The 55,894-nt window shown below is 61.0% G+C and carries 48 protein-coding genes, 5 tRNA genes and 1 pseudogene; 41 read left to right on the top strand and 13 right to left on the bottom strand.

What is annotated here, in order from left to right:
• Positions 1-153: 153 nt before the first annotated feature.
• Positions 154-1,104, bottom strand: coding sequence for an IS110 family transposase (locus ACLCGK_RS27965; RefSeq protein WP_075047071.1), 951 nt, complete (start codon positions 1,102-1,104; stop codon positions 154-156).
• Between the two features lie 252 nt (positions 1,105-1,356).
• The gene (locus ACLCGK_RS27960) at positions 1,357-2,124 is read right to left on the bottom strand and encodes a hypothetical protein (protein WP_410953377.1); all 768 of its coding nucleotides are present in this window, start codon (positions 2,122-2,124) and stop codon (positions 1,357-1,359) included.
• Positions 2,125-2,500: 376 nt separating this feature from the next.
• On the opposite strand from ACLCGK_RS27960, the gene ACLCGK_RS27955 reads away from it, so the two are divergent.
• From ACLCGK_RS27955 to ACLCGK_RS27935, 5 genes are all read left to right on the top strand, one after another.
• Positions 2,501-2,576 (top strand) — tRNA-Glu (locus ACLCGK_RS27955).
• A gap of 4 nt (positions 2,577-2,580) precedes the next feature.
• Positions 2,581-2,656: transfer RNA gene (locus tag ACLCGK_RS27950), tRNA-Gly, on the top strand.
• A 91-nt stretch (positions 2,657-2,747) separates the two neighbouring features.
• Positions 2,748-2,823: transfer RNA gene (locus tag ACLCGK_RS27945), tRNA-Glu, on the top strand.
• A gap of 3 nt (positions 2,824-2,826) precedes the next feature.
• Positions 2,827-2,902: transfer RNA gene (locus ACLCGK_RS27940), tRNA-Gly, on the top strand.
• Positions 2,903-2,987: 85 nt separating this feature from the next.
• Positions 2,988-3,063: transfer RNA gene (locus tag ACLCGK_RS27935), tRNA-Gly, on the top strand.
• 240 nt (positions 3,064-3,303) lie between these two features.
• Here the strand turns inward: ACLCGK_RS27935 and ACLCGK_RS27930 are convergent.
• Positions 3,304-3,423 carry a fimbrial protein gene (locus tag ACLCGK_RS27930; RefSeq protein ID WP_410953376.1) on the bottom strand — a complete coding sequence of 40 codons (120 nt, stop codon included), beginning with the start codon at positions 3,421-3,423 and terminating at the stop codon, positions 3,304-3,306.
• 32 nt (positions 3,424-3,455) lie between these two features.
• Here ACLCGK_RS27930 and ACLCGK_RS27925 point away from each other — a divergent pair, with 32 nt between their 5' ends.
• Positions 3,456-3,854 (top strand): hypothetical protein, encoded by a 399-nt coding sequence (locus ACLCGK_RS27925; RefSeq protein WP_410953375.1) that lies wholly within the window; start codon positions 3,456-3,458, stop codon positions 3,852-3,854.
• Here the strand turns inward: ACLCGK_RS27925 and ACLCGK_RS27920 are convergent.
• From ACLCGK_RS27920 to ACLCGK_RS27910, 3 genes are read right to left on the bottom strand one after another with little or no spacing between them, the layout of a single operon-like run.
• Positions 3,758-4,582 (bottom strand): hypothetical protein, encoded by an 825-nt coding sequence (locus tag ACLCGK_RS27920; protein WP_410953374.1) that lies wholly within the window; start codon positions 4,580-4,582, stop codon positions 3,758-3,760. The genes ACLCGK_RS27925 and ACLCGK_RS27920 overlap by 97 nt on opposite strands.
• A gap of 14 nt (positions 4,583-4,596) precedes the next feature.
• A complete protein-coding gene (locus tag ACLCGK_RS27915) occupies positions 4,597-5,046 on the bottom strand; it encodes a hypothetical protein (protein ID WP_410953373.1) in 450 nt (149 codons plus the stop codon).
• The gene (locus ACLCGK_RS27910; protein ID WP_410953372.1) at positions 5,043-5,651 is read right to left on the bottom strand and encodes a hypothetical protein; all 609 of its coding nucleotides are present in this window, start codon (positions 5,649-5,651) and stop codon (positions 5,043-5,045) included. Before ACLCGK_RS27910 ends, ACLCGK_RS27915 begins: the two co-directional genes overlap by 4 nt.
• 243 nt (positions 5,652-5,894) lie before the next feature.
• Here ACLCGK_RS27910 and ACLCGK_RS27905 point away from each other — a divergent pair, with 243 nt between their 5' ends.
• From ACLCGK_RS27905 to ACLCGK_RS27870, 8 genes are all read left to right on the top strand, one after another.
• Positions 5,895-7,712, top strand: coding sequence for a hypothetical protein (locus ACLCGK_RS27905; protein WP_410953371.1), 1,818 nt, complete (start codon positions 5,895-5,897; stop codon positions 7,710-7,712).
• A gap of 32 nt (positions 7,713-7,744) precedes the next feature.
• Positions 7,745-8,077: a hypothetical protein gene (locus ACLCGK_RS27900; protein ID WP_410953370.1), complete on the top strand. Its 333-nt coding sequence runs from the start codon at positions 7,745-7,747 to the stop codon at positions 8,075-8,077.
• Positions 8,062-9,159 (top strand): hypothetical protein, encoded by a 1,098-nt coding sequence (locus tag ACLCGK_RS27895; protein ID WP_410953369.1) that lies wholly within the window; start codon positions 8,062-8,064, stop codon positions 9,157-9,159. The genes ACLCGK_RS27900 and ACLCGK_RS27895 overlap by 16 nt, the downstream gene beginning before the upstream one ends.
• Positions 9,156-12,041 (top strand): hypothetical protein, encoded by a 2,886-nt coding sequence (locus ACLCGK_RS27890; RefSeq protein WP_410953368.1) that lies wholly within the window; start codon positions 9,156-9,158, stop codon positions 12,039-12,041. Before ACLCGK_RS27895 ends, ACLCGK_RS27890 begins: the two co-directional genes overlap by 4 nt.
• Entirely contained in the window at positions 12,031-15,993 is a 3,963-nt protein-coding gene (locus ACLCGK_RS27885; RefSeq protein ID WP_410953367.1) for an RHS repeat domain-containing protein, read from the top strand. The genes ACLCGK_RS27890 and ACLCGK_RS27885 overlap by 11 nt, the downstream gene beginning before the upstream one ends.
• Before the next feature lie 238 nt (positions 15,994-16,231).
• The gene (locus tag ACLCGK_RS27880) at positions 16,232-18,220 is read left to right on the top strand and encodes a hypothetical protein (protein WP_410953366.1); all 1,989 of its coding nucleotides are present in this window, start codon (positions 16,232-16,234) and stop codon (positions 18,218-18,220) included.
• Positions 18,221-18,334: 114 nt separating this feature from the next.
• Complete coding sequence (locus tag ACLCGK_RS27875; protein ID WP_410953365.1) at positions 18,335-20,515, top strand: autotransporter outer membrane beta-barrel domain-containing protein; 2,181 nt, start codon at positions 18,335-18,337, stop codon at positions 20,513-20,515.
• A 60-nt stretch (positions 20,516-20,575) separates the two neighbouring features.
• Positions 20,576-22,033, top strand: a complete 1,458-nt coding sequence (locus ACLCGK_RS27870; protein WP_410953364.1) for a hypothetical protein — start codon at positions 20,576-20,578, stop codon at positions 22,031-22,033.
• Here ACLCGK_RS27870 and ACLCGK_RS27865 read toward each other — a convergent pair.
• The 4 genes from ACLCGK_RS27865 to ACLCGK_RS27850 all read right to left on the bottom strand — a co-directional run bounded on the left by ACLCGK_RS27865 (position 22,017) and on the right by ACLCGK_RS27850 (position 26,480).
• Entirely contained in the window at positions 22,017-22,760 is a 744-nt protein-coding gene (locus tag ACLCGK_RS27865) for a molecular chaperone (protein WP_410953363.1), read from the bottom strand. The two genes, ACLCGK_RS27870 and ACLCGK_RS27865, sit on opposite strands and share 17 nt — an antisense overlap.
• Positions 22,761-22,817: 57 nt before the next feature.
• Positions 22,818-23,363 carry a fimbrial protein gene (locus ACLCGK_RS27860; RefSeq protein WP_410953362.1) on the bottom strand — a complete coding sequence of 182 codons (546 nt, stop codon included), beginning with the start codon at positions 23,361-23,363 and terminating at the stop codon, positions 22,818-22,820.
• Positions 23,364-23,543: 180 nt separating this feature from the next.
• Positions 23,544-23,954, bottom strand: a complete 411-nt coding sequence (locus ACLCGK_RS27855) for a PA2817 family protein (protein WP_410953361.1) — start codon at positions 23,952-23,954, stop codon at positions 23,544-23,546.
• Positions 23,955-24,032: 78 nt separating this feature from the next.
• Complete coding sequence (locus tag ACLCGK_RS27850; RefSeq protein WP_410953360.1) at positions 24,033-26,480, bottom strand: acyl-CoA dehydrogenase; 2,448 nt, start codon at positions 26,478-26,480, stop codon at positions 24,033-24,035.
• A gap of 282 nt (positions 26,481-26,762) precedes the next feature.
• Between ACLCGK_RS27850 and ACLCGK_RS27845 the strand changes: the two genes are divergently transcribed.
• From ACLCGK_RS27845 to ACLCGK_RS27835, 3 genes are all read left to right on the top strand, one after another.
• Complete coding sequence (locus tag ACLCGK_RS27845; RefSeq protein WP_024086519.1) at positions 26,763-27,386, top strand: glutathione S-transferase; 624 nt, start codon at positions 26,763-26,765, stop codon at positions 27,384-27,386.
• A 144-nt stretch (positions 27,387-27,530) separates the two neighbouring features.
• Positions 27,531-28,463, top strand: a complete 933-nt coding sequence (locus ACLCGK_RS27840) for an ABC transporter ATP-binding protein (protein ID WP_013971560.1) — start codon at positions 27,531-27,533, stop codon at positions 28,461-28,463.
• A complete protein-coding gene (locus ACLCGK_RS27835; protein WP_003260104.1) occupies positions 28,460-29,239 on the top strand; it encodes an ABC transporter permease in 780 nt (259 codons plus the stop codon). Before ACLCGK_RS27840 ends, ACLCGK_RS27835 begins: the two co-directional genes overlap by 4 nt.
• 9 nt (positions 29,240-29,248) lie before the next feature.
• Here ACLCGK_RS27835 and ACLCGK_RS27830 read toward each other — a convergent pair.
• Positions 29,249-29,755 (bottom strand): annotated as a pseudogene (locus tag ACLCGK_RS27830) (DUF2062 domain-containing protein); the annotation flags it as partial.
• 142 nt (positions 29,756-29,897) lie between these two features.
• On the opposite strand from ACLCGK_RS27830, the gene ACLCGK_RS27825 reads away from it, so the two are divergent.
• From ACLCGK_RS27825 to murB, 8 genes are all read left to right on the top strand, one after another.
• Positions 29,898-32,111: a DNA internalization-related competence protein ComEC/Rec2 gene (locus ACLCGK_RS27825; RefSeq protein WP_410953359.1), complete on the top strand. Its 2,214-nt coding sequence runs from the start codon at positions 29,898-29,900 to the stop codon at positions 32,109-32,111.
• A gap of 330 nt (positions 32,112-32,441) precedes the next feature.
• On the top strand, positions 32,442-33,077 hold the full coding sequence (locus tag ACLCGK_RS27820; protein ID WP_003259970.1) for a MotA/TolQ/ExbB proton channel family protein: 636 nt from the start codon (positions 32,442-32,444) through the stop codon (positions 33,075-33,077).
• Positions 33,074-33,508 carry an ExbD/TolR family protein gene (locus ACLCGK_RS27815; RefSeq protein WP_013971564.1) on the top strand — a complete coding sequence of 145 codons (435 nt, stop codon included), beginning with the start codon at positions 33,074-33,076 and terminating at the stop codon, positions 33,506-33,508. The genes ACLCGK_RS27820 and ACLCGK_RS27815 overlap by 4 nt, the downstream gene beginning before the upstream one ends.
• A complete protein-coding gene (gene lpxK / locus ACLCGK_RS27810; protein WP_410953358.1) occupies positions 33,508-34,509 on the top strand; it encodes a tetraacyldisaccharide 4'-kinase in 1,002 nt (333 codons plus the stop codon). Before ACLCGK_RS27815 ends, lpxK begins: the two co-directional genes overlap by 1 nt.
• A 44-nt stretch (positions 34,510-34,553) precedes the next feature.
• Entirely contained in the window at positions 34,554-34,739 is a 186-nt protein-coding gene (locus ACLCGK_RS27805; protein WP_011532874.1) for a Trm112 family protein, read from the top strand.
• Positions 34,736-35,500, top strand: a complete 765-nt coding sequence (gene kdsB / locus ACLCGK_RS27800; RefSeq protein WP_169774973.1) for a 3-deoxy-manno-octulosonate cytidylyltransferase — start codon at positions 34,736-34,738, stop codon at positions 35,498-35,500. Before ACLCGK_RS27805 ends, kdsB begins: the two co-directional genes overlap by 4 nt.
• Complete coding sequence (locus ACLCGK_RS27795) at positions 35,500-35,964, top strand: low molecular weight protein-tyrosine-phosphatase (protein ID WP_003259973.1); 465 nt, start codon at positions 35,500-35,502, stop codon at positions 35,962-35,964. Before kdsB ends, ACLCGK_RS27795 begins: the two co-directional genes overlap by 1 nt.
• Positions 35,961-36,980 (top strand): UDP-N-acetylmuramate dehydrogenase, encoded by a 1,020-nt coding sequence (gene murB, locus ACLCGK_RS27790; RefSeq protein WP_410953357.1) that lies wholly within the window; start codon positions 35,961-35,963, stop codon positions 36,978-36,980. The genes ACLCGK_RS27795 and murB overlap by 4 nt, the downstream gene beginning before the upstream one ends.
• A gap of 260 nt (positions 36,981-37,240) precedes the next feature.
• Here the strand turns inward: murB and rne are convergent, their stop codons facing one another.
• Positions 37,241-40,474 (bottom strand): ribonuclease E, encoded by a 3,234-nt coding sequence (gene rne, locus ACLCGK_RS27785; RefSeq protein ID WP_410953356.1) that lies wholly within the window; start codon positions 40,472-40,474, stop codon positions 37,241-37,243.
• A 799-nt stretch (positions 40,475-41,273) separates the two neighbouring features.
• Between rne and rluC the strand changes: the two genes are divergently transcribed.
• The 3 genes from rluC to sppA are packed head-to-tail and all read left to right on the top strand — an operon-like array spanning position 41,274 to position 43,904.
• Positions 41,274-42,230 carry a 23S rRNA pseudouridine(955/2504/2580) synthase RluC gene (gene rluC, locus ACLCGK_RS27780; protein ID WP_013971570.1) on the top strand — a complete coding sequence of 319 codons (957 nt, stop codon included), beginning with the start codon at positions 41,274-41,276 and terminating at the stop codon, positions 42,228-42,230.
• A gap of 3 nt (positions 42,231-42,233) precedes the next feature.
• Positions 42,234-42,908 (top strand): HAD family hydrolase, encoded by a 675-nt coding sequence (locus ACLCGK_RS27775; RefSeq protein ID WP_039614721.1) that lies wholly within the window; start codon positions 42,234-42,236, stop codon positions 42,906-42,908.
• A gap of 6 nt (positions 42,909-42,914) precedes the next feature.
• On the top strand, positions 42,915-43,904 hold the full coding sequence (sppA, locus tag ACLCGK_RS27770; RefSeq protein WP_410953355.1) for a signal peptide peptidase SppA: 990 nt from the start codon (positions 42,915-42,917) through the stop codon (positions 43,902-43,904).
• A 120-nt stretch (positions 43,905-44,024) separates the two neighbouring features.
• Here the strand turns inward: sppA and ACLCGK_RS27765 are convergent, their stop codons facing one another.
• Positions 44,025-44,603 carry a Maf family protein gene (locus ACLCGK_RS27765; protein ID WP_410953354.1) on the bottom strand — a complete coding sequence of 193 codons (579 nt, stop codon included), beginning with the start codon at positions 44,601-44,603 and terminating at the stop codon, positions 44,025-44,027.
• A 96-nt stretch (positions 44,604-44,699) separates the two neighbouring features.
• On the opposite strand from ACLCGK_RS27765, the gene ACLCGK_RS27760 reads away from it, so the two are divergent.
• The 13 genes from ACLCGK_RS27760 to ACLCGK_RS27700 all read left to right on the top strand — a co-directional run bounded on the left by ACLCGK_RS27760 (position 44,700) and on the right by ACLCGK_RS27700 (position 55,758).
• A complete protein-coding gene (locus ACLCGK_RS27760) occupies positions 44,700-45,227 on the top strand; it encodes a YceD family protein (RefSeq protein ID WP_410953353.1) in 528 nt (175 codons plus the stop codon).
• Between the two features lie 13 nt (positions 45,228-45,240).
• Positions 45,241-45,423 (top strand): 50S ribosomal protein L32, encoded by a 183-nt coding sequence (gene rpmF / locus ACLCGK_RS27755; protein ID WP_003247154.1) that lies wholly within the window; start codon positions 45,241-45,243, stop codon positions 45,421-45,423.
• Between the two features lie 3 nt (positions 45,424-45,426).
• A complete protein-coding gene (gene plsX / locus ACLCGK_RS27750) occupies positions 45,427-46,437 on the top strand; it encodes a phosphate acyltransferase PlsX (protein ID WP_075044133.1) in 1,011 nt (336 codons plus the stop codon).
• A gap of 251 nt (positions 46,438-46,688) precedes the next feature.
• Positions 46,689-47,627: an ACP S-malonyltransferase gene (fabD, locus tag ACLCGK_RS27745; RefSeq protein ID WP_410953352.1), complete on the top strand. Its 939-nt coding sequence runs from the start codon at positions 46,689-46,691 to the stop codon at positions 47,625-47,627.
• A 15-nt stretch (positions 47,628-47,642) separates the two neighbouring features.
• A complete protein-coding gene (gene fabG / locus ACLCGK_RS27740; protein ID WP_003247160.1) occupies positions 47,643-48,383 on the top strand; it encodes a 3-oxoacyl-ACP reductase FabG in 741 nt (246 codons plus the stop codon).
• 202 nt (positions 48,384-48,585) lie between these two features.
• Positions 48,586-48,822 (top strand): acyl carrier protein, encoded by a 237-nt coding sequence (gene acpP / locus ACLCGK_RS27735; RefSeq protein ID WP_016715141.1) that lies wholly within the window; start codon positions 48,586-48,588, stop codon positions 48,820-48,822.
• 188 nt (positions 48,823-49,010) lie between these two features.
• Positions 49,011-50,255: a beta-ketoacyl-ACP synthase II gene (gene fabF, locus ACLCGK_RS27730; RefSeq protein ID WP_015269411.1), complete on the top strand. Its 1,245-nt coding sequence runs from the start codon at positions 49,011-49,013 to the stop codon at positions 50,253-50,255.
• Positions 50,255-51,070 carry an aminodeoxychorismate lyase gene (gene pabC, locus ACLCGK_RS27725; RefSeq protein WP_410953351.1) on the top strand — a complete coding sequence of 272 codons (816 nt, stop codon included), beginning with the start codon at positions 50,255-50,257 and terminating at the stop codon, positions 51,068-51,070. The genes fabF and pabC overlap by 1 nt, the downstream gene beginning before the upstream one ends.
• A 4-nt stretch (positions 51,071-51,074) precedes the next feature.
• Positions 51,075-52,277 (top strand): endolytic transglycosylase MltG, encoded by a 1,203-nt coding sequence (gene mltG, locus ACLCGK_RS27720; protein WP_015269413.1) that lies wholly within the window; start codon positions 51,075-51,077, stop codon positions 52,275-52,277.
• A gap of 9 nt (positions 52,278-52,286) precedes the next feature.
• On the top strand, positions 52,287-52,919 hold the full coding sequence (gene tmk, locus ACLCGK_RS27715) for a dTMP kinase (RefSeq protein WP_410953350.1): 633 nt from the start codon (positions 52,287-52,289) through the stop codon (positions 52,917-52,919).
• On the top strand, positions 52,912-53,898 hold the full coding sequence (locus ACLCGK_RS27710; protein WP_410953349.1) for a DNA polymerase III subunit delta': 987 nt from the start codon (positions 52,912-52,914) through the stop codon (positions 53,896-53,898). The genes tmk and ACLCGK_RS27710 overlap by 8 nt, the downstream gene beginning before the upstream one ends.
• Positions 53,899-53,928: 30 nt before the next feature.
• Positions 53,929-54,711, top strand: a complete 783-nt coding sequence (locus ACLCGK_RS27705) for a TatD family hydrolase (RefSeq protein ID WP_410953348.1) — start codon at positions 53,929-53,931, stop codon at positions 54,709-54,711.
• Between the two features lie 411 nt (positions 54,712-55,122).
• The gene (locus tag ACLCGK_RS27700) at positions 55,123-55,758 is read left to right on the top strand and encodes a TetR/AcrR family transcriptional regulator (protein ID WP_003260720.1); all 636 of its coding nucleotides are present in this window, start codon (positions 55,123-55,125) and stop codon (positions 55,756-55,758) included.
• Positions 55,759-55,894 lie beyond the last annotated feature (136 nt).

Genomic DNA, 55,894 nt, shown 5'->3' with positions numbered 1-55,894 from the left:
GTGGGAGCAACTGTCTTGCTCAATTTCAAAAAGCTGGCGCGATCCCTGTGGGAGCGGGCTTGCCCGCGAACACGGGCGAAGCCCGTGCCATCCACCACGGTGTTGGCTTCGCGGGCAAGCCCGCTTCCACGCGGCTCACGCTGCGTTCTGGATTTACGTTGTACTTTCAGGCTGCGGTAGCACTAGATCGAGCCATGATGTACCCGTTCTGAGCATGGCATTTAACCGCACGATGAACGTTCTCATGCAGGCCACGATAGCGACTTTGGGAAGTTTTCCGCGCTCCCGCAGTGACTGATAACGAGCCTTGAGTGCTGGGTTGTATTTCATCGCCACAAGGCATGCCATGTACAGCGATCGCCTGACCGCAAATCGCCCGCCAGAGATAGAGCGCTTGCCCATGAATTTCCCGCTGTCGTGGTTGAAGGGCGCCACCCCAACCAGGGAGGCAATTTCTCTGGATTCAACCCGACCTAGCTCCGGCAGCAGCGCTATTAGTTTGCCCGCCGTCACCATCCCAATGCCTTTCACTTTGATCAGCTGGGCAACCCGTTCGTCGTTCAGCATCGCGATTTGCTGTTCGATCTCACACTCAACCCGTTTGATCTGCGCCTTGAAGTGTTTCAGGTTGGCATTCAGGTAGTTAGCAACTGCAGTCGATTGCACCTGCTTCAGGCGCCGCAGGTCGTCATCTCGCTGTTGAACCATCCGATCACGTTGCTGAAGCAACTCTCGCAGAAGCGCTCGTTCGGGGCTGACTCGTAGAGAGGGTTGATCTGGAATGACTTCGGCATAGTGCGCCAGAACCTCGGCGTCGATGGCGTCAGTCTTGGCCTTGATGCCTAAAGAGTCAGCGAATGACCTGGCTCGCCTGGGATTGACGCGTATGACCTTGTAGCCAGCGTCCTGTAGAAAACGCATGACATCTCGCTCGTAGCCACCCGTCGCCTCTAACAGGACGCGTTTGATACTGAGCTTGCGAAGGCTCTCCAGTAGCGCCTCAAACCCTGTTGGATCATTGCTTAAATGCATTTTGATGCCCTGTGGCCGCACCGCAGCATCAAGGGAGAGACTGGAAACATCGATACCCAAGAAGGAAGCCATCACCAAAACCTCCTAAACTCAAAACAGTGAGAGGACTTTGGCTTGGCCCACGCTTGTGATTCGAGATCAGAGCCGCATCCAACTGTTCGGGCTCTCGCCAAAGTGGAACGGTGAATGGCAGCTTTTGCTCCCACACGTGCTCAAGGCACCTACGGCATTCAGCTTGCCATTCACCGCTCTCACTCCAAATTCTAATCCCCCATCAAGACACAAGCGGCTTTAGCCGCGAAGAGGCCGGTACAGGTTGAAGCATCAGTCGTACATCACCTTCTTCTTCCAGGTCTCTTCCTCATCGGTCTTGAGCCCCTGGGTCAGTTCATTCTGCTCGTCCTCCGCCGGGGCCATGCGGTCCAGCACTTGGGCATTGGCCCGAGCCAGCAGCTTCTCCAGGTACGTCAGCTGCTCTTCATACACCTTCGGTTCCGGCTGCTTGCGCAGGTACTGCACGCCGCGCTCGAAGGCCAGGCGCGCCTGGCCCGGCTGGTTCTGCTGCAGGGCTTGCTGGCCGAGGTTGTTGAAGAACTCGATATGCAGCAGCACCAGGATATGGCGGATTTCCTTGATCCATTGCTTGGCCTCGGGCGTGGGCAGGAAGCCCTCCTGGGCGGCGCGGGTCACCTGGTTGTGCAACGCCTCCAGCAGGAAGCGCACATCCTTGGCCTTGATCTCGGTCTGGATCGGGTTGGGCGGGTTGTTCACCGGGATCTGCGCACCCTGGGCAATCAGGTTTTCCAGTTCGGCGATGCGCGCCTTGATCTCGGCATTGTGCTTGTCCATCGCCAATTGACGCTGGTTGAGGTTGAGCTCCAGGCGGGTCAGCAGCAACTTCAGCGCGGGGGTCATGAACTGGCCGGGGAAGGTCTCGGTGATTTCGCCACAGCGGCGCAGGCGGTCGGCCAGCTCGATCTTCATCCGGGCGCGTTCGAGCTTGCCGTTCTCGACCACATTGTTTAGGTAGCCGATCACGATCAGCAGCGCGATACCCGCCACGATGAGCAGGGTGATCAGAAGTGGTGTCACCGTTAATGCCTCATTGAAGAAGAATTACAGCTTGAGTGTAGTGAGTTCGGTGTGGGACGAACAGCTGCTAAATCCCTGTGCCGGCCCTTTCGCGGGCTTGCCCGCTCCCACAGGTGCAACACAGGCCTGAGGGTTGGCGACAACCCTGTGGGAGCGGGCAAGCCCGCGAAAGGGCCGGCACAGGATTGCTTCTCTCTATATCGGCATCCCATCCCGCATCTGCACCCCAACTCACCCGGAAGTCATTGATTTAAATAAATTTCTACAAAGGGGTTGACGCCTGTCCGAACCATCCATAGAATGCGCGCCACTTGCAGCGTAAAGCACACAGCGAAACGCGGCAGGGAGTGAAAGCAGGCAGTAATGCCAGCAGCGTGTCCCCTTCGTCTAGTGGCCTAGGACACCGCCCTTTCACGGCGGTAACAGGGGTTCGAGTCCCCTAGGGGACGCCAAATTGCGGGAATAGCTCAGTTGGTAGAGCACGACCTTGCCAAGGTCGGGGTCGCGAGTTCGAGTCTCGTTTCCCGCTCCAGTTTCTCCGGCAACGCTTAACTGCGGGGCAGGAAAAGAAAATCCAGGCTGAATCGTGAGGTTCAAACCTGGTGCACTGAAAAGTGTCGTGTGTCCCCTTCGTCTAGTGGCCTAGGACACCGCCCTTTCACGGCGGTAACAGGGGTTCGAGTCCCCTAGGGGACGCCATTTGCGGGAATAGCTCAGTTGGTAGAGCACGACCTTGCCAAGGTCGGGGTCGCGAGTTCGAGTCTCGTTTCCCGCTCCAGTTTAAATACTGTGGCGTCTATGCGGTGCAGTGGTGGTGAAGGTCTTCAAGGCGCTTCACGCCGATAGTGGTAAAGCTTAAAAATGCGGGAATAGCTCAGTTGGTAGAGCACGACCTTGCCAAGGTCGGGGTCGCGAGTTCGAGTCTCGTTTCCCGCTCCAAACATGTAACCAGACGCCCCGACTTGTTCGGGGCGTTTGCTTTTGTACTGAAAAAAGCTCTCCAGCCTCTCATGGCTTCCTTTTCCTGGCTCCCAGGACACGGATTGCCCGCTTGGGCTGTACGTGGTGGGCGCACCCTATAACGAGAAATGCTCCCCATCTTTCGATGCGGAGCATTTTTGCGTTTTTGCTTTTCCCAAACCAACAACCTGGCAAGCAAGTTGCCAGGCCGGGTGCAAATCAGCGATAAGTGACGGTGAAATTGAGTGCCCCATTGGCCTCGCCCGGGGTTACGGTGGGCGCGGTCTGGTAATAGCGGGCCTGGAAATTCAGGGTGAGGTCGCCGGGGCTCAGCGGCATCACGGCAACTTCTTCTTCCAGCCGAAAGGGGCTTGCTGCAGCACACCGAACTCACCTACCTGGAAAAACCGGATACCCCCCTGCTGCACATGCGCCCGGATGTCGTGCGCCAGACCATGAAGCATGGCGACGACCCGATCAAGGACAGGACCACCACCAGCACATCGTTCTACAGCCTGATCAACGGCGATGACGGCAAGCAGAGCTTGCTCCAGATCCGCCACACCGTACAGGGCCACGACCTCAGGCAACGCACCCTGCACAGTGCCGTATCACGCTACACCGGCCAGATAATGCGCCAGCAGGACACCAATGGTGTGTACACACACTTCTACTACGATGCAGTGCGCCGCAAGGTTCGCGAAGGTGTGGTGATCTCCTTCAGCAGTGCCATGTACTGTTGCAGGTCCTCGTCATACTCGATGTGGTAGTAATCAAAGGTCCAGCCAGCGCCTTTGCCGCTTGGTAGCAGCACCTGGGTAGGTACCCTTTGCGTCGGGGATCCGCGGTTTTCGAGTTTGATTTCATATCGGGCCGAGGGCTGGGTATCGCTGTCGACGTCGGGATACAGGTCGAACTTCACGCTACCGCTGTCATAGTGAACCTTCAGCAATGTCACGCCGTTGCCGTCAACGATGCTCGTCAGGCAAGGTGTCTCATTGAAGTCCTCGTAGTCCAGAGTGATCCAATGCCCGGATGCTGCTTCGATGCGGACCGGCAAAGCGATGCGTCGGTCGCTGGGGCCTTTGAGTTGCAGAAATTCTACCAGGCCGGTCTTGTATTCCAGGCGCCAGTTCTCTGCATCTTCCTGGTGCAGGTGGAAACTCTCCATTTTGCGCTCATCGAATACCAGCCCGGTACCATCCTCCATGTCGCTGCCGGTAACTTTCAGCGTCTCGCCGGTTTGCATGGTCAACATGTTGGTGGCGGGCACATATTGGCTGGAGTTCAGTCCCCAGCCGGTGCCGAAGCCCGCATCCAACTGGTTCATCGGATTGAAACCAAGGCGCGGAGTCAACGCCGGGCCCATCTGATCGTTACCCACCAGCTCTGGCAGTACGATAGCCAAGGTGTACTGCCCGGTGCGCGGGTCTACGCTGTTCTGCACAAAACTGCTGAAGTTGTAGGCATTGGATTGTGCTGTCGAGATGGCGGACATATCCGTGTGCTCCTCTATTGTGCGGCCGGACGGAGAGTTGCGCAGAAGAAGCGGGTTTCACCGTTCTCATCGTTCTTGTGGGCGCGACCGATCATGACTTCGTGCGCTGGGCATGTTTCTTGGGTGCTGCTGTATTCGGCATGCTCTGGTGACCACTTGGTTGGCTCGACCAGAACCTTTCGGCCATCAATGCGGCTGACGAGTTCGCCACATTGATATTTGGTATCCCCGTTCTCATCACCCTTGTGATAACGGCCGGTCATGACGGTGTTGATCGGGCAGGTGAAATAGATATAGCGTTTATTGTTTGCGAACTGGCTTGCGCTTGTGTCTTCCGGGTCCAGCCCGGACTCCCGAAAGGCTATAGACCATTTTCGGTTTTTGATTTCATAACCTACAGCAAGGCGGCAATCATAACGGGTCGGTTCCTCTTCGTCGCCCGAATGATCTCGTTGAAAGATCATCGACGATCCGGGGCAAATGCGCTCTCCGCTTTCGTGCTCATTAACGGGGGGAGTTGGTCGCCGTCTATCAATGTCAGTGCATCCAGGGGTTTAGGTGTGTCGATATCGGGGGATGCAATGAATTTCACGCAACTGGTCGCATCGCGCATTGTCTCGCCATTCACCGTTTTTTTGTCCACGAGTTTCAGGCCGCGAAAGATGGTTTGGCCTTTTGAGTAGGACTGAAGTTCTTCAAAAGAATAAATATTTGGCGAGCCGGTGTTGGTAGCGATGGTTTTGAATTTTAACCAGTACTCATTGTCTTCCGCAGCTTCAGTATTACAGTCGGGTCGCGAAGAGAAGATGATTTCCATGGCTGAAGGAAGCCTGTCAAAATGAACGCTTCGAGTGGTCTCGGGGTAACATTCGTAACTGGGGCTGTTGGTCGCATAATTAATTGTCAGCCCCGAACCTTCGGCGGGTGGAGAAAATCCGCAAGGCGCATTGTTCTTGCTGATTAATGTAACACCGCCGAGTGGTTCGTTAGCGAGCGCCTGTAGGTTCATCGTCGCACTAAGCAGGAAGATAGTTGCGGGTAGCAGGATGTTACGTCTTGAAATTTCCATGGTTAATCCCTGGTCTGGACCGCGGATGGCTGGTGCGGAGTTGTGGAGTCGCGCCATTAGCCTAAAAGCTTGCGTAGCTGGAGGCACCTGGCAGAAATGATAGGAAAGCACCTGTCAGAATTGTCAGGTGCGTCTCTGTTAACGGTGTGATAGGCCAACGGCAACCTAGTATTTTTGCCAGTTGGTGCGCGTGCCGATTGGACTTATAACTCATCGCCAGTCCATCTGATTAAGGCGATTCTCATGCGACATCCCCCTGCAACCAGGCGCGAAGCACTGCTGCCTGCGCCCATCATTGAAGTCCGTAATGCGTACGATGAAATCGACCTGCAGGAATTGGGCGATGAAGACTTGGTGACTTACATCCACTACGAAGACATTGCCGAGGGCGACAGGCTCAGGATTCTCTGGCGGGGTGCCACGGCGCTGGGAGAAGAGCTGGACTCGGTGGATGTCCAGATAGAGGTTGAATCACCGAATTTTGACCCAGTCACAAAACGGATGCGTGTAGATATCGCTAATCGCTTTTTGAAGAGTGGCGATCAAGGCTATGCCTTTTATTCCTATGAGCGTTTGACCGGTACAACTGGCGAGTCGCTGCGCACGTTCAGCTTCGTCGGGGTACGGCCTCATCGCATGGAGCACATGCCAGTGGCGCAGGCCATCGAGTCCCATGCCCTGCATATCGACCCCAACGCTTTGGGTAGTGGCGGCGTTAACTTTGTGGCGCCGCCTTATGCGGCGATGCGCAAGGGCGACACTGTGAAATTGATTTTTCGCGGATATGAAGAAAACGGAGATTTTGACCAGGAGAAAACGTATTCAGTTGTAGTTGGAGATGACCAGGTTGGCCGCAGCCTGACCTGGCGGGTGCCCAAAGGTGAGTTCGGGTTTATCCGGAAGGGGCGTGCGGAAGTTCATTACCAGATTGATTTTGTCGATCACGAAGATCCGCTTGATGGGCCAGTCCAAACCTACCGGATTGATTCGATACCTGCAGACCCGGCGCTTCTGCCTCCTTTGGAAATCGTGAATTACACCGGGGGGCCGCTCGATCCGGAAAAGTTTCTCGATGGCCTGATGGTACATGTGCCCCACTACCCGGAGTTGCATACCGCCGACTGGACATTGCTGCATGTCAACAATGAGCCGGGAGTTGCTGCGTTGCGTGCCGACCTGAGTACGCTGGCCAGTGGGGTGCAGGGTATACATCTGGACGCACAGGTGCTCGAGGGCGTTGAGCGGTTGAAGCTCGGTTATCACGTTGCGCGCGAAGGGGTGGGCCTTGCCGGGAAGTTGCTGGACATTGAAGTGTTGAAGCGGCGCAACTTCCTGCAAGTGGAGATAGGGGATGGGGTCACTGAGAATCCCATGCCGAATATGCGGCTGGACGCTCAAGTGGCAATACCCGGGGCTCTTGTCAAGGTACCCGACCCTGGCCTGCGTCCGGGCGAACGCTTGCAGTTGGTATGGCAAGGCCGTTCTACGGCCGGGAAATACGAAGAGACACTGGTGGAAGGAAGTGCGCCACCGTACCACTTCACTATTCCGCCTACCGTCGTTGCCGCCAACATGGAGGCGACTGCAGCTGCAGCGGAGAAGCGCTTCCCTGTTTTTTATCGCTTGTTGCGCGAGGACTTACCCACGCTGGAATCACCGCCAGTGCAATTACGGGTCCTGCCGTTAACGCGGGAGAGATATCCGATTATTCAATGTGAAGGAACGTCTGGCACGGACTTGCCGCTTGAAAGCGTACCTGAGACAGGAGCCAAGTTGACCCTGGGACAATGGGCTTTCATGGGGGTGGGGCAGCAGCTCAACGTCGTCTATGACGGTGTGAAAAAAGATGGTAGCGGCCTTGTGCACGTATTACGCAGCAGACCTGTCAGCGAGCAGGAAGTACGTGATCGCGAGGTCGTGGTGATACTCGATAAACGCATTCTGAATGAACAGAAGATTGGCCAAACGTTTGATTTGAAAGTGAGCATTAACTTCGAGAATGAGGGGGCGGACGATACCTGGTTCGATTTTCCGCTATTGACTTTGAAGTTGATTCCTTGAAATTTAAAAAAACGTTCTAGTGAGAGTTTATCATGAAGAAGAATACTGAAGCTGTGCCTGGCGAGCGTTTGTCGAAGGAGGCATATCTTGAGCTCATGGCGAGCGAACTCGAAGATTTTAACTGGGATGCAATTCTCGTTTATGACAGGGCCAAGACGAACGTAATTTTCAGGCAGGAGTATATCAAACGGTTCAGCGGGAAGTCGTGGCTTCCACCTGTGACTTTCGACGGTGACTCTACGGCTACCACGATTGAGCGTGTCATCGACTATCGGCTTGACAAGCCAACCAGTTTGCGCAAACAGTGCTTGAGTCTGTGGGCTATAAAAAGGAACTGGACGAAATCCGCATGCCGGAGTTGGTGAAAGGCTTTGGTGATCTGGACCCGCAAATCAACCTTTTCCTTCTGCACAACCTGCTGTTTGAAGGCGACCAGGTGTTTCGCACGGATAGCATTGAAGTGCCCGGCCCGGTGGCCATCCTCGGACAATTGAGCCCGGAACTGACGTCCTTCCAGGTCGACCCTGTCGAAACCATAGTGAAAGAAAACGGCAAGTGTTTCTTCAAGATTACCGGTGCAGATGTTCCGGTTACCTGGTCGGTCGCCAATCTTCCAAATGAAACTGGTAATCCCGGTACAATCATCGCAACCACAGGGGAGTATACCGCTCCCCCTCGAGCAGAGCTTCCCGACAACCATAAGCGGGTGATCGTCACTGCGACTGCAAAATCGGGTAGTGCAGTGAGTCGGGCATTGGTTGGCATCGTAAGCCGGACAATTGGCCTGGATCCGATCGTAATGTCGGCCAAATATGGTTCATATAAATACAAGGTCCGTGCCTCACCTTTGGATCCCGACGAAAAGATTACCATCCGTATGTCAGACGGCGCACTGGGCCATCTTGAGGAGGACCCGGAAGCAGACCCAGACGCACTGTATTCCAAACTTTACGTAACTCCTGCTGCACGAGCGGGCATTGCTCCGGGGCCGGAACCCGTTCCGGCGCAATGGTTGGAATATCGCAAGTCCGCAGCATGGACACCTGAAGAAGAGCTATCCCAATACCTGCATATCGAACAGGTGATTGCAGAAGGCTCCAATGGGAGCAAGCAGGAAGTCGAAGTGCTATTGCTCAAGAAGAACGTCACCAACTGGTTCGAGTTCAAGCAGTCAGGCGACGGCATCCAGTTGGAGCATTGGAAGGAACATAAATCCCTGGGTGATCAAATCGTGCCCCCTGAAAAGACGCACTGGTTCAAGGTCAAGGGCGCTGGAACGCTGGTTGATGGCTTGTACACGCCAGATCCCTCCGCTGACGAAACCTACGCGGTCATCGTGGCAATCGAGGAACACGATTCTGACTACAAATGGGTCCTGACGATACTGCCAATCCCGTTCGTTGGTGTTGAACGCTACCTCGATATGCTGAATGAGGATCTGAAATGAGCATTTATTCCAAAGACGCACTGCTCGAACGCTTGCGCCAAGGTGATGTGATGCATGATTGGGGCGCGATCGTGGCGATCAATGGTGCGCAAATCAATCACATGCTGGAGCAACAGTTTCTCGCCACGTTCGACGACCAACGTTTCATCATGCCCTTTGACGATACCTTCGCACTGGATGAAACCCAGACCGAATTCCTCACACTTTCCAATGTGGTGCTTGGGCCACCGCGTCTGTCGTTTGAAAACTCCTACATGAGCAATGCCAAGGCAACGGTCACGCTGCCCATCCTTACCGGTAGCGTCGTTTCCAAGCTGCATTTCACTGGTCGGCCGCCGCGTCTGAACTACAGCATGAACCTGCATGAGTACATGGGGTATGAGCTGAAGATGACAACCATGTTGCAAGTCAAGGCGACCGGGGTGAGCAACCAGGGCCGTTTGACGCTTGACCTGGCGACGGGCGATAGGCCGAGCTGCAACCTTGGGTTGACCGAACAGGCAGCTCAGATCATTGGTGATCGCATGACCAGGCAAATCATGGCGCATCCCTCGTATCGACAGACCACGGTTGCCGTGACACTGGACTTCAGTGATTTCGGGCCGATGTCTCCTATGGACTTCACCGTGCGCACCCAGCCCCATCCGGAAGGCCTGCTGAAAGATTCGCCACATGCTGGAGAGGGGGCGCTGGTGCTGTTTTGCCGGCTCACGGTCGGAGCGCGGAACGGCACACTTCCGGCGGACCCGGCCACCTTCCCCTACCTGATTCCGGATGATGCCGGCGTCGATGGGGCGCCAAAGTTCAATACCACCGTGTTGTTGAACCAGGACCTCAAAGGCCTGTTCAAGAACTATCAGGCAGGCATGCTGGATCAATTGCGTATGCCCAACGCACAGGCAGTGGGCGTTCTGGAGCAGCATGACCCTTTGGACCGGGTGCTGTTCGGCAGCATCGGCCCCACCCCCGATACCTACAATGTCGAGCCGCTGCGCTCGCAGATGCAGGTTGGTCAGCAGCGCCAGTTCAGCTTGAGCGGGGGGGCGGCGATCAAAGCCGACCAGCAGCTGTGGGGGGCCGAGCTCATGCAGTTTTCCACAGGCGCCGCGGATATTACCCAAGCCGGGAATTACTCTTCAAAACCCGAAACCTTCAGGCAGGCGCAGCAGGTGATGGTGGTTTCCAACCACTTCCAGGCACAACAGGGCACACAAGTGCGCAATGCCCTGATCGTCGAGTCGGTCAAGGCCCTGGAAGTTTCACCGCGGGTGGTCACCTGGTCGGAGGGCGAGCGGGCTATCACGCTTTTCAGCTCGGATAAATCGGCAACCTTCACGATAGCGGAGGGTGAGGACAAGCTTGGTGAACTGAACAACCTGGGGGGTGGGTTGGCAACGTTCCAACCATTCCCGCCTGAACAGAATATCCCGGAAGTGCTGATGCAACGCATTCAGGCAACTGCCAGCAACGGGGAAAAAGCCGAAGCGCTGGTGGTCATCTATGCCTTCACCGGGACGCTTACACTGAAGCCAGATTATGTGCCCCAGATCGATGCCGCAAAACCCATCCAGTTCGACCTGGCCAAACAGCAGGTAACCTTGGAAAGTGGCCAGTCCTTGAGCTTGCCTGACCCGACTGTGGCTACTCGCTGGGTAGTGTTCGGGGAGGGTGACATCACCCCGGACGGGCTCTACACCCCGCCGTCCAAGCGTTCATCGATTGCAGCTGTGGTAATGGCAGAAGTTGGCGGAGACCCCAGCGGTTATGCAGTGGTCGAACTGGCCGAGCTGTCGACGGCACCGCCGGTCTGGCGCAGCTTGCTTCGTTTCTCGCTGGAGGTTCGAGGCTCGCGAGAATGTCTGGCCAACGGCATGCAACAGATAGAAGTGCTGGTCACTATCGAGACCGATAAAGTGGGCGAACTGGAAATCCCGTTGAGCCCGACCGAGATGTCGACGCTGAGGTTCTATGACAACATAGGCAACGCGCAACTGCCGTTCGTGGATGCCGATGCCGATGGGGTTCTTCCTGGGCCAGGCGTTGCGCCCTGGTATGTCAACCTGGCTGAAAACCCGTTCAAGTCCCGCGGAGCCCCGACCGAGCGCGCTGAAGTTCGCGGAGAGGGCGCGACCAGGCGCAAGCAGTTCTACTTCCAAAGCACCCAGGCCGGCCACCCGGAGTTCTACGCCAAGTTCACCAAGGACGGCGGCGGTGAATGGGACTCCCGCGGCAAGGACGGCACCTGCAAGTTGGATAGCCTCGCTGCCCCCACCTTTCCGCAATCGGACTACACCTTCGAGCGTCGCCGAGTGTTCAACCATCCCGCCCCTCCGGCTGGTAGCTCGGATGAATTCAGCTTCAGCGACGAAACCATCGACTACTGGACTTTGTCGTGTCACCACCTGGGTGTCCCGGTGCCTTTCCTGAAATGCAAGCTGAATGCGGCATCCGCTGTTCGTTGGGAAAGCGAGCAAGTCAAGGAAACCTACTTCAGCTATCTGTCTTATGCCTTCCATCCATTGCGAGGACCCGCACCGACGCAACTGACGATCGACGGTCGCCTCGAGGCAATGGCTGAGGAGTTGAAGTACGAAGGACTGAGAACCGACTTTGTGGACAATCAGGTACCCAACAGAGGTGTTCTCATGGTCTGCCTGCATCGCGTGCCTGACATGCCGTACTGGCACGACAAGATGGCCGACGGCAGCATCCAGAAGATGTACCGTTCCGCCTTGGACAAGCCGCTCCAGGCACAACTGTTCGATGAAGAAGGCAACCTTCATGAAGTGCGAATCGACTTCCTGAGCCGTACGTTGTTGGACAACCGCAACCTTCTGGCAATAAACATTGGCACAAAGGGGGACAGTGGCTATGACCAGTAAAAACTGGCTGCATTCCAATGCGTTCAATTTCATGAGTTTCATGCAGAACAGTGTCGACCCGCGTACCGCGCAGTACGCCCTGTTCATCGCCTTGCCGGAGTTGATAGGCAATTATCTCATGGGGCCATCGCTGCCACTGCGCCTGGGGTTCAACCCGATGAGCAGCCAGGATGCAGGCTTTGGTCATGGCTGGAGTTTGAACCTTACGCAGTACTCGCCTGCCAGCAACATGCTCGAATTGCACACCGGAGAGCGTTACAAGATCACAGGCTCCGACCTCGGCGATGGCACCGGGCTGGGGATTGACGAGCGCACGGTGGAATCCTTCCACATGCACGAAGACACGCATGGGGCCCACTGGCGGGTGGTACACAAGTCCGGCCTGGTGGAATTTCTTGAACTCAAGGGCAGCGAAAACAAGGTTGCACTACCAGTACGCGTCGAAGGCCCTCTGGGGCACTGGATCACCTTGGCGTACAACGACAGTTACAATGACATTCCCTGCCTGACCAGCATTGTAGATGGCACGGGGCTCAAGTTGCTGGAGCTGACCTACAGCAGTGGTGAAGTAATTATCGATCTGCATCCAGAGTCCGGCAGTCAAGGCCGCGCGTTGGCAACTTATACCATTAACCTGAGTATCGAAGGTTCACCGGCACTGCGCCTGCCCCAATCGGTGCAATTACCCTTTGACCATGATGATCCCTATGCGAACAAGGGCAGTTGGCGCCTGAAATACCGCCACTTGAAATACGAAGGCGAGCGCAACCTGGCCGTTTTGAGCAAGGTGGAAAACCCGGTGGGCGGCACTGAAACCATCGATTACGAGTTCGGTGATAATATTGGCCATCGCTTCCCAGGGGATGCGCATCCGGCATTACCCAGGGTGGTTCGTCATCTCATCGAACCTGGTGCCGGGCAGCCAGCCATGCTGACTACCTACGCGTACTCGGACAACAACTTCCTGGGACGGGGGGCCTCTGGCGTCAGTTGGGTTGACAATGGCTTTGACAACCTCTACCAGTTCACGGGGTCGGACTTCGAGTATTCCACGCAGATTACCCACTATCTGCACGCCGACAAGCCGAAGGATGCGCCAGATCAAGTATTGAAAACGGTTACTCAATACTACAACCGTTTCCACCTCATGACCCGCCAGGTCAACGCGCAGAACGAGCACGTGCACGAAGTGGTCACGCAGTACCACGAGCAACCTGGCTTGTCCTTCAAGCATCAGCCGAAGTTCTTCCAGATGCCCCATGTCGTGACGCGCCGCTGGAAAGAAGGCAGCGGCTGGGCACGGGAGGAGTGTGACACGACCCTATACGATGATTACGGCAACCTGCTCGACGAACTGCTGGCCAACGGTGTGCGCACCCGCTACGCGTATTACCCCAAGGAGGGGGCGGGTACCGACTGCCCACCGGATCCTCATGACTTTGTGCGCAACGTGCGCGACACGGTCGTGATACCTGGCGCCGGCGCGCCGGGGCAACCGGTGGCGCCTATCCGCTGCACTCGCCTTACCTATGAGCGCGTGGCTGCCAAGGTGGGCGCCCATGATCGGGCGGGTGCGCTACTGGTCAAGAATGAGACCCTGCTGAAACTTGCCAGTGAAAGCGACCAGATCGGCCAACCCTACAGTTCGACGGATTATACGTACTACCGGATGCACCGCGTCGGGCTGGAATATGGCCGTATCCGATCCCAGGTCACCACACTCGACAATAAAGCCACGAAGAATGCCTACACGTACGAGATGTCGGAGGCAATCGGCGCCAATGTGCTGCAGACGGTGCAGACCCATACCGGTTTCGACCATGGTTCGGAGCAGGCGTACGGTAGCCCCCATCATGCTCAGAAGCGCACTACCCTGCGTCAGGATGTGTTGACCAACCTGCCAGTGCTCAACCGTGACGACAACGATGTGGAGATTGCGTATGTCTACGATTCGTTGCGGCGGGTGATCGAGGAGATTGTCACACCCAACCACCCCGAATTCAGGGCTTCGCGTCGTTACAGTTACAGCTTGGTTACCTTGACCGGTCAGCAGGCCGAGGAGACCAGTGAGAATGTCAAGGGAGTGGTCACCCGCACCTGGGTCGATGGCCTGAACCGCGCGGTGGCGCAGGAACGTCAGGATGCGGACAACCCCGATACCTTGCGTGCCGAGGCATTGCGTGCCAGTTACAAGATGACCTACGACGGCTTCGGCAACCTTGCCGAGGAAACCGAATACGATTGGCTGGACTATGAACCTGAAAAGGTCGATGCCCGGGCCGCGCAACAGGTTGGCAAGCCGGTTGTGGCGACCGCGGCGGAAACCGCCTATATGACGCGCTACCTCTACGATGATTGGGGCCAGCAGTATTGCCAGATCGGCCCCGACAACGTCAGGCATTTCGAGCAGACCGACCCGCAGGGCAGCGATCAGTGGAAGGATGGCCCGGTACAGACCAGCTGGCGCGAATCGGAGGATGGCGAGCTGCGTGATGCCAGCACGGGTGAACTGCTGCTTCCCGATGGCGCCGGTCGAACCGGCAAGACCGTCAGTTGGCTCAACCGGTTCGAAACGCCTGTGCGGGTGGAGCGCTTTACCATCGACAGGCCGGGCGTGCCCGCCAAGTCCTACAGTGTGCAGCAGAACCACTACGATGGCCTCGGGCGCCTGACGCAAGAGATAGATGCTCGCAGGGCCGACAAACGTTTTGTCTACGATGTGTTTGATCGGCTGGTGGATGAAACCTTGGCAGACGGTAGCGTGGTTCACCGCGACTATGCCTCGCACAGCGGTGAAGATTTGCCGGTGCTTATCAGGGTCGGTGACAAGGTGCTCGGTGAACAAGTGTTCGATGGCCTGGATCGCATGGTCGTGTCGATTACCGGTGGGCGCAGGCGACAGATGTTCTACCTGCCCGGCCAGCGCAATCCAGACAGGGTGATCACGCCAGCGGGTGAGAGCATTTACTACGAGTACAACCCTCAATTGAATGAGGAGCCTATCAGCCGCAAGGTCGTCGACCCGACAACCAAGGTGGCTGCACAGAACTTCGAAGCCACGTATGAATACGATCCGAAGGACGCGCACCTGACCACTGCCGTGGAGCAAGGTGAACTGCTCAAACGCACCTACTTCAGCACGGGGGCGGTCAAGTCTGAAGTGCGTAACGATTACACCATGTATTACCAGATGAGCCTGCGTGAACGTGCATTGACTTACACCGATGTGCTCGGTGCGATTCAGCGCTATGACTACAACGCCGCAGGCCAGTTGGAACTGACAACGTTAGGGGGCGTAGAGGCACGCTTTACCTATGACACGCTTGGCCGACAAATCAAGATTGCTACCCGAGAAGGGGGGCAGTTCCTGATCACGACGTTGAGCTACGATGAGTTCGATCGAGAAGTATTGCGCACGTTCACCATGAACAACGCGGTGCAAAGCCTGGCGCAGGATTACGATGTACGTGATGCCTTGATCTTGCGAACGCTGCACGAGGGTGAGCACTTACTGCGCAAGGAGACTTATGACTACGATGATCGCGCGCGGTTGGAGCGTTATACCAGTGAAGGTGAACTTTCACCAGTTGATCCATTTGGCAAGGTCATCCGTGAGCAGAAGTTCCGCCTGGACGAAATCGACAATATCATCCTGGTTGAAACGGTGTTTCCTGGTGGCAGCAACAAGGCATCCTACCGATTCGAGAATCCACAGGATCCGGCACAGTTGACCAGTATCAGTAATAATCACCCTGATTACTCGAGTGGTAATGTAACGCTTGAGTATGACCATAATGGGTGCATGACCAAGGATGATGCCGGGCGTAATCTGACCTATGACGGTTTGAACCGTCTGATCGAAGTGATCGTGCCTGCAAACGGCGATGTTCCCGAGCAAACAAGTCATTATGGCTATGACCCAGTGGATCGTTTGGCCAGTCAGGATAGCTAGAGTCGAGTGATTCAATCGTGAATGAAAAGGCCCGTGCTTGCATGGGCCTTTTTTTTGCCTGTGAAGGACGGATGGGTTTCAGGTACCTGATAAAAATGCCAGTTGTGATGCGGGGTGATTGAGTACAGGCTTCAGTCAGGAAGGAGCTGAAGTTGTATTCGAAGTTTCGGGCTGCTGACACTGGTCAAGTGTCTGGGTAGCTGAAACATACCTGCGCCGATTAACGGGAGATCTCGGAATGAGTCAGTCAGTTGGTAAGCGGTTTTTAGTGGAAAAGGGGCAGCCGACACTACACCCGATTCGCATTCGTCATGCTCAGCCTCAAGCGTTGAATGCCCCGGGAGTTGCCCCGGAGTTGATCGCGGACCCCAAGGACAATACGGTCAAGGTTGAGTATTTGGAAGATGACGGCAAAGTGCTCCAGATTACTATTCCTAATTGGCCAGTAATGGCGCCGGTTGGCAGGTATGACCTTCTGACGGTTACACATGACCAAACTGGCAAGACGCTTCTGGAAGAGCAGTTTGATATTGATGATGCCGGCCGTTTCCCGCTTCCGATCCCGTTTGATCGTTTGCAGTTGGCGCAGTGGGCGGATGGCGATCACAGTTTTAGTTACGAGGTAAAACAGTACACAGGTTCCACAACGGGATCGGATAAACTGACATTAAGATTTGACCGGAAACCCCCGTACGATAAAGCGACGCCCGATGCATTTCCGGTGATTGCCGATATTACTGATGCGACTATTACAACAGTAAAACTTTCATTGCCCGCTTATCCGGATCGGGCCGACGGCGACAAAGTGTTCTGGTTCTGGCTCAACAAAGTACCGGGTGAAGGTGAAGTCGTCGACCCCGATGGGGCCGTCGACGTGGGTGCATTGCCGCAGGATATCGCCGTGCCTGCCGAAACCATCCGAGAGTTGGGAGATGGCGGTGTATACGCGCTGTACGTGCTGAAGGACAAGGCGGGTAATCTCAGCCGGCTTTCGGCTCCTCGAGCTGTGGGGGTGGCCATCGGCCCCCCGCCTGACAGTTTGCAAGCCCCCCTCGTGGCGGCTGCCGATGATGGTGTGATCGACCAGCAGGATGTCTTCGACGGCATCGTCGTGCAAGTGCTGGCCTTCGCCAACGCCAAGCCTACCGACGAGGTGCGGGTGATTTGGGGTAGCGATACGTCCGAGTGGCGCGAAGTGGGTAGCCTCAACGCCTTTCCGATGGATTTTCGGATAACACCGACCGTCGTTTGGGGCAGCTACGGCGCCGGCAGCACGGGCGCGGTTGCGGTGAAGGTGGCGTACGAAGTGCGCAGGGGCACCGTGCCGCAAGGTGGTCGGGACATCGATGTCATGGTCAATCTCGAGCGGGTTGGCCCAGTCGGCCCTGGCCCTGATCCAGATCCGGAGTGGCCGAAGCCGGTGAACCCGCGGTTGCCGCTTCCTGCTGTTTACGGCAAGAGCTCCAACACCGAGAACGCATTGCGTCCTGATGATGAGTTCGAGGATGCACAGTTATTTCTGCAAATTGATGCTTCGTTGCAGGAGGGCGATGTACTCACGTTCTACTGGGACGACACCCATCTCGACACATTGGACTATCCATTGGCAAAAGAGGATATCGGTGATGAGCTGGAATTCGCGGTGCCATGGGCGGCCATTGCTGCGAGGGGCAACGATATCGTTCCAGTCCACTACAAGGTCAGGCGACCGGGCAACCCGAACGTTGTATGGTCCGATACCGTCGATGTAGACGTGACTGCCATCGGCATCCATCCGGAGCAACCAAAGTTCCTGGGCGGCAATACCAGTGACCCTATCGGCTGGCTGACCTGCGATGCGCTTTACGATGACGGTGATCCAGATAACCCGCTTGACCCTGCGATCCGTGTCCAGGTACCGGATCTGGCGCAGTATGGGCTCCAAGTGGGTGACAAGGTGACGCTGAAATGGACTGCCGTTCAAGGATTTGTTGGCGAAACACCAGTGCCTGGTGTGGATTTGGACGAAACAATCGACCTCACAGCGACCAACATCAATGGTTTCGTCTGGCGTGTCCAGCCTTATGCACAACATATTCTGCCCATCTTCAATCCTCCTACCGACAATGATGGGCGAGGACGGGTCCACTACGAGTTTGAGTTGGCAGGGCGTACCTATGAATCGGACATCGAAGAGCAGGTTGTTGCCGTGCACGACGCTGCGGGCTCCTGCCCATTGAGACCCTGAGGATGTGAGGAAAGGCCGTCCATTCGGCATTTGTCGGCTTTTCCTACATATCGTGGCGGTTTTTCTTTGTAGCTTTGTAAGTCTTCGACGCATTTCTTACAGGCGAGCTTTCTTATGAAGTCTATTAAGTGTTTCGGTTTGAATGTGGTAACCCGCAGCCTCAGAGCATCCTTGCTGCTGCTTTGGGCGGCTCCGGTTTGGGCGCAAACCATTGTCGATGGCAAGTTGAACATCGATGCTTCGACCGCACCCGACAGTTACCTGGTCAGAGCCGGGGGGCAATTGAATGCCACTGGCGCCACCACCCAGCGCATCAGGGCAAACGCAGGCAGTGAGTTGAACTTGCAAGGCACCACGGTTGATGGGGGAACATTGGAAGGCGTGACGCTCATTTCGGCAAACGGGACTATCAGCGGTAACAGTTCCATACGCGCCGACCTGTTCGGGTTGAGCCTTGCTCGTCAAGGGGTGGTGGGCTCAACGGTGACAGTCAGTGACAGCCATATTGAAGGGGGACAGGGGGGGGCGTCACTGAGTGCCGGCTCTGCACTGGTGCTGGAAAACAGTTCGCTGGTCAGCAATGGCAACTCGGGGGCGGCGCAATTGTTCGGTAACGCCAGCCTGATTGCCAGCGGCAGCACAATCAGTGGGGCACGCATCGGTCTGGAGATTCTGGGCGACCCAGATTTTGCCGATGCGGCCAATGTAAGCCTGGTCGGGTCTCATGTCGAAGGGCTGGACGGTTCTGCCATCGTCGTAGGCGATGCCTTCCTGGGGCCAGCGAGTGCCAATATCCTGGTCGGAGCGGGTTCGACCCTCAAGGGCAGCAATGGCACCCTGCTGGAGGTGGTGGGCAACTCCACTGCGAACCTGAGCGTCGACAACGCTCAACTGGTAGGGGATGTACGTGCCGAAGAAGGCTCGACCGCGAATGTGAGCCTGGATAACCATGCCAGTCTGACCGGCCGCCTGGAAAATGTGGCAAGCCTGACGCTGGCCAATCAGGGGCGTTGGACCATGGTCGAGGACAGTCAGGTCGACAACCTGCAGATGAACGGCGGGGAGGTACGCTTCGGTGAAGCCAATCAGTACCAGCGTTTGACCCTGGGTAGTTTGTCGGGGAGCGGCACGCTCATCATGGACGCCAATTTCGCCAACGGGCAGACCGACTTCCTGGAAGTGACCGGGAATGCCAGCGGTAATCATAGCTTGCTGGTCGGTAGCAGCGGCGCCGAGCCGACCGCGCCGAATTCATTGCACCTGGTTCACATCGGGAGTGGCGATGCTTCGTTTTCGTTGCTCAACGGTCCGGTGGACCTGGGTGCGTTTTCCTATGCCTTGGCGCAGCGTGGCAACGATTGGTTCCTTGATGGCTCGAGCAAGGTCATCAGCCCTGGCACTGCATCGGTGCTGGCGTTGTTCAATACTGCGCCGACGGTCTGGTACGGTGAGTTGACCAGCTTGCGTGGGCGCATGGGTGAATTGCGACTGGACGAGCGCAAGGCAGGGGCCTGGGCCAGAGCTTATGGCAACCAGTACAACGTCGGCGAGCAGGCAGGTTACAAGCAGACGCAACAAGGGTTTTCCCTGGGGGCGGACACGCCGTTGCCTTGGGGCGACGGGCAGTGGTTGGCGGGTGTCATGGCCGGGCACAGTTCGTCCGATCTCAACCTGACCCGTGGCGGTTCTGCCGAAGTCAAAAGCTACTACTTCGGCCTGTATGCCACTTGGCTCGATGCAGGTAGCGGCTATTACTTCGATGGCGTGGTCAAACTCAACCGCTTCGACAACGATTCAAAGGTGACTCTGAGCGATGGCGAACGTGCCAAGGGCAGCTACGACAACCTGGGTGTCGGTGGGTCTGTAGAGTTCGGCCGTCATATCGCCTTGGGCGACGGTTACTTCGTCGAGCCATATACACAGTGGTCGGCAGTGAGCATCGCGGGCAAGGACTACAGCCTGGACAATGGTCTCAAGGCACAAGGTGACGACACCCGATCGCTGCTGGGCAAGGCCGGTGCCACCCTGGGGCGCACGTTCGTCCTGGGTGAGGGGCGTTTCGCCCAGCCCTATGTTCGCGTCGCGTATGCCCATGAGTTCGTGAGCGATAATCAGGTGAAGGTCAATGACCATCGTTTCGACAATGACCTGGCCGGTTCGCGTGGTGAACTGGGGGTCGGAATAGCGGTGGCGCTGGACGAGCGCCTGCAAATGCATGCCGATTTCGATTACAGCAATGGTGAGCGGATCGAGCAACCGTGGGGTGCGAATATCGGCGTGAGCTATCGCTGGTAACGTTGGCCAAGGGCGAGCGAGTGCTCGCCCTTGGCGTTTTGGGTTTTGGAGGAAGGCATCATGCCTATGGATTCGTCACGCGGCGTTAATTTACTCGAACCTCCTTCGACACCAACGGCGCTGGAGGACATCCCGGATGGCGCGCCTGGGTTGTTGCCGGTTGCAACACTGGGCCTTCCCTTGCGGGTCGAGGTTCCAATGTGGCCGATTTCCAATCCTGGGCCGGGTGGTAACCGGGAAACTCTCTCTCTTTTCTGGAATGGCGATTTTATTGGTGACAAGACCTGGTACGCCGAGATCGATCCTGCCGAGTTGTTCATTGATGTGCCGGCCGACTACTTGCTCAAGGAAGGTGAGTTCCTGGTTACCTATCGCGTTCGGGGCTATAACGGATACAACACTGAATCCAGAGCTTTGACCTTGACCATCGATCGCACTGCACCGATTCTGGGAGGAGACAGAGGACGGCTTGAATTCCCTGACCTGGGCTCACAGCCGGTAACTGACAAGTTTCTCAAGGACCATGGCGAAGTGTTGCGGGCGAGCGTGCCGGACTATCAGGGATTCATGCCGGGCGACACGATCGTCTACTACTGGGATGACGAGCCGCTGGACAACACCCAGGTAGGCGAACGCACCTTGACCGCTGCGGATGCCGGCCAGCCGGTGCTCATTGAATATGACGGCAAGATGATCCGGGAGCGCGGTGATGGTGGCCGCTATGCGCAGTATCTGCTGCGTGATCGTGCGGGAAACACCAGCATGACGTCTGTGCCCAAGGCCGTCACCGTCGATGCCAAACCTGTACCTCGTGTATTGCCCTGGCCTGAAGTGCCGCTGGCGGCTGGCAGTCAGGAGCAGGTGGTCCTGCAATTGAGCGACATGTATGAGCCACTGGAAATACGGATACCCGATTCGGCTGTCATTCATCCGGGCGAGCCGTTCTCGGTGGAATGGGCTCCTGGATTTTTCGGTGAGCAGTTGCTGCCGGGTGTGGAGGGGGGGCGTCGCTACTGCGTTGGCGAGCGTCATGTAGTCGCCATGAGCGGCAAGACAGTACCGCTGCGTTACACGGTAGACGCAAGCGACGGCCCCTGGGTATCGGCGGTCAGGCAAGTCATGGTAAAGCCGTTTCCACGCAACATGATGACTATCCCAAAGCTATCGGGTACCAAAGGTAATATCTTCTCATTGAAGGAGCAGACACGGGATCCTGCGATTACCCTGGCGCCCTGGAAACTGATCGGTCTGGACCAGAGGGTTCGCATCGATGTCACTGGGGTATCCGCTGAGGGAGCCGGTAGCACTCTGCCAGTCATGCAGGATCATGCGATCACCGACGCAGAGGTGACCTCTGGGATCGGTGCAAACGGTGAGGTAACGGTGCTGCTGACATTTTTGGGCAGTTTGCAGCTGGGGCAGCAATTCTCGGTAGAGGTGAGGGTCAGTTTCGACGCCGGCCAAACCTGGCCGGACTTGCCGAATTTCGAGCCGCTACATATCACCTTGCAGCCTTGAGAGTCAGTGGCTGCTGGATGACGGCAGTAGAGGCCCCATAGTCGTTGAGGGTATTGAAAGTTACCTGTAGCCCTTGCAGCCTGCGGATTTTCGTCAGGCGGTAGGACTGTTGGGCGAAAGGAAGTGCCATGGCCATGGCGCTGGGTTTTTCCGATTGCCCGGCACCACTGACTTCCAGTTGGTCGAAAGTGAAGTGAAATGGTGTCGGGTTGTCGACCACCAGATACAGGGCGTCATCGCGTTGCTGCAGAAACCAGTTCAGTTGCTTGACGTTATCCTGCGGCAAGCCCTTGAGTTGGGTGGGGCGATAGAACAGCTTGATGCGGGTACGCATGGCGACGTTCAACTGGTTCTGGCCAGACGTTTCCTGCTGCGGAATTTCCTGGACATTGAAGAAGAACAGCGACTCACGGTCTTGCGGAAGGTCGTTGGGCAGACGGTTGATCTGCACCAGCTGGTCTTTGCCCGGGTCCAGGCGGAACAGCACCGGGGTTGGCACCAACGGTACGGCGGTGAGTGTATCGTCCGCCTGGGTATTGACCCACGTCTGCACGGCGAAAGGCCTGTTGGTCGGGTTGGCGACCACGACCGAAGAGCTGCGAGCGTCGCTGGCGTGAATCACCCGGGTGGCGTTGATGGTCAGCGCGGCTTCGGCGGCTGGCAGTGAAAGGGCCAGGCACAGAGGGAGCAGGGCGCGTCGAAGGCGTTGGTATCCAGTGTTAGACATTATTTGCACAGAGCGTTGTGAAGTAGGGGCCGCGCCGCGCTCGGCGCGGCCAGGGGGCTATTTCAGGTCGAACACGAAAGGAATCGTGGCGTTGACTGGCCCGGCGGTGACAACGGCTGCGGTCGAGCGCAGGTTGGCGTAGAACAGCATGGTGCTTTCGCCGGTGGCGTTCAGGTCATATTCCTCGGATTCGGCTCCCCAGGGGATGATTGTGCGGGTGTTGTCCTTGATTGCCAGAGCTACGCCAGCGGCGCTGCCAGGGTGCAGTGCATGCAGAGCGTCGCCCGTGCCTGCTGGGCCGTCTTTGCCAGCGAAGGATACGACACCTTTCTTGCCGGTCGGGTCGCAACCGGTTCCGGCAGTGATGCTAATGCCAAAGCCCACAGGAGTCGACTCTTTGTCAATGGCGCCCGAGAGCTTGGAAGCTTCAGCCTCAGGCAACACGATTGGGTTCAGTGTCGCACCGTTATAAGGGTCGACAATCTCGATGGAGCAGGTGTTGCCGTTGACTTTGCCGGTGAAGAGGATGGTGTCGGTGTCTGGCAAGGCATGGGCCGTACTGGCGGCCACGGCCAAGCCGAGGGCGGTCAAGGTCTTTTTCATTGGAAATACCCGTTGGTCAGTTTTTGAGTCCTGGTCAGCGCTGGTCAGCAATTGCAGGGCCGCATGCAGGTTAAGCAGGCCGGCACCGAGCGTCTGTAAGGCGAATCAACATGAGCGCGGGGGATTGCGGTTGGCTACAGCGTCAAGTCGCGCCTCGATCAGGCGCGACTGTTTAGGTGGTCAGTGGCTGGCAGAGTCGCCTGGTAACGAGAGCAGTTGCTTTTCCTGGTGCCAGTCGAACGGCTCGTCGTTCTGCTCCGCTTCGTAGCGGCGCTCTTCAAGGCGCTGGTACAGGTCCAGCTCCTCGTCAGGCATGTAGTGCAGGCAGTCTCCACCGAAGAACCACAGCAGGTCGCGTGGAACCAGGTGCGTGATTTGCGGGTAGCGCTGGATCACCTGGCAGATCAGGTCCTGGCCCAGATATTGGCTTTCCAGCGGATTCTGCGGCAGCAGGCTCAGCAGTTCGTCGAAGCGCTCGAGGAACAGGGCGTGGCTTTCCTCCGGTACCTGCTCGGCGTCACCCAGGGCCACCAGGATGGTACGCAGGTGGTTAAGCAGTTGCAGGTGGTATTCCAGGTGGGGATTGGCCATGGGGCGGTCCTCGGGTAGGTTGAAACGGGGGCGGAGTATACGCGGGTTACAGAAGGGGCCGCAAAACGGCCCCCTGGCTCAGCGTACCTTGCCTGGTTCGGGTAGCAACTGTGTCTTGTCGAAGGCATCCACATCGATCACCGCCCGGCGGGCGTGCTCTGCCTCCTGCAGTCGTTGCCCCTCACCAGGCTGTAGCGCACCGCTTTCCACTGCCGCATCGATTATCGACTGCCCCGTTGCAGGCTGAATCTTGCCTTCCTTGATAGCCTGGTGCAGTGCCTTGTGCAGTGGGGCCACCCCATCCAGCAAGTCGGCGGCCCGCTGTAGTGCAGCTACCGGGTCGCCATCGGCCTGCGGGCGGAAGCAACCTGCAAGCAGTTCCTCCAGGGCTGGGTCGCCCTTGCTGCGACCGATCAACGCCGCTACTTCGGCATCCAGTTCATCGCTTGGGCCGGTGTGGCGGCGGCCGAAGGGGAACACCAGCACGCGCAACGCACAGCCGACAAAGCGGTTGGGGAAGTTGTCGAGCAACCGATCCAGGGCTGTTTCTGCCTGGCCCAGGCTTTCTTCCATCGCCCAGCGCAGCAAGGGTTGCATGTGTTCCGGTGAGCCCAGGTCGTGATAACGCTTGAGCGCAGCGCTGGCCAGGTACAGGTAACTCAGCACATCCCCCAGCCTTGCGCTCAGCCGTTCGCGGCGTTTCAGCGCACCGCCCAGCAGCATCATCGACAGGTCAGCCAGCAGGGCGAAGGCCGCTGCCTGGCGGTTGAGTGCACGGAAGTAGCTTTGGCTCAGGGTATCGCCGGGCACGGTTTCCAGTCGCCCCAGCCCCAGGCTGAGTATCAGTGTGCTGGCCGCATTGCCGGCGGCGAACATGATGTGTTTCATCAGCAGGTCATCGAATTCCCTCAACGCCTGGTCACGGTCCTCGCGCCCGGCCAAAGCCATTTCCTTGAGCACGAACGGATGGCAGCGGATGGCGCCCTGGCCGAAGATCATCAGGTTGCGCGAAAGAATGTTGGCGCCTTCGACGGTGATGAAGATCGGCGCGCCTTGCCAGTTGCGCCCCAGGTAGTTGTTCGGGCCCATGATGATGCCCTTGCCGCCATGCACATCCATGGCGTGCTGGATGCACTCGCGGCCACGCTCGGTGAGGTGGTACTTGAGGATCGCCGACAGCACCGAAGGTTTTTCGCCCAGGTCCACGGCCTTGGCGGTCAGCAGCCGCGCGCTGTCCATCAGCCAGGCATTGCCGCCGATGCGTGCCAGCGACTCCTGGATGCCTTCAAAGGCGGCCAAAGGAACATTGAACTGTTCGCGGATATTGGCATATTGGCCTGTGACCAGGCTGGTGTATTTGGCAGCGCCAGTGCCTACGGCCGGCAGGGAGATGGAGCGGCCTACCGACAGGCAGTTCATCAGCATCATCCAGCCCTTGCCGAGCATGGCCTGGCCACCGATGAGGAAATCCAGCGGCACGAATACGTCCTTGCCGCTGTTGGGGCCGTTCATGAACGCGGCGCCCAGTGGCAGGTGGCGTTTGCCGATTTCGACGCCGGGCGTGTCGGTAGGGATCAGCGCCAGGCTGATACCCAGATCTTCCTGCTCGCCGAGCAGGTGGTCCGGGTCGTAGGCCTTGAACGCCAGGCCCAGCAGGGTGGCGACGGGCCCGAGGGTGATATAGCGCTTTTCCCAGTTCAGGCGCAGGCCGATGACCTCTTCGCCGTTCCATTGCCCCTTGCAGACCACGCCGGTGTCAGGCATGGCGCCTGCGTCGGAGCCGGCCAGCGGGCCGGTGAGGGCGAAGCAGGGGATTTCATCGCCACGCGCCAGGCGTGGCAGGTAATGGTTGCGTTGTTCGTCGGTGCCGTAATGCAGCAGCAGCTCGGCCGGGCCGAGCGAGTTGGGCACCATCACGGTAGAAGCCAGGTCGCCGCTGCGGGTGGCCAGTTTCATCGCCACCTGGGAGTGGGCGTAGGCTGAAAAGCCCTTGCCGCCATATTCCTTGGGGATGATCAGGGCGAAGAAGCCATTCTGCTTGATATGTGCCCAGGCTTCGGCCGGCAGGTCCATGTCCTGGCCGATCTGCCAGTCGCTGACCATGGCGCACAGTTGTTCCGTCGGGCCGTCGATGAAGGCCTGTTCTTCTTCGGTCAGCTGCGGAGCCGGGTAGGCGAGCAGGGTGCGCCAATCTGGACGGCCGCTGAACAGTTCGCCGTCCCACCATACGGTGCCGGCGTCGATCGCCTCGCGTTCGGTTTGCGACATCGGCGGCAGGGTGCGCTGGAACCACTTGAACACGGGGCCTGTGAATACCTTGCGGCGCCATTCCGGCAGCGCCACCAGGGCGACTTTCAGGGCCAGCACTATCCAGATCAGGGTCAGCAGCCAGCCGGGAGCACTGCTGAAAATGCCCATCAGCAGTACATAAGCCGCCATGATGCCAAGAATCTGCAAGGGCGCCAGGCGCCGGTGCGTGAGGTACGCCGCGCCGATCACCAGCACTACCAACCACAACAGCAACATAATCGGTCCTCCTTGGAACCAGGGGGGGTAAGCCGTCCCAGACAGCTTAGACGCAACGCTGAGAATGGCCGGGTCAGAACAGTGACAGGGTATGGCGGCGGGAGTTTCAGTCCGGTGTTTGCCTGTACCGGCCTCTTCGCGGGTGAACCCGCTCCCACAGGTACTGCATCACTCTCAGGTCTGGCGCAGAACCCTGTAGCGGGTTTACCCGCGAAGAGGCCGGTACAGGCGACGAAAGTCTGGAGTAGACTGCACCACCTCCGCATTCATAAGGACGTTGCCATGCTGAAGATCTGGGGCCGCAAGAATTCGAGCAATGTGCGCAAGGCGCTATGGATCGCCCACGAACTGGGCCTGGATTTCGAGTCGATCGACGCCGGCGGCGCCTTCGGCGTGGTCAACGAGCCGCACTACCGTGCCCGCAACCCCAACGGCCTGGTGCCGATGCTGGAAGACGGCGACCTGACCCTGTGGGAGTCCAATACCATCGTCCGCTACCTGTGCGCCGAGTACGGTGCGGAGCAGGGCTGGTACCTGGACGACCCGCGTCAGCGCGCCCTGGCGGACAAGTGGATGGACTGGACCACCTCGTCCTTCGCCACGCCGTTCCGCCCACTGTTCTGGGGCCTGTTGCGCACCCCGGAAGACCAGCGCGACTGGGTGGCGATCAACGCTGCGCACAAGCAATGCGCCCAGCTGCTGGCCATTGCCGACGAGGCCCTTGCCAAACAGCCGTACCTTTCCGGTGACCAGATCGGCATGGGCGACATCCCACTGGGCAGCTTCATCTATGCCTGGTTCGAAATGCCCATCGAGCGCCCGGCCATGCGTCACCTGGAGGCCTGGTACGAGCGCCTCAAGGCCCGCCCTGCGTACCAGGCAGCGGTAATGACTGCGCTGACCTGATCGAACACCACGGCTACTTCGATAGTCATTATCAATACACATGACTGTACTTGTGCGGCCAGGCCAAGCACCATTGGCCGCACTCACTGCGCCAGTGCCTTTACCTGGCGTGTCCTGCACCTTTTTCTCGGTAAGTGACCCGCTATGAGTTCCGCCCTGTCCATCCGACAGCTGACCAAGACCTACGGCAACGGCTTCCAGGCCCTCAAGGGCATCGATCTGGATGTTGCCGAAGGCGACTTCTTCGCCTTGCTCGGCCCCAACGGCGCGGGCAAGTCCACCACCATCGGCATCCTCTCCACGCTGGTCAACAAGACCAGCGGCACGGTCAACGTGTTCGGCCACGACCTGGACCGCGAGCCGTCGGCGCTCAAACGCTGCCTGGGCGTGGTGCCGCAGGAGTTCAACTTCAACCAGTTCGAGAAAACCTTCGACATCGTCGTGACCCAGGCCGGTTACTACGGCATCCCGCCCAAGGTGGCCAAGGAGCGAGCCGAGCAGTACCTGACCCAGCTCGGCCTGTGGGACAAGCGTGACGTGCAGTCGCGTTCGCTGTCGGGGGGCATGAAGCGCCGCCTGATGATTGCCCGCGCGCTGATCCACGAGCCGCGCCTGCTGATTCTCGACGAGCCCACCGCCGGTGTGGACATCGAACTGCGCCGTTCGATGTGGAGCTTCCTCACCGAGCTGAACCAGAAGGGCATCACCATCATCCTCACCACCCACTACCTGGAAGAGGCCGAGCAGCTGTGCCGTAACATCGGCATCATCGACCACGGCACCATCGTCGAGAACACCAGCATGCGCCAGTTGCTGGGCAAGCTGCATGTCGAAACCTTCGTCCTCGACCTCAGGCAGGACCTGGCCACTGCACCGGTGCTGCAGGGCTACCCGTGCCGGCTGCTGACCCCGCACACCCTGGAAGTGCAGGTGGACAAGGACATCGGCATCACTGCGCTGTTCGGCCAGCTGGCGCTGCAGAACATCGAGGTACAGAGCCTGCGCAACAAGACCAACCGACTCGAGGAGCTGTTCGTGTCCCTGGTGGAAAAAAACCTGTCGAAGGTGGCCGTATGAGTGTGGAACTGCGCACCAACTGGGTCGCCCTGAATACCATCGTCTACCGCGAGGTGCGGCGCTTCCTGCGTATCTGGCCGCAGACCCTGCTGCCGCCAGCGATCACCATGGTCCTGTACTTCGTCATCTTCGGTAACCTGATCGGCCGGCAGATCGGCGACATGGGTGGCTTCACCTACATGGAGTACATCGTGCCGGGGCTGATCATGATGTCGGTGATCACCAACTCCTACGGCAACGTGGTGTCGAGCTTCTTCGGCAGCAAGTTCCAGCGCTCCATCGAAGAGTTGATGGTGTCGCCGGTTTCGCCACACACGATCCTCGTCGGTTACGTGCTGGGTGGCGTGCTGCGCGGCCTGGCGGTGGGCGTGATCGTGACCTTCCTGTCGCTGTTCTTCACCCACCTGCAGGTGCACCACCTGGGTGTGACTGTGGTCGTGGTGCTGCTGACCGCCACCATCTTCTCGCTGCTGGGCTTCGTCAACGCGGTGTTCGCGCGCAATTTCGACGACATCTCGATCATCCCGACCTTCGTGCTGACGCCGCTGACCTACCTGGGCGGGGTGTTCTACTCGATCAACCTGCTGCCGCCATTCTGGCAGACCGTGTCGTTGGCCAACCCGGTGCTGCACATGGTCAACTCGTTCCGCTACGGCATTCTAGGGGTGTCGGATATCAGCATTGGTACGGCGATTACCTTCATGCTGGTCGCCACCGCGGTGCTCTACCTGGTGTGCGTTCGCCTGCTGGTCAGCGGCCGCGGCATGCGTGCCTGAAGCCTTGCACCGGCATTGGCGCAGACGCCACTGCCGGCCCACCCACCAGCGCCAGTAGAGCATGGTGGTGAAGTAGCCAAGGATGCCCAGCACCACACCGCACACTACCGAGCCGAGCAGGAAGGGTTGCCACAGCGTCGACAACTGGTCGGTGATCCACTGGAAAGTCAGTTCGTCGGGCAGGGTGCGCGGCGGTACCTGCATCAGCCAGGCACCGGTCATGTAAGTGACGAAGAATACCGGTGGCATGGTCAGCGGGTTGGTCAGCCATACCAGGCTGACCGCGATCGGCAGGTTGCCGCGCAGCGGAATGGCCAGCGCGGCAGCCAGCAGCATCTGCGCCGGCATCGGGATCAGCGCCGCGAACAGGCCAACGCCCATGGCCCTCGCCACCGAATGGCGGTTCAGGTGCCAGAGGTTCGGGTCATGCAGCAACTTGCCGAAAAAGCGTAAGGACTTGTGTTCCCGAATACTGGTCGGGTCCGGCATGTAGCGTTTGAAAAGTCGGCGCGGCATGTAGGCTCCCGGAGCGTTGATCCGGGCAGTATGCCCTGATTCCCGCTCAGCCTCGTTTAGAGTTTGTGACAATTGTTGAGCAAGCGCTGCCGGCAATTGGGCTATGCCTCAGAAGGTGATTTCGCTTCTGGAGCTCTACTTCATGCGCACAGGGATGTTTGCGCTCGCGCTCGGGCTGTTGTGCCTGGGCTTTCTCCCCGCATTGCCATCGGTCGGATGGCTGGTGCTGCTGGCTGTAGCCGGTGGCATCGGCCTGTTTACCCGGCTGTGGCCACTGGGCTGTTTTCTGTTGGGCCTGTGTTGGGCCTGCTGGTCTGCGCAGCAGGCGCTGGATGACCGCCTGGCAACCGGGCTGGATGGCCGCACCTTGTGGCTTGAGGGTCGGGTGGTCGGCCTGCCGACCCGGACTGCGCAGGGTGTGCGCTTCGAGCTAAACTCGGCCCGCTCGCGGCGGGCAGAGCTGCCGCAGCGCCTGCAACTGAGCTGGTTCGACGGCCCGCCGCTGCGCGCGGGCGAGCAGTGGCGGCTGGCGGTGACCTTGCAGCGCCCGGCGGGGCTGCTCAACCCGCATGGGCCGGACCGTGAGGCGCAATTGCTGGCGCGGCGGGTCGGTGCGACCGGTACGGTCAAGGCCGGGCAGTTGCTGGCGCCGGTTGCCGGCGGCTGGCGCGACACGCTGCGCCAGCGCCTGCTGGCAGTCGAGGCCAATGGCCGGCAGGCAGCGATGGTGGCGCTGGTGCTTGGCGACGGGGCGGGCCTGGCCCGGGAGGACTGGCAAACGTTGCAGGCCACCGGCACGGTGCACTTGCTGGTGATCTCTGGCCAGCACATCGGCCTGGTTGCCGGCTTGCTGTATGGTCTGGTTGCCGGGCTGGCGCGTTGGGGGCTGTGGCCCGCTCGTCTGCCGTGGCTGCCCTGGGCGTGTGGCTTGGCCATGGCTGCGGCACTGGCCTACGGTTGGTTGGCTGGTGGCGGTGTACCGGTGCAGCGTGCCTGCCTGATGCTGGCCGTGGTGTTGCTCTGGCGCCTGCGTTTTCGCCAACTGGGTGCGACCTTGCCGTTGTTGCTGGCGCTGGTTGCCGTACTGTTGCTGGAACCGTTGGCCGCGCTGCTGCCCGGGTTCTGGCTGTCGTTCGCAGCCGTGGCCACGCTTGTCTATTGCTTCAGTGCCCGCCTGGGCAGCTGGCGGCCCTGGCAGGCCTGGACGCGGGCGCAATGGGTGATTGCGATCGGCTTGCTGCCGGTACTGCTGGCTACGGGCTTGCCGGTGAGCTTGAGTGCGCCGCTGGCCAACCTTGTTGCGGTGCCGTGGGTCAGCTTGGCAGTGCTGCCATTGGCGTTGCTGGGCACTTTGCTGCTGCCGTTGGGCGGGGTAGGGGAGGCGCTGCTCTGGCTGGCGGGTGGTTTGCTTGATGTGCTTTTCCGGCTGCTGGCGCTGGCGGCGCAGCAGCCGGCGTGGCTGCCACCAGCCCTGCCGTTGTGGGCCTGGCTGCTGGTGTGCCTGGGCGCGCTGCTGGTTTTGATGCCCCTTGGCGTACCACTGCGCGGGTTGGGTGGTGTAATGCTGCTGGCGCTGTGGGTACCCCGGGAGACGGTGCCGTTCGGCCAGGTCGAGGTCTGGCAGCTGGACGTCGGCCAGGGGCTGGCGGTGCTGTTGCGCACTCGGCATCACAACCTGCTGTACGACGCCGGGCCGGCCAGGGGCGAGAGCGACCTGGGCGAGCGGGTGGTGTTGCCGACCTTGCGCAAGCTGGGGGTGGGCAGCCTGGACCTGATGCTGGTCAGCCACGCCCATGCCGACCACGCCGGTGGTGCTGGCGCAATCATACGTGGCCTGCCGGTCGAACGGGTGATCGGCGGCGAAGTGCTGGATGACATGCAACTGCAACCTTGTGCCAGTGGCGAGCAATGGACGTGGGATGGCGTGCGCTTTTCGCTGTGGCGCTGGGCTGATGGACAGAGCAGCAATGACCGCTCCTGTGCGTTGCTGGTCGAGGCGCAGGGTGAGCGGTTGTTGCTGGCGGGAGATATGGAAGCCGGTGCCGAACGGGCCTGGCTGGCGGCCACAGAAGCGCCGCGGATCGACTGGCTGCAGTCGCCGCACCATGGCAGCCGCAGTTCGTCCAGCGAGGCCTTCATCCGCGCCACGGCGCCGCGCGGGGTACTGATTTCGCGCGGGCGCAACAACAGCTTCGGGCACCCGCACTCGCAGGTGGTCGAACGTTATCGGCGGCATGGGGTGGTGATGCATGACACAGCGGAGCAGGGGGCGTTGCGGTTGGTGCTGGGGAGGCTGGGGGAGGTCGAGAGTGTGCGCCGACAGCGGCGTTTCTGGAGGGATGCGGGCGGTGGCTGAGCAGGCCCTTTCGCGGGTAAATCCACACAGGGACGGCGTCGCACTTGAGATCACGCGGTACCTGTGGGAGCGGGCATGCCCGCGAACACCGGCAAAGCCGGTGCCATCCACCGCGTCGTCTTTTTCGCGGGCGCGCCTGCTCCCACAGCTACTGCGCTGGCTTCGAATTGACGCTGAACCTGTGGGAGCGGGTTCACCCGCGAAAGGGCCAGTTCAGCCACCCGACATCTCAAGGTAGAAACCGGGTAGGCCAATTCCCTGACCTCCGGCAGATGAGCCCCCGGCGCGCCTATGGTAGAGTGGCGGCCTTTTTCCGAAGGGGCGTTTACTGTGTGGGAATTGGTCAAGTCCGGTGGTTGGATGATGCTGCCGATCATTCTGAGCTCCATCGCTGCCATGGCTATCGTCGTCGAGCGCCTGTGGACGCTGCGCGTCAGTCGCGTCACCCCGCCGCACCTGCTCGGCCAGGTGTGGATATGGATCAAGGACAAGCAACTGACCAGTGACAAGCTCAAGGCCCTGCGCGCTGATTCGCCATTGGGCGAAATCCTCGCCGCCGGCCTGGCCAACTCGCGCCATGGCCGCGAAATCATGAAGGAATGCATCGAGGAGGCCGCCTCGCGCGTCATCCACGAACTGGAACGCTACATCAGCACCCTCGGCACCATCGCCGCCATGGCCCCGCTGTTGGGCCTGCTGGGCACCGTGCTGGGCATGATCGACATCTTCAGCGCCTTCATGGGCTCGCAGATGACCGCCAACGCCGCAGTGCTGGCCGGTGGTATCTCCAAGGCCCTGGTCACCACCGCGGCCGGCCTGATGGTCGGTATCCCGGCGGTATTCTTCCACCGCTTCCTGCTGCGCCGTATCGATGAGTTGGTGGTGGGCATGGAGCAGGAAGCTATCAAGTTGGTGGAAGTGATCCAGGGCGACCGCGAAGTGGAAGTGGCCGGAGGCAAGGCGTGAAGTTCCGGCGCAATCGCCAGCGGGAGAACGTCGACATCAACCTGGCGTCGCTGATCGACGTGGTGTTCGTCCTGCTGCTGTTCTTCGTGGTCACCACCACCTTCACCCGCGAGACCCAGCTACGCGTCGAGCTGCCCGAAGCCGCCAGCGCCGAGCCGGCGGCGCCCGACCAGGGCAAGCTCGTGGAAATCACCATCAGCGCCGAAGGCGTGTACTCGGTGAACAACCACCTGCTGCCCAAAAGCGACCTGGCCACCCTGAGCGAAGCGATCGAGCGTGAGTCGGGCGGCGACAACAAGCTGCCGCTGGCCATCAGCGCCGACGGCAAGACCCCGCACCAGGCCGTGGTCACTGCGATGGATGCCGCCGGCAAGCTCGGTTTCAGCCAGTTGCGCATGACCACTGTCGAGGCGGCCCAGGGCACACCTTGATGGCCTTCGCCGACCGTCTGCTCGCCGCCTGGTACGCCGGGCACCCGGCCCTGGCGCTGCTGCGCCCGCTGGAGGCGCTGTATCGCCGCGTGGTCACGCGCAAGCGGGCGCGTTTTCTCAGTGGCGAAAGTGCCAGCTACCGGGCCCCGGTGCCGGTCATTGTGGTGGGTAACATTACCGTGGGTGGTACCGGCAAGACGCCGATGATCCTCTGGCTGATCGAGCACTGCCGCAAGCAGGGGTTGAAGGTGGGCGTGGTCAGCCGTGGCTATGGCGCCAAGCCGCCGCAGCTACCCTGGCGCGTGCACGCCGACCAGGCTGCCGGGCAGGCCGGCGATGAACCGCTGCTGATCGTGCAGCGCACCGGCGTGCCGCTGATGATCGACCCCGACCGCTCCCGGGCCGTGCAGGCATTGCTGGCCAGCGAACCCCTCGAGCTGATCCTGTGTGACGACGGCATGCAGCACTATCGCCTGGCGCGCGACCTGGAGCTGGTGCTGATCGATGCCGCACGCGGCCTGGGCAATGGCCGCTGCCTGCCGGCGGGGCCACTGCGTGAGCCCGCCGAGCGCCTGCACGAGGCTGACGCAGTGCTGTTCAACGGCGCCAGCGCAGACCGCGCCGATGGTTTCGGCTTCCGCCTGCAGCCGTCCGCCCTGGTCAACCTGCGCAGTGGCGAGCGCCGTGCGCTTGACCATTTTCCCGCAGGCCAACGCCTGCACGCGGTGGCCGGTATCGGCAACCCGCAACGTTTCTTCAATACCCTGCTGGGGCTAAACTGGCAGCCGGTGCCGCATCCCTTTGCCGACCATGCGCAGTTCAGCGCCCAGAGCCTGGCCTTCAGCCCGCCGCTGCCGCTGGTCATGACCGAGAAGGATGCGGTGAAATGCCGGGCCTTCGCCGCTGACGACTGGTGGTACCTGGCCGTCGAGGCGCAGCCCACGCCGGCTTTCAGCGCCTGGTTCGACAACCAGTTGCAACGCTTGCTGCGCAAGCCCTGAGCCCTTTTTCAATTCCCGGCCACCTGGCCTAAAGGAAGCCTCAAATGGACACCAAACTGCTCGATATCCTGGCCTGCCCGATCACCAAGGGCCCGCTCAAGCTCAGTGCCGACAAGACCGAGCTGATCAGCAAGGGCGCCGGCCTGGCCTACCCGATCCGCGACGGCATCCCGGTCATGCTGGAAAGCGAGGCGCGCACCCTGACTGATGAAGAGCGTCTGGACAAATGAGCCTGGATTTCACCGTGGTGATCCCCGCCCGTCTGCGCTCCACACGACTGCCGGGCAAGCCATTGCTGCTGATCGCTGGCAAGCCGATGGTGCAGCACGTGTGGGAACAGGCCCGCAAGAGCGGCGCGGGCCGCGTAGTCATCGCCACCGATGACGCCAGCATTCTGGAGGTCTGTCAGGCCTTCGGAGCTGAAGTGCTGATGACCCGTGCTGACCATGAGTCCGGCACCGATCGCCTGGCCGAAGTGGTCGCACACCTGGGGCTGCCGGCCGATGCCATCGTGGTCAACGTACAGGGCGACGAGCCGCTGATCCCGCCGGTGATCATCGACCAGGTAGCAGCCAACCTGGCGGCGCATCCGGAAGCCGGCATCTCCACTCTGGCCGAACCGATCCATGAGCCGGAAACCGTGTTCAACCCCAATGCGGTCAAGGTGGTCAGCGACAAGAACGGCCTCGCCCTGGCCTTCAGCCGTGCGCCGCTGCCCTGGGCCCGCGATGCTTTTGCCAAGGATCGCAACCTGTTGCCAGAAGGCGTGCCATATCGCCGCCACATCGGCATGTACGCCTACCGCGTCGGCTTCCTGCAGGACTTCGTCAGTTGGGGCCCATGCTGGCTCGAGCAGACCGAAGCGCTGGAGCAGCTGCGTGCCCTGTGGCATGGCGTGCGCATCCACGTCGAAGACGCCATCGAGGCGCCTGCCGTGGGCGTGGATACCCCTGAAGACCTGGAGCGCGTACGGCGCTTGCTGGAGGCCTGATGCGCGTCCTGTTCGTCTGCCTCGGCAATATCTGTCGCTCGCCCACCGCCGAAGGCGTGCTGCGCCATCAATTGCAGGCTGCCGGGCTTGCCGACCGGGTGCATGTAGCCTCGGCCGGCACCGGCGACTGGCACGTCGGCAAGGCGCCCGACAGCCGCACCTGCAAGGCAGCGCTGGCGCGTGGCTATGACCTCTCGCAGCAACGCGCCCAGCAGGTCAAGGCGGCGCACTTTGCCGAATATGACCTGATCCTGGCCATGGACGAGAGCAACCTCGGCCACTTGCGTGCGATGCGCCCGCACACGGCAGTGGGGGAGCTCGACCTGTTCCTGCGCCGTTATGGCGCAGCGCTGGATGAAGTGCCGGACCCGTACTACGGTGGCGCCGACGGCTTCGAGCAGGTGCTCGACCTGGTTGAAGCGGCGTGCCAGGCACTGGTCCTGGAAATCAAGGGGCGGCTATGACAGTGCAGTGGCAGGAGCAGGTATCGCTCAAGCCGTACAACACCTTTGGCATCGACGTGAAGGCGCGGTATTTCACCCAGGCACATGATGACCAGGAGGTGCGCCTGGCGCTGGCCCAGGCGCAGCAAGGCGGCGTGCCGGTGCTGGTGATTGGCGGTGGCAGCAACTTGCTGCTCACCCGCGATATCGATGCGCTGGTGCTGCATATGGCCAGCCGTGGTCGGCGCGTGCTCGGCGACGATGGCGAACGTATCGTGGTCGAGGCCGAGGCCGGTGAGCCGTGGCACCCGTTCGTGCAGTGGACACTGGCGCAGGGCTATTGCGGGCTGGAGAACCTCAGCCTGATCCCCGGCACCGTGGGCGCCGCGCCGATGCAGAACGTGGGCGCCTATGGCGTGGAGATCAAGGACGTATTTGTCGGCTTGACCGCCCTGGACCGCGAGACCGGCGAGTTGCGTGACTTCGGCCTGGCTGAATGTGCCTTCGGGTATCGCGACAGCCTGTTCAAGCGCAACCCTGGGCGTTGGTTGATCCTGCGTGTGCGCTTTGCCTTGAGCCGTACGCTACAGGCTCACCTGGACTACGGCCCGGTGCGCCAGCGCCTGGCGGAGCAGGGCGTGACCGAGCCGACCGCGCAGGCGATCAGCGAGGCGATCTGCAGCATTCGCCGCGAGAAGCTCCCAGACCCGGCAGAGCTGGGTAATGCCGGGAGCTTCTTCAAGAACCCGGTGGTCCCGGCGGAACTGGTCGAGCGTATTCGTGCGCAGTACCCGGGGGTAGTGGCTTATCCCCAAGCCGATGGCCAGGTGAAGCTGGCGGCAGGCTGGTTGATTGAGCAGGCAGGCTGGAAGGGCCACCGCGAGGGGGATGCCGGGGTGCATCGTTTGCAGTCGCTGGTGCTGGTCAACTACGGCCAGGCGAGCGGGGCGCAGATGCATGCACTGGCGCGCCGGATCCAGGCCGATATCCTCGAGCGGTTCGGGGTCGAGCTGGAGATGGAGCCTAACCTCTACTGATTCAGTGCCTGGGCTGGCCCTTTCGCGGCTAATACCCTAAAGGTGCAGCACAGATTTCGGGCTCACTTGGGTCCTGTGGGAGCGGGCGCGCCCGCGAAGAATTCAACGCGGTGGCTGGCACCGGCTGCGCCGGTGTTCGCGGGCACGCCCGCTCCCACAGTGAGTTCGCAGGGCTTGAAGGTAGTGAAGTCCAAAACGTCCAGCCAAGAAAAAGCCCCGCCAGTGTGAACTGGCGGGGCTTTTTCATTCAGCCTTGGCTATCAACCGTGATGAGGCTTTTGCTCATCGCTGGCTTCCAGGGCTGGCTCCTCGGCAGCAGCAGCTTCCTGCGCGGCCTTGGCTGCAGCCTCGGCCTCACGCTTGCGGCGACGCACTTCACGCGGGTCGTTCGGCGCACGGCCGTTGGCCAGCATGACAGTGGCAGGTTCCACCGCCGCAGGGGCTTCGACCGGTGCAGGCTCGACGGCCACTGGGGCAGGCTCGGCCACCACTTCTGGCTGGGCTTCGACAACCGGGGCAGGTTGCTCGGCAACCGGAGCGGCTTCCACCGCGGCCGGGGCGGGCTCGATTTCACCGGCCTCGACGGCAGGCGCTTCTTCCGGTGCTTCAGCAACCACTACCGGTTCGGCAGCAGGTGCTTCCTCGGCCGCTGGCTGCGGAGCGATTTCGACCACTGGTTCGGCAGTTGCCTCGACCACGGCTACAGGCTCGCTGACCGGCTGCTCGACCACTGGGGCCTCGGCCACTTCTTCAGCCTTGGTGGCAGCTTCGACCTGCTCGAACTTCTCAGCCTGCTCGACCGGCTGGGCGACTTCGGCGGTGGCAAGCTCGGCCTGCTGGTTGGCCTGGGCTTCGGCGTCGGCACTGATGTTGCTGGTGGCGACAGCGGCAGTCACGGCCAGGCCGGCGGCCAGTTCGGCACCCAGCTCGGTGGCCTGGTGCTGTTGTGGCTGCTCTTCGCTGCCTTCTTCCTCGCTGCCATCGATCAGCTCGCCGTTGGCGTTGCGCTGACGCTCACGACGGTTGCTGCGACGACGCTGGCCACGGGAGCGGCGGCGCGGGCGCTCGCCATCGGTGCCTTCCTGTTCGTCCTGCAGCAGCTCTTCGTTCGGCAGTTGCTCTTCGGCCAGCTCGGCAGCCTGCTCGGCCGCTTCTTCGGCTACGCGTGGCTGACGTTCTTCGCGTGGTGGGCGAGGGGCGCGTTCTTCGCGTGGAGCACGTTCTTCACGAGGTGCGCGCTCTTCACGAGGAGCACGTTCTTCGCGAGGTGCGCGTTCTTCACGTGGAGCACGTTCTTCGCGAGGTGCGCGCTCTTCACGTGGTGCGCGTTCCTCGCGAGGTGCACGCTCTTCACGCGGGGCACGTTCTTCACGGGCTACACGTTCCTCGCGCGGCTGACGTTCTTCACGCTCGGCAGGGGTGGCGTCCAGTGGCTCACGCAGTTCGCGCACACGCTCTTCGCCACGATTGCCACGGCGGTCTTCGCGTGGCTGGCGTGGTGCACGTTCTTCACGCGGTGCACGCTCTTCGCGTGGGGCGCGTTCTTCACGAGGTGCGCGTTCTTCGCGCGGGGCACGTTCTTCACGAGGAGCACGTTCTTCACGAGGTGCGCGCTCGGCACGTTCTTCACGCGGCTTGCGTTCTTCGTCGCGACGGCCGTTGCGGTTGCGGCTCTGCTGACGGCCGTTGCGGCGTTCTTCGTTGCGTGGGCTGCGCTCGGCGGCCGGCTTCTCGGTGGCAGTGACAACCGGCGCTGCGGCAGGCTCTTCCTTGCCGGCGAACAGGCTTACCAGCGACTTCACCAGGCCCTTGAACAGGCTTGGCTCCGGAGCGGCCGGGGCAGGGGCGACCGGTGCGGCAGGCTGCGGCTCTTCGACAGTGGCCGGTACCGGCGCGTTGGCGCGGGCCGGGGCGGTCTTGACTGCGGCTTCCTGGCGAACCAGGGTGCGGGTGGCGGTCGGCTGCGGCGCTTCTTCGGCTTCGGCGGCGGCGATCTCGTAGCTGGACTGGTTGCTCAGCACTTCCGGGTTGTCGTCGCGCAGGCGCTGGACTTCGAAGTGAGGGGTTTCCAGGTGATCGTTCGGCAGGATGATGATGCGCGCACGGGTGCGCAGTTCGATCTTGGTGATCGAGTTGCGCTTCTCGTTGAGCAGGAAGGCAGCCACCGGGATCGGCACCTGGGCGCGAACTTCGGCGGTGCGGTCCTTCAGGGCTTCCTCTTCGATCAGGCGCAGGATGGCCAGCGACAGCGATTCGACGTCACGGATGATGCCGGTGCCGGAGCAGCGTGGGCAGACGATGCCGCTGCTTTCGCCCAGCGAAGGGCGCAGGCGCTGACGGGACATTTCCAGCAGGCCGAAGCGCGAGATGCGGCCGACCTGGACGCGGGCGCGGTCGGCTTCCAGGCACTCGCGAACACGTTCTTCGACGGCGCGCTGGTTTTTCGCCGGGGTCATGTCGATGAAGTCGATGACGATCAGGCCACCGATGTCACGCAGGCGCAGCTGGCGGGCGATTTCCTCGGCCGCTTCCAGGTTGGTCTGCAGGGCGGTTTCTTCGATGTCGCTGCCTTTGGTGGCACGCGCCGAGTTGATGTCGATCGACACCAGGGCTTCGGTCGGGTCGATCACGATCGAACCGCCGGACGGCAGGTCGACCACGCGCTGGAAGGCGGTCTCGATCTGGCTTTCGATCTGGAAGCGGTTGAACAGCGGCACGCTGTCTTCGTACAGCTTGACCTTGCTGGCGTACTGCGGCATGACCTGGCGGATGAAGGTCAGGGCTTCTTCCTGGGCATCGATGCTGTCGATCAGCACTTCGCCGATGTCCTGGCGCAGGTAGTCGCGGATGGCGCGGATGATGACGTTGCTTTCCTGGTAGATCAGGAATGGCGCGGCGCGGTCCTGGGACGCTTCCTTGATGGCGGTCCACAGTTGCAGCAGGTAGTCGAGGTCCCACTGCATTTCTTCGCTGCTGCGGCCAAGGCCGGCAGTGCGCACGATCAAGCCCATGTCGCCCGGCACGGTCAGGCCGTTCAGGGCTTCACGCAGTTCGTTGCGCTCTTCGCCTTCGATGCGGCGGGAAATGCCACCGGCACGCGGGTTGTTCGGCATCAGCACCAGGTAGCGGCCGGCCAGGCTGATGAAGGTGGTGAGGGCGGCGCCTTTGTTGCCACGCTCTTCCTTCTCGACCTGGACGATGACTTCCTGGCCTTCGCTCAGTACTTCCTTGATGTTGACCCGCCCTTCGGGGGCTTTCTTGAAGTATTCGCGGGAGATTTCTTTCAGCGGCAGGAAGCCGTGACGTTCGGAGCCGAAGTCGACGAAGGCGGCTTCGAGGCTGGGTTCGATGCGGGTGATCTTGCCTTTGTAGATGTTGGCCTTTTTCTGCTCGCGCGCGCCGGACTCGATGTCCAGGTCGTAGAGACGTTGGCCGTCCACCAGGGCTACACGCAACTCTTCGGGTTGAGTCGCGTTAATCAGCATTCTTTTCATGTTGTACCGTCGGTTTCCGGGCTGCCGGAAACGGCGTTCGGCACACACGACGTCTCATGGTCGGTGCCAAGGTGCGCAAAGGGTGGCCGGGCCACCCCCGTGTCGAGCAACGTTCGGCACCAGCCGGTTGCCCAGCCTGCCGTTGTCGCGACGACGCGTCCTGTTTGCTGCGGTGCCAACAAGGCCCCGGTGGCTTCGAATTGGAATCCGAATCAACCAAGCGGGCCTTGTGCACTCAGTCAGGAGGAGGAATCAACCGTCAGCCGTGGACGCCCGGGGGCATCTGTTCAGGACCTTATCCGCTCGCCAGCCGCTCAGTGGGCTGGTGGGCCGGACGCGGTGCTACACGGTCCGAGGGCTGTGCATCTCCACCCTGCACGTATCCCTGATAATTCGGGTGCTGCCGCGCGCTGAATCCGCAACGGGTTGCATTTTTCGCCAGCGCAGGTACTGCGCTGGCGCCATTCATGTCCAAGGCAGGTATTTCCGAAGCATTCGCCGGGCGTTGCGTGGAAGCGACGGGGCGGGCAGAGGTGCAGCGAAAAGAATCGGGTAAGCAGGTGAAACACCGCACTTGTCGTTTTTTTTCGGTCTTCTCTACACAGCGCTGGTGGCGATTCCAGGCAATTCGGTAAACTGGCGAAAACCCCGTAGGACGGCCTCGCGTCCTGGAGAATTGCGTTGGTCAGGGACCGGCTAGGAGCCTGGTGCCGCTGGCCTGCCGCTTTTGGCGGCGTTCGCGACTATAGCAGCAATGATTAAGTGCTTCAATTCCATAAAAAATTGTTATGATCCCGCCATGACGACCAATACCCCTCCGACTTCCGGCGTTCAGCTGATCGAAGTCGCGCCGGAGCTTGCCGGCCAACGCATCGACAATTTCCTCATCACGGCCCTCAAGGGCGTGCCCAAGACCTTGGTGTACCGCATCCTGCGCAAGGGTGAAGTACGGGTCAACAAGGGCCGCGTCAAGCCGGAGTACAAGATCCAGGCCGGTGACATCGTGCGGGTACCGCCCGTCCGCCTGCCGGAACGTGACGAGCCGGCACCGGTAGCCCAGGGCTTGTTGCAGCGCCTGGAAGCGGCCATCGTCTACGAAGACAAGGCGCTGATCGTGATGAACAAGCCGGCCGGCATCGCCGTGCATGGCGGCAGCGGCCTGAGCTTCGGCGTGATCGAGGCGCTGCGCCAGTTGCGCCCGGACGCCAAGGAGCTGGAGCTGGTGCACCGCCTGGACCGCGACACCTCCGGCCTGTTGATGATCGCGAAGAAGCGCAGCATGCTGCGGCACCTGCACGCCGCATTGCGTGGCGATGGTGTCGACAAGCGCTACATGGCGCTGGTGCGCGGCCACTGGCCGACCTCGAAGAAGCAGGTCAGCGCGCCGTTGCTCAAGAGCAACCTGCGCTCCGGCGAGCGCATGGTCGAGGTGAACGACGAGGGCAAGGAGGCGCTGACCCTGTTCCGCGTGCTGCGCCGCTTCGGCGAGTTCGCCACCATTGTCGAGGCGCGCCCGATCACTGGCCGTACCCACCAGATCCGTGTGCACACCCTGCATGCCGGGCATATGATCGCTGGCGACAGCAAGTACGGTGACGAAGACTTCAGTCGTGAAATTCGCGACTTGGGCGGCAAGCGCCTGTTCCTGCATGCCTATGCGCTCACTGTGCCGCTGCCGGACGGAGGCGAGCTGAAGCTCGAGGCGCCGGTGGATGAAGTCTGGGCGAAAACCGTTGAGCGTCTGAGTGCGTCCTGATCTATGAAAAAAGGCTATGAGCTACTGATCTTCGACTGGGACGGCACCCTGGCCGACTCGATCGGGCGTATCGTCGAGGCCATGAACGCCGCCGCCGAGCGTGCCGGTGAGGCGCAAAGCAGCGAGGATGCGGTCAAGGGCATCATCGGCCTGGCCCTGGGCGAGGCGATCCACACTCTGTACCCGCATCTGGCGCCTGCTCAGGTCGAAAGCTTTCGTCAGCACTATGCCGATATCTACATGGCCCTGGACCAGCAGCCCTCGCCGCTGTTCGAGGGCGTGGTCGAGTCGCTGGATGCCTTCCGTGCCGAGGGTTACCGCCTGGCGGTGGCCACCGGCAAGGCGCGTCGCGGGCTGGACCGGGTGCTCAAGGCCAATGGCTGGGAGCAGTTCTTCGACATCACTCGCGCCGCCGACGAGACCCGCGGCAAGCCGCACCCGCTGATGCTCGAGGAAATTCTCGGGCATTGCGGTGTCGAAGCAGGGCGTGCGCTGATGGTTGGCGATTCGGCATTCGATCTGCAGATGGCCAGCAATGCCGGCATGCATTCGGTGGCCGTGGGCTATGGTGCCATGTCGCTGCAGGCACTGGCCGAGTTTGGTCCGCAGGTGTGCATCGATCATTTTTCCCAGTTGCGTGAGTGGCTGGGTGGTTCCGCAATTCCATTTCCAAGGTAGGTAAGCATGGCAGACGAATGGAAAGCCCCCGAGGCCGAACCCGAGGAGCGCGAAGAGCGCAAGAGCTGGAAGCTGCTGGAAAAGACCCTGCTGGCGGGCGTTCAGGAGCAGCGCCGGGCGCGACGCTGGGGGATCTTCTTCAAGTTGCTGACCTTCGTCTACCTGTTCGGCATCCTGATCCTGTTCACGCCGTTGATGGACATGGACAATGCAGCGTCGCGCAGTGCCAGCCATACCGCGCTGGTCGAGGTGCGCGGGGTGATTGCCGACCAGGAGCCAGCCAGCGCCGACAATATCGTCAAGAGCCTGCGCGAGGCGTTCAAGGACAGCAAGACCAAGGCTGTGGTGATGCGCATCAACAGCCCGGGAGGCAGCCCGGTGCAGTCGGGTTACGTGTATGACGAAATCCGTCGTCTGCGGGCTGAATATCCGGCCATCAAGCTGTATGCGGTCATCGCCGACCTTGGCGCTTCCGGTGCCTACTACATCGCCAGTGCGGCGGACGAGATCTATGCCGACAAGGCCAGCCTGGTGGGCTCGATTGGTGTGACGGCGGCCGGTTACGGCTTTGTTGGCATCATGGAGAAGCTGGGTGTGGAGCGGCGTACCTATACTGCAGGCGAACACAAGGCCTTTCTCGATCCGTTCTCGCCGCAGAAGCCGGAAGAGACCGAGTTCTGGCAGGGCGTACTGAATACCACGCACCAGCAGTTCATTGCCATGGTCAAGCAGGGGCGGGGTGAGCGCCTGAAGGACAAGGAGCATCCGGAGCTCTTCAGTGGCCTGGTCTGGTCGGGCGAGCAGGCCAAGGAGCTGGGCCTGGTGGATGGGCTGGGCAGTGCCAGCTATGTGGCGCGCGAGATTGTGGGTGAGAAGGAGTTGGTGGACTTCACCGTGCAGGAATCGGCGCTCGATCGCTTCTCCAAGCGCGTTGGCGCCAGCGTGGCTGAACGCTTGGCGATGTGGATGGGCTTCCAGGGGCCGCAGTTGCGCTGATCCGGGATTGTCGGGGGGCGCTTTGCGCCCTTTCGCGGGCGCGTCCGCTCCCACAGCAGGTTGCGACACGCCTGTGGGAGCGGGCGTGCCCGCGAAGGGGCGCGGCGCGGCCCCAAAACCTCAGGGAATCACCACCCCTTCCCTGGTCAACATGTCCACCAATCTAATCAGCGGCAGCCCGATCAGGCTGGTCGCATCGCACCCGTGCGTGCTCTGGAACAGGCTCACTCCCAGCCCCTCCGCCTTGAAACTGCCGGCGCAGTCCAGCGGCTGTTCCGCCGCCACATAGCGCTCCACTCGCTCCCGGTCCAGTTCGCGCAGGGTCACGGTAAACGGCACGCAGTCCGCCTGGCAGCGCCCGGTGGCGCTGTTCAGCAACGCCAGCCCGGTCAGGAAGCTCACCTGCTGCCCGCTGCACTCCAGCAGCTGCTCGCAGGCCCGCTCGAAGGTATGCGGCTTGCCCAGTACCTGCTCGCCCAGCACCGCAACCTGGTCCGAACCAATGATCAGGTGGCCGGGGTGGCTGCCTGCCAGGGCCTCGGCTTTTTGCCTGGCCAGCCGCTGCACCAGCTCCACCGCCGGTTCGTCATCCAGGCGTCGCTCGTCTATATCGGGGCTTGCCCAGGTGAAGGGCAGGCGCAGGCGTGCAAGCAGTTCGCGGCGGTAGGCAGAGCTGGAAGCCAGTAACAGAGGAAGCATGGTAGACTCCTGAATCGGTTGAACAAATTCTATCACGCACGATGCCGCCGAATTTCCTTTGACAGGGGCGGGGGGCATCCCTAGAATGCTGCGCCTATGTTGAATGACCCGATTCCACCTCACGTTGACCCGCGCAAATTAGCCGATCGTGGCGTAACCCTTAACGGTTCGCTGCATCTCGCTGATTTGGAAAGACTCTGCGACCCGCTTTCCGACAATGTCGGTACGGTGCAGGCGAAGTTCGATTTTGAACGAGATGAACAGCACGTGGTGGTTATCCACAGCGAGCTGGACGTCGAGGTCAAGATGGTTTGCCAGCGTTGTCTTGAGCTGGTCACCCTGCCGATCCACAGCGAATGTACATACGCCGTGGTGAAGGAGGGTGCGAATACCCAGTCGTTGCCGAAAGGCTATGACGTGCTGGAACTGGGCGAAGATCCTTTGGATCTGCAGGCATTGATCGAGGAGGAGCTTCTGCTCGCCTTGCCAATCGTGCCTGCTCATCATCCGGAAGAATGCCAGCAGCCGGCGGGCGCAGACGAGCCCGAATCGAGCAAGGACGAGGTATCGCGGTCCAACCCGTTCAGTGTTTTGGCGCAGTTAAAGCGTGACCCAAACGTTTAGGAGTTAATCAATTATGGCTGTTCAGCAGAACAAAAAATCCCGCTCTGCCCGTGACATGCGCCGTTCGCACGACGCCCTGTCGGAAAACGCGCTGTCGGTAGAGAAAACCACCGGTGAAGTACACCTGCGTCACCACGTTTCGCCAGAAGGCGTATACCGTGGTCGCAAAGTGGTCGACAAGGGCGCTGACGAGTAATCCTTGTCCGCTCAGATCATCGCGATCGACGCAATGGGCGGGGACTTCGGTCCCCGCAGCATTGTCCAGGCTAGCATTGCCTGCCTTTCGGCTACCCCCTCGCTGCACCTGACCCTCGTCGGTCAACCCTCCCTCCTCGAAGATCTTGTCAGCGGCCTTGCGGCTGCGGATCGCGCGCGCCTGCAAATCGTGGCCGCCAGCGAGGTGGTCGGCATGGACGAGCGGCCATCCCAGGCGCTGCGCGGCAAGCCGGACTCGTCGATGCGCATCGCCCTCGAACTGGTGCGCGACGGCAAGGCTCAGGCCTGCGTCAGCGCCGGCAATACCGGGGCGCTGATGGCGCTCTCGCGTTTCGTGCTCAAGACACTGCCAGGTATCGATCGGCCGGCCATGGTGGCGGCGATCCCGACCCAGACCGGTTACTGCCAGTTGCTCGACCTTGGCGCCAACGTCGACTGCAGCGCCGAGAACCTCTACCAGTTCGCCGTGATGGGCTCGGTGGCCGCCCAGGCGCTGGGTGTGCAGCGGCCGCGCGTGGCGCTGCTTAACATCGGTACCGAGGACATCAAGGGCAACCAGCAGGTCAAGCTGGCGGCCAGCCTGTTGCAGAACGCCCGCGGGCTCAACTACATAGGCTTCGTCGAGGGTGACGGGTTGTATCGCGGCGAAGCCGATGTGGTGGTGTGCGACGGGTTCGTCGGCAACATCCTGCTCAAGTCGAGCGAGGGGCTGGCGACGATGATCGGTGCGCGCATAGAGCAGTTGTTCAAGGGTGGCGTGTTGTCGCGGGCAGCCGGGGCCGTGGCCATGCCGCTGCTCAAACGCCTGCAGGCCGACCTGGCACCGGCGCGGCACAATGGTGCGAGTTTCCTGGGGTTGCAGGGCATCGTCATCAAGAGCCATGGCTCGGCGGGCGTGCAGGGCTTCCAGAGTGCCATCCAGCGAGCGTTGATCGAGATCCAGGAAAACCTGCCGCAGCGCTTGCATGGGCGGCTCGAGGACCTGCTGTTGTAGTCTGTACCGGCCCCTTCGTGGGCTTGCCCGCTCCCACAGGATTGCCACAGGGCTGAAGATTGTGGGGTATCTGTGGGAGCGGGCAAGCCCGCGAAAGGGCCGGTACAGGTAAACAAAGACCTTAGGCATATCGCCGCTGAAGTGCTTAAATGTGACCGCTTGGTCCGCGTCTCCATCCAAGTTTTCAGATTCCGCGTCTGGCTAATGTCCGGCGCACCCTATCCGACGACAAGATCATAAGGGCTTGTTCAATGTCTGCATCTCTCGCATTCGTCTTTCCCGGTCAAGGTTCCCAGTCGCTGGGCATGCTCGCCGAGCTCGGCGCCGAGAAGCCAGTGATCATCGAAACCTTCAAGGAAGCGTCCGAGGCACTCGGTTACGACCTGTGGAAGCTGGTCCAGGAAGGCCCGGAAGAGCAACTCAACCAGACCGACAAGACCCAGCCGGCCATCCTCACTGCGTCCATCGCGCTGTGGCGCCTGTGGCTGGAAGAGGGCGGTGCCAGGCCGGCCTTCGTCTCCGGTCACAGCCTGGGTGAATACAGCGCCCTGGTTGCCGCCGGCAGCCTGAGCCTGAAAGATGCCGTGCGCCTGGTCGAGCGCCGGGGCCAGCTGATGCAGGAAGCCGTGCCGGCCGGTCATGGCGCCATGGCCGCCATTCTCGGCCTGGATGACGTCGTGGTCGTGGAAATCTGCGCCGAAGCGGCCGAAGACCAGGTGGTCAGCGCGGTCAACTTCAACTCGCCAGGCCAGGTGGTCATCGCCGGCAACAAGGCCGCCGTCGATCGCGCCATCGAGCTGTGCAAGGCCAAGGGTGCCAAGCGCGCCCTGCCGCTGGCGGTCAGCGTGCCGTCGCACTGCGCGCTGATGAAGCCGGCTGCCGAGCGCTTTGCCGAGTCGGTCAACGCCATCGAGTGGCACGCCCCGCAAATTCCCGTGGTGCAGAACGTAACCGCTGCCGTTGCCGCTGACCTTAATGCCCTCAAGCACGACCTGCTGGCGCAGCTGTACCAGCCAGTGCGCTGGGTCGAATGCGTGCAGACCCTGGCCGCTAACGGTGCGGTCAATCTGGTCGAGTGCGGCCCGGGCAAGGTCCTGGCCGGCCTGAACAAGCGTTGCGCCGATGGCGTGACCACCTACAACCTCAATACCCCTGACGCCGTCGCCGCCACCCGCGCGGCACTGGCCTGATTTGGAGAAGCTTGCATGAGCCTGCAAGGTAAAGTTGCACTGGTCACCGGCGCCAGCCGTGGCATTGGCCAGGCCATCGCCCTCGAGCTGGGCCGCCAGGGCGCGACCGTGATCGGCACCGCCACTTCGGCCTCCGGCGCCGAGCGCATTGCTGCCACGCTGAAAGAACACGGCATCACCGGTACCGGCATGGAACTGAACGTGACAAGCGCCGAATCGGTTGAAGCTGTGCTGGCCGCCATCGGCGAGCAATTCGGCGCACCGGCCATCCTGGTCAACAACGCCGGTATCACCCGTGACAACCTCATGCTGCGCATGAAGGACGACGAGTGGTTCGACGTGATCGATACCAACCTGAACAGCCTCTACCGTCTGTCCAAGGGCGTGCTGCGTGGCATGACCAAGGCACGTTGGGGCCGTATCATCAGCATCGGCTCGGTCGTCGGTGCCATGGGTAACGCCGGCCAGGCCAACTACGCGGCCGCCAAGGCCGGCCTGGAAGGCTTCAGCCGCGCCCTGGCGCGTGAAGTGGGCTCGCGTGGCATCACCGTCAACTCGGTGACCCCGGGCTTCATCGACACCGACATGACCCGCGAGCTGCCAGAAGCGCAGCGCGAAGCCCTGCAGACCCAGATCCCGCTGGGCCGCCTGGGCCAGGCCGACGAAATTGCCAAGGTTGTTTCGTTCCTGGCATCTGACGGCGCAGCCTACGTAACCGGCGCTACCGTGCCGGTCAACGGCGGGATGTACATGTAACACTGCAACTCAATGTGACGGATTTCGTAAAAAAAGAGTCATACTGCGAGCCTAAAATCCGTTATAAAGCTGCAACCAGATTCCAGGCAGCGGGTGTGGTGACTGGTGTGAAGGTGCGTTGAGCTTGAAAAGCGAACGTCTTTCTATAAAATTAGCCACCGGCCAGCTGCCTGACATATATCCATTAGGAGTAAACCTAGGTATGAGCAACATCGAAGAACGCGTCAAGAAAATCGTCGCCGAGCAACTGGGCGTCAAGGAAGAGGAAGTGACTCTCGAGAAGTCCTTCGTCGATGACCTGGGTGCCGATTCGCTTGACACCGTTGAGCTGGTGATGGCTCTGGAAGAGGAATTCGAGACCGAAATCCCTGACGAAGAAGCCGAGAAGATCACTACCGTTCAAGCTGCTGTAGACTACGTCAAAGCCCACCAGGCCTAAGACGCTGTAGTCGACGCTTCTTGTCGGGAAAAACCGCACTGCCTTTGCCGGCGTGCGGTTTTTTCTTTGCGAGCACCCTGCGTTTTGCAGGTCGGTCTCGTTCACCGGGTATCAAGAGCTTGTTGCCATTTCATTCCATCGCTTGAATGCAATGGCAAGAAACTCTGTCATTAGAAAAGGAGAGTACTGTGTCGCGTAGACGCGTCGTGGTCACCGGTATGGGTATGCTGTCGCCACTGGGTACTGATGTACCGAGCACCTGGCAGGGCATTCTGGCTGGCCGCAGTGGCATCGGTCCGATCGAACACACGGATCTGTCTGCCTACTCCACCCGTTTTGGCGGCTCGGTGAAAGGCTTCGAGGTCGAGCAATACCTGTCGGCCAAAGAGGCCCGCAAGCTCGACCTGTTCATCCAGTACGGCTTGGCGGCCGGGTTCCAGGCAGTGCGTAATGCTGGTCTGGAAGTCACCGACGCCAACCGCCAGCGTATTGGCGTGGCCATGGGCTCGGGTATCGGCGGCCTGACCAACATCGAAGAAACCAGCCGCACCCTGCACGATTCGGGGCCGCGTCGCATTTCGCCGTTCTTCGTGCCTGGCTCGATCATCAACATGATCTCCGGCTTCCTGTCGATCCACCTGGGGCTGCAAGGGCCGAACTACGCCATCGCCACCGCGTGCACCACTGGTACCCACTGCATCGGCATGGCCGCGCGCAACATCGCCTACGGTGAAGCCGACGTGATGATCGCCGGCGGCGCCGAAATGGCTGCCTGCGGCCTGGGCATGGGCGGCTTCGGCGCCTCCCGCGCACTGTCCACTCGCAACGATGAGCCGACCCGGGCCAGCCGCCCGTGGGACAAGGGCCGTGACGGCTTCGTGCTGTCCGACGGTGCTGGTGCCCTGGTACTCGAAGAACTGGAGCATGCCAAGGCCCGCGGCGCGACCATCTATGCCGAACTGGTCGGGTTCGGCATGAGCGGTGACGCTTACCACATGACTTCGCCACCCGACACCGGTGAAGGCGCTGCCCGTTGCATGGCCAACGCCTTGCGCGATGCCGGCATCCAGCCGGAAGAGGTCAGCTACATCAACGCCCATGGCACCTCGACCCCTGCTGGCGACGTGGCCGAAGTGGCGGCGATCAAGCGCGTGTTCGGTGAGCATGCCTACAAGCTGGCGGTCAGCTCGACCAAGTCGATGACCGGCCACCTGCTGGGCGCCGCCGGTGCCGTAGAAGCGATCTTCAGCGTACTGGCAATCAACAGCCAGATGGCTCCGCCCACCATCAACCTGGACGAGCCGGACGAAGGCTGCGACCTCGACTTCGTGCCGCACCAGGCGCGCAGCATGCCGATCGATGTGGTGCTGTCCAACTCGTTCGGCTTTGGCGGTACCAACGGTTCGCTGGTATTCCGCCGGTTCGCCGGTTGATGCAAAGCTGGATCGATGGCCAGCCGGCGGCTGCAGTCAACCTGCAGAACCGCGGCCTGGCCTACGGCGATGGGCTATTCGAGACCATCGCCGTGCGCGACGGCCGGCCCAGCTTGCTGGACGGCCACCTCGCACGCCTGGCGCTGGGTTGCCAGCGCCTGGCGATCAGTACCGACCTGGCGCTGGTACGCGACGAACTCCTGCGCTATGCCAGCCAGCTCGGTGATGGCGTAGCCAAACTCATCCTTACTCGTGGTGACAGCCAGCGCGGTTACGCACCGGTTGCCGGTGCCGCGCCGCGGCGTATTCTGCAGGGCAGCCCGTTGCCCAGCTATCCTGTCGAAAATGCCGAGCAGGGCGTGCGACTGTTTCCGTGCCAGACCCGGCTTGGGGAACAACCGCTGCTGGCCGGCCTCAAACACCTCAACCGCCTGGAGCAGGTGCTGGCCCGTGCCGAATGGCAGGACAGCGAACATGCCGAAGGCCTGATGCGTGATGGGCAGGGCAGGGTGATCGAAGGTGTGTACAGCAATCTGTTCCTTGTGCGCGATGGCGTGCTGTTCACGGCTGACCTCAGCCGCTGTGGCGTCGCTGGCGTGATGCGGGGCGCGTTGCTGGAACAGGCAGCGCTGCAGGGCATCCCGGTGCAGGTCTGCGACCTGCCGTTCGACGCTCTGGAGCAGGCAGATGAAGTATTTGTCTGCAACAGCGTCTACGGTATCTGGCCCGTGCGAGGCGTTGCCGAGCTAAACTGGTCGCCGGGCCCGCTCACCCGTAAACTGCAGGCCGTTGCCCGTACGTTACTGGAAACCTGAATTCGTGAGACGTAAATTCCTGCTGCTGCTGGAAATGGGCTTGATCCTCGCCGGCCTTGCCGTGGGCTGGTCGGCCTGGAAGGTCAACTCGGTCCTGGAGCAGCCTCTGCACGTGACGCAGGAGCGCCTGCTGGACGTGCCCAATGGCACCACCCCCAACCGCATGTTCTATCGCATGCAGAACGAAGGGTTGCTCGACGACGCCGTCTGGTTGCGCCTGTACTGGCGTTTCAACATGGCCGGCACCCCTCTGCACACCGGTGAGTATCGCCTGACCCCCGGCATGACCGTGGAGCAGCTGTTCGATGCCTGGCGTCGGGCCGACGTGGTGCAGTACAACCTCACCCTGGTCGAAGGCTGGACCTTCCGCCAGGTGCGCGCGGCCGTGGCCAAGCATGAAAAGATCAAGCACACCCTGGACGGGCTGTCCGATTCGGAAGTGATGGACAAGCTCGGCCATACCGGGGTGTTCCCTGAAGGGCGCTTCTTCCCGGACACCTATCGCTTCGTGCGCGGCATGACCGACGTCGAGTTGCTGCAGCAGGCCTATATGCGCCTGGACGAAGTGTTGGCCAAGGAGTGGGCCGAGCGCACCACCGACCTGCCATACCGCGACCCGTACCAGGCGCTGATCATGGCTTCGCTGGTGGAGAAGGAAACCGGCATTCCCCAGGAGCGCGGGCAGATCGCCGGCGTTTTCGTGCGGCGCCTGCGCCTGGGCATGATGCTGCAGACCGACCCTACGGTGATCTACGGCATGGGTGAGCGCTACAACGGCAAGATCACCCGCGCCGACCTGCGCGAGCCGACGCCCTACAACACCTACACCATCACCGGCCTGCCGCCGACCCCGATCGCCATGGTCGGTCGCGAAGCGATTCACGCGGCGCTCAACCCGTCCGATGGCACCAGCCTGTACTTCGTCGCCCGTGGCGATGGCAGCCATGTGTTTTCCGACGACCTCGACGACCACAACTCGGCGGTGCGCGAGTTCCAGCTCAAGCGCCGTGCGGACTACCGCTCCAGCCCCGCGCCGCAATCGCAGCCAGAGCAACAGACGCAACCAGGTGCCGACGAGGCCGAACAACCCGAAGCCCCTGCCGACGAGTCTACCGTGCAGCCAGCGCCCGACCAGCCGCCTGTGCAGGACGCCCCAGCCGGCGGCGCGCAAGCGGCCGAACGGCCGATGTCTGACGAACAACATTAAGGACTGCCTGTGAGCGGCTTGTTTATTACTTTGGAAGGCCCCGAAGGCGCGGGCAAGAGCACCAACCGCGACTACCTGGCTGCGCGCCTGTGCGAGCAGGGCCTGGACGTAGTGCTGACCCGTGAGCCCGGCGGCACGCCGCTGGCCGAAAAGGTGCGCGAGCTGCTGTTGGCGCCCAGCGATGAAAGCATGGCGGTCGACACCGAACTGTTGCTGGTGTTCGCTGCGCGGGCCCAGCACCTGGCGCAGGTGATCCGGCCGGCGCTGGCCCGCGGAGCCGTAGTCTTGTGTGACAGGTTTACCGATGCGACATACGCCTACCAGGGCGGCGGGCGTGGTTTGCCAGTCGAGCGTATCGCCATCCTGGAGCAATTCGTCCAGGGCGACCTGCGCCCGGACCTGACTCTGGTCTTCGATCTGCCGGTCGAAGTGGGCCTGGCCCGCGCCGCGGCCCGCGGCCGCCTGGACCGTTTCGAGCAGGAAGGCCAGGCGTTCTTCGAAGCAGTGCGCCAGGCCTATCTGCAGCGCGCCGGCCGCGAACCACAGCGCTATACCCTGCTTGATGCCGCCCAGCCTCTGGAGGCGGTGCAGCGCTCCATCGATGCGTTGCTACCAGGCATCGTGGAGCGTTGCCGTGGCTGAGGCCTATCCCTGGCAGCAGGCCCTCTGGCAGCAACTGGCCGGCCGCAGCCAGCACGCTCACGCCTACCTGCTGCATGGGCCGCAGGGTATCGGCAAGCGGGCCTTGGCCGAGCGCCTGATGGCCCGCCTGCTGTGCCAGCAGCCCCAGGGCCTGGAGGCCTGTGGCGCGTGCAAGTCCTGTCTGCTGCTCAAGGCCGGCAGCCACCCGGACAACTTCGTACTCGAGCCCGAAGAAGCTGACAAGCCTATCAAGGTAGATCAGGTACGCGAGCTGGTGGCCTTCGTGGTGCAGACCGCGCAGCTGGGTGGGCGCAAGGTGGTACTGATCGAGCCAGTGGAGGCGATGAACGTCAACGCCTCCAACGCCCTGCTCAAGAGCCTCGAAGAGCCCTCCGGTGATACCGTGTTGCTGCTGGTCACCCACCAGCCCAGCCGCCTGTTGCCGACCATCAAGAGCCGTTGCCAGCAGGTCGCCTGCCCGCAGCCCAGCCTGGCCCAGAGCCAAGCCTGGCTGGCCGGCGCGCTGCCCGACAGTGACGAGACCGAGCGCGACGAGTTGCTGACCCTGGCTGCCGGTTCGCCGCTGATGGCGGTCAGCTTGCAGGCGCAAGGCGTGCGAGAGCAGCGTGCACTGGTCACCGACGGGGTGAAGAAGCTGCTCAAGCAGCAGCAGTCGCCCAGCCAGCTGGCCGATGCCTGGAACGGTGTACCGCTGTTGCTGCTGTTCGACTGGTTCTGCGATTGGGCCCACCTGATCCTGCGCTACCAATTGACCCAGGAGGAGGAAGGGCTAGGCTTGGCCGATATGCGCAAGGTGGTGCAGTACCTGGCGCAGAAGAGCCGCCAAGCCAAGGTGCTGGAGGTGCAGGCATGGATCCTGGAGCAGCGCCAGAAGGTGCTGGGCAAGGCCAACCTCAACCGCGCCCTGCTGCTTGAATCGCTGCTGGCCCACTGGCTGCAGTTGCCGGGCGCCCGCTGATTTTCATTTTTTCATGTGTGCCGTTATCCCATGCTCGTAGATTCCCATTGCCACCTTGACCGTCTTGACCTGAGCGCCCACCAGGGCTCCCTCGATGCTGCCCTGCTGGCGGCGCGTGAGCGCGGGGTCGGGCATTTCCTGTGTATTGGCGTCAGTGCCGAGAATGCTGGTGCGGTGAAGGCGCTGAGCGAGCGTTACGTCGATGTCGATTGCTCGGTGGGCGTGCACCCGCTGGACCTGGCGCCGGGCGAAACGCCGGCGCTGGAATGGCTGCTGCGCGAGCTGGCTCACCCGCATGTGGTAGCGATTGGTGAAACCGGGCTGGATTACCACTACGAGCCGGAAGCAGCCGAGTTGCAGCAAGCCTCGTTCCGCCTGCACCTGGAGGCCTCGCGGCAGACCGGCAAACCGGTGATCGTGCATACCCGTGCGGCGCGTGCCGATACCCTGGCGCTGCTGCGCGAGGCCAACCTGCCGCAGGCCGGCGTACTGCACTGCTTCACCGAAGACTGGGACATGGCCAAGGCGGCGCTGGACCTGGGGTATTACATTTCGTTGTCTGGCATCGTTACCTTCCGCAATGCCGATGCCCTGCGTGAAGTGGCGCGGCAGGTGCCGGTCGATCGTTTGCTGGTGGAAACGGATTCGCCGTACCTGGCGCCGATTCCGTATCGCGGCAAGCCGAATCTGCCGCAGTACGTGCGTGAGGTGGCGGAGTACGTGGCTTCGTTGCGCGGGGCCAGTTATGAGCAGTTGGCCGAACAGACCACTGCCAACTTCAAGCGTTTGTTCCCGTTGGCGCGGGTGGCCTGACTCGAAGGGTTGGTGGGCGCCTGGTGTTCCTCATGCAATCCCCACCAACCCCAAACCTGAACCCCCGGCTTCATTTCCCCTCGAAACACCCAAAAAAAACCCGGGTTCTGGGGGGGGAATCCGGGTTAAGACCATTAGGAGTAAAACAAAGGTACGCGGTCCCTGAGCACCTTTATCGGCGCGCCACTTGGGGGGGATGCGCCGCGCCAACACTTCAAGTATTAGTCAGCTTTGGCGCAGTGCCAGTGCATATTGATCGATTTTTAAACAAATTTGGAATACGCCCACGTTTCATTCCTCCCGCAGCGCATGGCCATAAGCATCGTGAAACACAGACATGCTTGGATGATCCGTGCAATTTCTTGCAAGTTAGGCATAATAAACCGCTTCGATTGTCATCCAGTCCTTCCTATGCAGAAAGAACCTCGTAAGGTCCGTGAGTTTCGCCGTCGCGAACAGGAAATCCTCGACACCGCGCTCAAGCTGTTTCTCGAACAGGGGGAAGACAGCGTTACCGTCGAGATGATCGCCGACGCCGTGGGCATCGGCAAAGGCACGATCTACAAGCACTTCAAGTCCAAGGCGGAGATCTACCTGCGCCTGATGCTCGACTACGAGCGCGACCTGAACGCGCTGTTGCATTCGGCCGACGTCGATCGCGACAAGGAAGCCCTGTCGCGAGCCTACTTCGAGTTCCGCATGCGCGATCCGCAGCGTTACCGGCTGTTCGACCGCCTGGAAGAAAAGGTGGTCAAGGGCAACCAGGTACCGGAAATGGTCGAACAGCTGCACAGCATCCGTGCCTCCAACTTCGACCGCCTGACCCAGCTGATCAAGGGCCGTATCAGCGAAGGCAAGCTCGAAGACGTGCCGCCGTATTTCCACTATTGCGCCGCCTGGGCGCTGGTGCACGGCGCCGTGGCGCTTTACCACTCGCCGTTCTGGAGCAATGTGCTGGAGGACCAGGAAGGCTTCTTCCAGTTCCTGATGGACATTGGCGTGCGCATGGGCAACAAGCGCAAGCGCGACCCGGAACCTTCGAACTGAAGCATCCGCGTTCAGGCAATACGCAGTACCTGTAGGAGCAGCCTTGGGGGGGGGGGGGGGGGGGGGGGGGGGGGGGGGGAGGGGAGGGGGGGGGAGGGCTTTTCGCTTCCCGCGCCATTCTCCCCCCTCGGGGGGG

Source organism: Pseudomonas sp. S1(2024), assembly GCF_046557535.1.
The sequence above is the reverse complement of the archived record's forward strand: the minus strand, read 5'-3'. Positions and strand labels throughout refer to the sequence as shown.

Bases quoted from the DNA above. Each gene is read 5' to 3' on its own strand.
- ACLCGK_RS27965 (WP_075047071.1), bottom strand. From the start codon at position 1,104: ATGGCTTCCTTCTTGGGTATCGATGTTTCCAGTCTCTCCCTTGATGCT.
- ACLCGK_RS27930 (WP_410953376.1), bottom strand. From the start codon at position 3,423: ATGCCGCTGAGCCCCGGCGACCTCACCCTGAATTTCCAGGCCCGCTAT.
- ACLCGK_RS27920 (WP_410953374.1), bottom strand. From the start codon at position 4,582: ATGTCCGCCATCTCGACAGCACAATCCAATGCCTACAACTTCAGCAGT.
- ACLCGK_RS27915 (WP_410953373.1), bottom strand. From the start codon at position 5,046: ATGATCTTTCAACGAGATCATTCGGGCGACGAAGAGGAACCGACCCGT.
- ACLCGK_RS27910 (WP_410953372.1), bottom strand. From the start codon at position 5,651: ATGGAAATTTCAAGACGTAACATCCTGCTACCCGCAACTATCTTCCTG.
- ACLCGK_RS27905 (WP_410953371.1), top strand. From the start codon at position 5,895: ATGCGACATCCCCCTGCAACCAGGCGCGAAGCACTGCTGCCTGCGCCC.
- ACLCGK_RS27900 (WP_410953370.1), top strand. From the start codon at position 7,745: ATGAAGAAGAATACTGAAGCTGTGCCTGGCGAGCGTTTGTCGAAGGAG.
- ACLCGK_RS27895 (WP_410953369.1), top strand. From the start codon at position 8,062: ATGCCGGAGTTGGTGAAAGGCTTTGGTGATCTGGACCCGCAAATCAAC.
- ACLCGK_RS27890 (WP_410953368.1), top strand. From the start codon at position 9,156: ATGAGCATTTATTCCAAAGACGCACTGCTCGAACGCTTGCGCCAAGGT.
- ACLCGK_RS27885 (WP_410953367.1), top strand. From the start codon at position 12,031: ATGACCAGTAAAAACTGGCTGCATTCCAATGCGTTCAATTTCATGAGT.
- ACLCGK_RS27880 (WP_410953366.1), top strand. From the start codon at position 16,232: ATGAGTCAGTCAGTTGGTAAGCGGTTTTTAGTGGAAAAGGGGCAGCCG.
- ACLCGK_RS27875 (WP_410953365.1), top strand. From the start codon at position 18,335: ATGAAGTCTATTAAGTGTTTCGGTTTGAATGTGGTAACCCGCAGCCTC.
- ACLCGK_RS27870 (WP_410953364.1), top strand. From the start codon at position 20,576: ATGCCTATGGATTCGTCACGCGGCGTTAATTTACTCGAACCTCCTTCG.
- ACLCGK_RS27865 (WP_410953363.1), bottom strand. From the start codon at position 22,760: ATGTCTAACACTGGATACCAACGCCTTCGACGCGCCCTGCTCCCTCTG.
- ACLCGK_RS27860 (WP_410953362.1), bottom strand. From the start codon at position 23,363: ATGAAAAAGACCTTGACCGCCCTCGGCTTGGCCGTGGCCGCCAGTACG.
- ACLCGK_RS27855 (WP_410953361.1), bottom strand. From the start codon at position 23,954: ATGGCCAATCCCCACCTGGAATACCACCTGCAACTGCTTAACCACCTG.
- ACLCGK_RS27850 (WP_410953360.1), bottom strand. From the start codon at position 26,480: ATGTTGCTGTTGTGGTTGGTAGTGCTGGTGATCGGCGCGGCGTACCTC.
- ACLCGK_RS27845 (WP_024086519.1), top strand. From the start codon at position 26,763: ATGCTGAAGATCTGGGGCCGCAAGAATTCGAGCAATGTGCGCAAGGCG.
- ACLCGK_RS27840 (WP_013971560.1), top strand. From the start codon at position 27,531: ATGAGTTCCGCCCTGTCCATCCGACAGCTGACCAAGACCTACGGCAAC.
- ACLCGK_RS27835 (WP_003260104.1), top strand. From the start codon at position 28,460: ATGAGTGTGGAACTGCGCACCAACTGGGTCGCCCTGAATACCATCGTC.
- ACLCGK_RS27825 (WP_410953359.1), top strand. From the start codon at position 29,898: ATGCGCACAGGGATGTTTGCGCTCGCGCTCGGGCTGTTGTGCCTGGGC.
- lpxK (WP_410953358.1), top strand. From the start codon at position 33,508: ATGGCCTTCGCCGACCGTCTGCTCGCCGCCTGGTACGCCGGGCACCCG.
- ACLCGK_RS27805 (WP_011532874.1), top strand. From the start codon at position 34,554: ATGGACACCAAACTGCTCGATATCCTGGCCTGCCCGATCACCAAGGGC.
- kdsB (WP_169774973.1), top strand. From the start codon at position 34,736: ATGAGCCTGGATTTCACCGTGGTGATCCCCGCCCGTCTGCGCTCCACA.
- ACLCGK_RS27795 (WP_003259973.1), top strand. From the start codon at position 35,500: ATGCGCGTCCTGTTCGTCTGCCTCGGCAATATCTGTCGCTCGCCCACC.
- murB (WP_410953357.1), top strand. From the start codon at position 35,961: ATGACAGTGCAGTGGCAGGAGCAGGTATCGCTCAAGCCGTACAACACC.
- rne (WP_410953356.1), bottom strand. From the start codon at position 40,474: ATGAAAAGAATGCTGATTAACGCGACTCAACCCGAAGAGTTGCGTGTA.
- rluC (WP_013971570.1), top strand. From the start codon at position 41,274: ATGACGACCAATACCCCTCCGACTTCCGGCGTTCAGCTGATCGAAGTC.
- ACLCGK_RS27775 (WP_039614721.1), top strand. From the start codon at position 42,234: ATGAAAAAAGGCTATGAGCTACTGATCTTCGACTGGGACGGCACCCTG.
- sppA (WP_410953355.1), top strand. From the start codon at position 42,915: ATGGCAGACGAATGGAAAGCCCCCGAGGCCGAACCCGAGGAGCGCGAA.
- ACLCGK_RS27765 (WP_410953354.1), bottom strand. From the start codon at position 44,603: ATGCTTCCTCTGTTACTGGCTTCCAGCTCTGCCTACCGCCGCGAACTG.
- ACLCGK_RS27760 (WP_410953353.1), top strand. From the start codon at position 44,700: ATGTTGAATGACCCGATTCCACCTCACGTTGACCCGCGCAAATTAGCC.
- rpmF (WP_003247154.1), top strand. From the start codon at position 45,241: ATGGCTGTTCAGCAGAACAAAAAATCCCGCTCTGCCCGTGACATGCGC.
- fabD (WP_410953352.1), top strand. From the start codon at position 46,689: ATGTCTGCATCTCTCGCATTCGTCTTTCCCGGTCAAGGTTCCCAGTCG.
- fabG (WP_003247160.1), top strand. From the start codon at position 47,643: ATGAGCCTGCAAGGTAAAGTTGCACTGGTCACCGGCGCCAGCCGTGGC.
- acpP (WP_016715141.1), top strand. From the start codon at position 48,586: ATGAGCAACATCGAAGAACGCGTCAAGAAAATCGTCGCCGAGCAACTG.
- pabC (WP_410953351.1), top strand. From the start codon at position 50,255: ATGCAAAGCTGGATCGATGGCCAGCCGGCGGCTGCAGTCAACCTGCAG.
- ACLCGK_RS27705 (WP_410953348.1), top strand. From the start codon at position 53,929: ATGCTCGTAGATTCCCATTGCCACCTTGACCGTCTTGACCTGAGCGCC.
- ACLCGK_RS27700 (WP_003260720.1), top strand. From the start codon at position 55,123: ATGCAGAAAGAACCTCGTAAGGTCCGTGAGTTTCGCCGTCGCGAACAG.